We start from the raw sequence: 57,671 nt of genomic DNA on the forward strand, positions 1-57,671 counted from the left end.
GGTAACCGTGCGTAGAGTGTAATGGCATAAGGGTGCTTGACTGTGAGACCTACAAGTCGATCAGGTGCGAAAGCAGGACATAGTGATCCGGTGGTTCCGTATGGAAGGGCCATCGCTCATAGGATAAAAGGTACTCCGGGGATAACAGGCTAGTCTCCCCCAAGAGCTCACATCGACGGGGAGGTTCGGCACCTCGATGTCGGCTCGTCACATCCTGGGGCTGGAGAAGGTCCCAAGGGTTGGGCTGTTCGCCCATTAAAGTGGCACGCGAGCTGGGTTCAGAACGTCGTGAGACAGTTCGGTCTCTATCTATTGCGGGCGTTAGATGTTTGAGAGGGCTTGATTCTAGTACGAGAGGACCGAATTGAACAAACCTCTGGTGTATCAGTTGTACCGCCAGGTGCACCGCTGAGTAGCTACGTTTGGAAGAGATAAGCACTGAAAGCATATAAGTGCGAAACTCGCCTCAAGATGAGACATCTTTTAAGGGTCGTTGTAGATGACGACGTTGATAGGCTATAGGTGTAAAGACAGTAATGTCATAGCCAAGTAGTACTAATTACCCGTAGATTTATAGTCTATGGTTACTAATAAACCAAGTGCTTTATGCGCAGTGAAGGTTTTGTCTTTGTGAAAGTTTTTATCGCTTAAAAACGCAATAAGCTTCAGGCTTCAGTCCTAATGCTTAAAGCTATATACAACCTTTAGGGTGGTTTTAGCGGTGGGGCTCACCTGTTCCCATTCCGAACACAGAAGTTAAGCCCACCAGCGCCGATGGTACTGCTAACGCGGGAGAGTAGGCCGCCGCCAGTTTTTATTTTATTTTTAAAAAACCTTTATCTTTACGATAAAGGTTTTTTTTGTTGTATACCTACATCAACAGACACATAAGTAATCAGCAATGAGCAATGAGTAATGAGTAATAGATAATAAGTCACTATGACTAATCTCCGTTGTCTTTATGCCTCCAGCTTCCTGCTTCCTGCTTCCAGCCCTCTTTTTTCTATTCTTTAACTAACAATTGGTCTTTACCTTCAATACTATTCTTTATTCCAGCCAAATCCTGTCACTCCGTAGGAGTCTAAACAAAGTTCTTCGGTAGAATTAAAATAACAGAAATATAATTTTTTCTTAATTAAGATGCTTCGACTCAGCTCTGCATGACACTGCTAATACTAACTCCTGAAAAAACTTACACATTATCCTGTCATCTTACTTCCTTTAAACCTCTCATACATCAACCTTGATTCTTAGGGAATGACAAAATTGGAATAAAGGTGTATTCTCACATTTGCAACTCTGACGTCTAATCTCTGTAACTCGAACCCCGTACCCCGGAAATTAATCCCTCTATCATTTTAAGCTCATAAATCGCTTATTGTATTTGAATGTTAATTCAGGTATATAAAGGAGATTTAATCCCTCAAAATTCACCTTATTTTAAGTCAAAAGAAATAAAAAACCGCTTCTATAAAGAAACGGTTCTTATATTGATAACATCGCAAGTTTTCTTAATTAAATGTTTAGTTTGCTCCTATGGTAAAAACGACTTGTGTACTATAAGCTGCAGCAGGAATTGTCACAGAAACTCCACCTATTTCCAATTGTACACTAATAGCAGAGTAATTTACACTGTTGCTAACCCCTAAAACACCACTAAAGGTAATTGTTGAAAGTGTTACTGCCGAGGCTTGTGGTATTTCAATATAACTAAGGCCTCCGTTAATAGTTGCTGTACACAGTACACAAAGACCATTGATTGTTGCTGTTCCTCCACTCCTTTTTGCATAAAGTTTCAGAGAACTGTTCCAGGAAGTTGGAACATGTTGCATACTGATTTTTGCTCCGGAGCTGCCTAGTAAATTTAGAAAAGACCCTGGTAAAAAACCTGATAATGTTAACAGGCTGGGATTGTCATAAGTTCCGGTATAGTTATTTCCAGCTTCTGTAATAGTAGGTACGCTGGCTGTCCAGCTGGTTCCGGCAATATTTATGGTTTGCCCTTCAAGAAAACTTCCCATTATTAAAGCAATAATGTATAGATATCTTTTTAAGAACTGTTCTTTGAGAAAAGGACTTCTGACTTTCATTTTCTAATTTTATTCTGTGATGGTATAAGTGATGACAATTGCTGTATTGGCCTGTGCCTGTAAATTGGCATACGTATTTGTAGCCAATGAAATGGTAAGGGCGTGGCCGTTATTAGCTCCATTTCCGGTATATGCTCCTCCGATACCACTTATAATAGTTGTGGGAGTTGTGGTGAGAATAACCTGCCCTGAAGATGTTCCCCGTGTTCCGCCTCCAGCTCCGGAAGCTGCTGCTGCCTGAATTCTTATATTGACGCCTGCGATAAGTTTATTTACTGAGGCCGTAATTCTTCTGGTAAGACCTCCGGAAGTAATGGCGGAAGTATAATTGACCCATTTTGATGTATTGGGAGTGGGAGCTCCCAGGGCATTTCCAGCTTCAGTAGGAGGTGTAAAATTTAACGTAATACTTCCTGTTGGTTCAATATCCATTAACGTTACCACAGGCAATGTTAAGCTGACAGTAGTACTCGCCGAGGTTTGGGAATAGATTGAACCGGATATCATAACCGATGCTATTAATACTATGGAACGGATCAGAATCATCTCTTCTTTTTTATTTCATTATATCCTACTTTCAAGGATTCCTGTTGGTATTTGATCTCTATCTGCTGCTTGACAACATTGATGCTTAATTTCTTTGTTTCTAAAGGTTTTAAAGTAAAAAGAAATTTATCTGTCGAAATTTTATAGCGCTTATCCAATCCGTTACGGTACACTTTAACGGTCCAGTCTCCCGGGCGGAGATAAGTGAAATCAAAATCTTCTCCGATATAACATATCTTCCGAAAAGTCTTATCATTATTGGTGGCTTCCACAATAATGCTTTCTCTTTTCTTCTTTCCTTTTAGCGTTTGTATTTGTCCTAAATCTATCTGATCTTTCTCTCCCGTATCCAGAAACTGAATATGTCCCTGAACATTGGCAGCTGTGGTTAATCCAAAATTGAACGTATTATCCTTATTCATCAGAGAAAGGGCTGCAGGAAAAGTTTGGGTTGGAATATCATTAATTTCCGTAGTTGAACGGTCTATTTCAAGGAAGTAATTCCCCGGAATAACATTTTTAAATATATAATTCCCCTCTTTATCTGTAATGGACAGATAACTTCCCAGCATTAATCTAATGCCTTCTGTTTTTTTGATCCCTAAATTGCTGATATTTCCTGACAGCGAAATATATTCCGCAGTTTTTTGTACCGGAATATGGGGACGCCATGTATAACGCATGGAGAAAATGAAATCTTTATTCCCAATTTCTCCTCTTTGCAATGAATATCTTCCCGAAAGGTCAAGTTCATTTCCGGGAAATAACTGCTGATGAAAAAGAAGTTCAAACAGATTTCTGTCTTTAAAATATTCTTCAGGCATATAATTGTTCTGATAAAAGATGCTTAAGCTGGTCTTATCAGAAAACTGGCTGAAGATTCTTGCTCCGTAATAAAGATTTTTCTGATTTTGAAGCTGATACCTTGAGCTTATGGCATAACTTCCGAAGATGTTAAAGGTTGTTCTGAATTTTTGAAATGAAAGATTTGCAGAATAAAAACTTGAATTACCGTTAAATCCTGTCAGATAATTATCTGTTTTACCGAATTGCCCATCCAGATTTACCTGAAACATTCCTACCTGCTGATTAACACTCACCTTGAAGTAACGTTCATAATAATCAAACTGTTTAGGTTCTAAACGATCTTTATAGGTTTGATACCCATTCGTAAGCATGACGAAACCGGTAGACAGATATTTGTACTGTACTCCATATTGCAAATATTTTCTGTAAGGTGCTGCCAGTAAAAGGGTATCTCTTTGGAAATTTTTGGCATCCTGCATATAATTGGCAAATACACTGATCTTTTTGGTGACATTATAGTAAATATTACCATTGATGGTATTTGTATTGGTAAAATATCCGGCAAAATCAGGACTGGCTCTCATGTACATTAAGCTGGCGTTCAAATTTTTAAAAACAGCATCTGTCTGTAATAAATAAGCTGTTCCATCTGTTTTTTGTGTAGTGCTGTAGGCCAGTTCTCCGGAAATGTTTATATTTTTTGAAACCTTAAATTTTCCTTTAGCATAAGGAAGATGAGCATCAGAGTCTAGCCTGACATCTGTATAACGGATTTCTCCCTCCCGCGGAGTTTTGTAAAGATATCCCACAGTAATTTCAGACTCTTTTCTGATTTTAAAGGCGGAATAGAAATTAAATTCATCTTTGATATCTCTGAAAAACCTTGGATGATTATAGAAACCCCCAAAGCTTACTTTATTAAAATCATAACGGATCTCCGCTCCGCGACCATACCTTGCAAACTCCGTAAGATAAGATGAAGAATACGATTTATCACCAAGATGAATATACAATTGATCCCGTTTATAGTTCACAAAATATTCTTCATATTGGGTGAATGTGCTGAGCTCTACAGGATTGTGAGTGACAGCTCTGAACTCAATCTGGTTTTTGTTGTCTTTATCAAGTGTTCCTTTACCGTAGATTTCCCCCTGAAAGCCATCGTTATACACTCCCATATTCTGCATTCCGATGAAAGATAATGAGAGCGCAACAGGAAGTCTGTGATAAATATCTTTTTCAGAGGGGTTTGCTGATATCACCTGAGTACTTACATAGACATCCTGATTTTCTTTAGGGTTACCCTTCGAATGTACGAAAAGGTTTAGGTTCTGAAATTCATTTTGAGCGAGTTCAGGACTTGTTACTTTATGAATAGTGACAATCTTTGATTCATTGGGGGCCAACACTATTGATGACTCATGATCAACGATTGCATTTTTGCTTTCCAATACAATGTTTTCGGTTACATTCCCATTATTTTTGATAAGGAAAGAAGCCCGGATGGTTTCCCCGGCTCTTATGAATTCAGGAGTATTCAATGGGGTAACCAAAAGATTTCTGTTTCCGGAAACGATGATTTTTGAGTTTTTCGTAAAAGAGATTCCATTATTACGATCGGTAATATTCAAGATGACAGAATAAGTACCCTGTCCGGTTTCTGTTCCCACCCGTAAGGGAACCAGGTATACCGAGGTCTCATGAGGAGGAATCTGAAATTCTCCTTTTACTAAAATAGGATTGATAGACGGACTTGATGTGGTAACTGAAATGTCATATGTTTTGGTTTCAGCTGAATTATTTTCTAAAGTGAAGGGAATAGAAGTAGACATTCCCGGCATTAAACTATCTTTTTTACTGATCAATCGGTTGGATTGCTCTTGAGAAAAAATAAATACCGGGAATAATGTTATGATAATAAATAAAGTCCAAGTTCTAATCATTTTTTACTTCTAATTCCACATTGAGTGCAAAAGCATTCTCCTCTTCATCGGTCGCTATGATCGCTGCTTTGTATTGAGCAGGGGGTAATTTGCTGATATCAATGTAAAATGTTTTGGAGGTGCCTGGGAGCAGTCCCATTGTTAAACTTGAATAAGTACCCACCTTTTCACCTGTTTTGCGGTTATAAACTTCAATGGAGGCTGTGGGCTTACAGTAAAGATTACCGGTATTGGCTATTGCTACCTTTGCGGTTTTTTTTCCCTCCATTTTTTCCACCTTTACACTTTCAAACTTAAGGTCCGGTTTGGCCTTTTCTGTTTCAAAATCTGTAATAACCTGAATGGCATATCGTATAACAGAAGTGATATTCACTCCTGGTTTGTTGTCGCTGGGTTTTATCTCTTCTACCGGTTCTACAATAATCACACTCCAATAGCTTCCGGGATCCATGGCCTGATTGGGGACTGTTATTTCATAGAATATTTCAGTCTTTTCTTTACCTTTAAGCGTAACAAGGTTGGTATTGAGCTTTAGCCACTCGCCGTTACTGCGTGTATTGGTACGTAATGCTGTATAATTGATCGTTCCGTCCGCATGGTAGGTATAATCCTGTAAAAATAATTTTACACTTTGAGGAGTACTGCTGGTATTTTCAATTGCAACTTTTCCTTTATAAACCTTTCCGTTTTCTATTTTATAAGAATGCGTAAGCCCGTTGAGAATCACAATACCGGCATGTAAAAAGCTGAACTGCAAAATCAGGGTGATCAGAAGAAGGATACGCTTTATCATGATATAAAGTTTGGAGTTAAATCATTAATAATACAAAGCCAGGAAGAAACTGAATAACAGCTTCTTCTTGTTTTTGACAGGTAGAAAAGAATTTTGGTTAAATTCTAATTATCTGATATTGTATAAGTAACGGTAGCTGTAACAGTGGCTGTTGCCTGTAAATCTGCGTACGCTGCTACACCTCCAGGACCACTTCCTGCAGCAAGTGCATAGGTAAGATTGTGGCCGTTATTGGCTCCGTTCCCGGTATAAGCACTTCCGATATCTAAAACAATATTCTGGTCAGTAGAAGTTAATGTTAACAGACCTGCAGATGTTCCCAGTGTTCCCGCTCCGGATCCTGTAGGAGCAGCAGCAGTTACGTGAAGATCAACTCCAGGAATAACGGCATTCATTTTTACACTTACGTTACGTGTAGGGTCTGCAACAGATTTAATAGAAGAATAATTAAGCCATAAAGTAGTGTTGGCTGCAGATGGAAGAATAGGATTTCCTGCTTCCGTAGGTGCTGTAAACCCAAGGGTAATGTTCTTGGTTGCTGCTGGTTCAATATCTACCAAGGCAACTTCGGGAATAGAAATGGTAACCGTATGGTTGTCTGTAGCGAGGTCTTGCGCGCTCAGATTCCCGGATAGAGCCAATGCAAATAAAGACGCTGCAATAGTCAAATTTAGTTTTTTCATGATGCTGATAATTAGTAGAGTGAATATAATAAAATTCGGAATAGTTTGATAAAAATATATTATAATTTTTATATTAATAATTATTTACTGTATGTAATGCATTATACTTAAAGGATGCTTTAACAGAATAAGTCAAAAAAAGCCTGTACAAATTTGTACAGGCTTTTATCCCTATTTATCAATATTTTTTATGCCCAATGCGGATCAGAAACAGACACTTTTCCAGTCTCTATACGTCCGGCAAAGTGCCACAGATGCTCAGTTGACGTTATTTTCAAATCATACCACCCTTTAAATTTATTAAGATCAATAGTTATCTTTTCTTCTGATTTATGTACAGAAATTGTGTTTTTATTTTTGGTGTACAAATCTTCCAGATTGATGGAGAAATTTTTCTTTTTGTTGCTTCTTATAGTCAGCTCAACTTGATTTTTAGCTGTTATATTCTCTAAAATTACCTCTATTTCCGGTGAATTACTTCCCTGGAATTTCCTGAAAAAGCCATTGGGACCGAAAATTTCATAATCATAGATTCCGGAATGTACAGCATGGGATAAATTTTGCATGGAATATAGGGCATATGAAAAGTGATAATTATTGCTGTTAAATTGAGTCCTGTCATAAACAAGCAAAGGAACTCCATTTTCTTTCAGGTTAGTCATTTTTATATGATCTCCTTCTAAATTGACATGAAAGTGATAAGGCAGCGGATTGGAGGGTTTCAGACCTCTTTCCTGAATGTCAAGCAAATTGTCTTTAAGTTCATTTTCGGAATACCATTTCAGATGAGGAACAGGTTTATTTTTAGCGGCATTAATGGTTTTAGCATAATCCTTTTGATTCAGATAATCCATTTTCGGAACTTTCACGCTGGAAGAGTTGAAGGCAGAGGTAAGATCTCCGCATATGGCTCTTCTCCAGTCACTGATATTGTCAACATGCACATCCTTTTTGAATTTTTTCATGATAAACTTCTCCAGAAACTGCAGTACAGAAGTGTGATCCGATACTTCGGAATTTACAAATCCTCCTTTGGTCCATGGCGATGCGATGATCATAGGCACTCTGTAGCCTAATCCAACGGTTCCTTCTACTTTTTCATAGCTTTTCAAAGAAGGATTGCTCATATATTCCTGAGTTTTATCTACATATTCCACCCCTTCTTTTCCGTTCATATCTACGGGCTGGCTTGGATTCACTGGCGGAGCGAAAGGCAGTACGTGGTCAAAATACCCGTCATTCTCATCATAATTGATGATAAAGATGGTTTTTTTCCAGGTTTCAGGATCTTGGGTCAGAATATTCAGAACTTCAGAAATATACCATGCTCCATACCATGGTGATCCCGGATGGTCTGAGAAATGTTCTGGCGCTACCAGCCAGGAAACTAACGGAAGTTTTTTCTCTTCCACATCCTTGCGGAACTGGAATAATACATCACCTTGCGGAACAACCAGTCTTTCTCCGTTTTCATCCTTTCCAATTTCCAGTTTCCAGTAATCAGGATCGTTGGAATTGGTTGTAAACGCTTTCTCATGAAGATTTTTTTCTTCTTTTGAAAGTTTGGAATAATTATCAGGATGGTATTTCACCTGATCTTCCTGTACTTCCGCCAACATGGCTTCAAGTCTTTCTTTCTGATTAGGATTTTTTTCAATCTCCTTCTTCAGATAGGCAATGATATTGGGAATATTCTGATAATATCCTTTTGAAAACTTAACGTTGAATTTTGAAAACCACTCAATCGGGTTATCTGTAAAATTACTTAACCAGGCTTCCTGCTCTCCGGACATTCCCTTTGGAAGACTGATTTCATTCTGATAAATTCTCCAGGAAACGTTTTGTTGTTCTAATATTTCCGGGAAACTTTTCCATTTTGCCTGTCTTGCTTTGTCATAATCAATATTTTCATTGACAACATTGGCCTTTACTTTTCCGTTTTGCTCCTCTCTCAATGTTCCGGACCAAAGAAACAATCTGTTGGGAGTAGTTCCGGTAAGCGATGAGCAGAAATACTGATCGAATATAGTGAAGGCATCTGCCAGCTGATAATAAAACGGAAGGTCTTCACGGTTGTAATATCCTAAGGTAAGCGGAATGTTTTTATACTCTTTATTACCTGAAGCTTTTGCCTGAAGCCATTGGTCAAATTTCCCTTTGTTCAAAGCTTTTTGTTGATCTGCCCATGAATGTGGCAGTGAGCTCATCCAGGTAGATTTTGTATTTCTTAAATCCAGACGGGAGGGAGATGCATATTTTCCTTCATCATTTTTTTGAAAGAAAACAGAATGCCCATCCTGTTTTATAAAAGCTCTTTTATCCAAAAAGCCCCTTACTCCTTTGAGAGCACCAAAAGCATGATCAAATGAACGGTTCTCCTGCATCAGGATGACCACATGCTCTGCATCATAAAATGTAGACTGGGCAGCCGGATCAATGGCCAAAGCTTTTAAAATAGAAGGATGTAGAACCCCTGAAGTTCCTAATCCCGCTAATAGAATACTTGATTTCTCTAAAAATTCTCTTCTGTTCATGTTCAATCGTAATAAGAAAGAAACCGCAAGTTAATAGGATTTTCCTGCGGTTTCTTTGTTTTATATAAAATTAATCAGTTTTTTATTGTAACCACCAAGGTTTGGAATTGATATTATCATTACCTCCATACTGAGCCGTTAAAGCAGCTTTTAAATTATTGCTGTTGTAATTATACTCAGACTGCGGATATCTGAACCTGAAAGGAGCAGCAACTCCTGCTTTTAAAGGATAATTTGGAAAGCCTGTTCTTAAATAATCAAAGTAAGAAGTCCACTGTGCCTGATGGAACATTGTCATGTATTTTTGAGCCATAATCTTTTCCAGTTGTGTTTGTAATGGATCAGCATTATTATAAACAACTAAAGGAGTTGTCAGATATTGATTTACATCAAAGCCTGAGAAATATTGTCCCGGATTTTTAACATACGTTTGATAAAAATTGAAACTTGCTTTGATGGCATTGTCATAATGTATTTTTGCAGATCCGGAAATCCAGCCTCTTGCCGTAGCTTCAGCCAGAATAAACTCAAGTTCTGAATAACTTAATACAGACGCAGGTTCATTGGTAGGGTCTTTATAAAAACGATCGTTTACTTTAGAAATATTTTTTGCAGTGATCAGTGCTGCATTATCAGAGTATGGGGAAGTAGGATTTCCACCATTATATCCTGTATAATCTGTGATTGCTTTTCCTGCTTCTTTCGCTCCGGTAGTCTGTGCTGCAAACGTGAACAAACGTGGATCATGCCTGTCTTTGAACATATTAATAAAATAATCTGCCATGTACAAACTCGAACCATATCCACTATTATTAAACATCGTGTATCTGCTGTCAGCAGCATCAGCAAACTTAAGTTCACCGTTATCCGCAATGGAGGTCATGAGAGATTGGCTTCCTGCAATTGAAGCAAATTCTGTAGCGATATTATAATTTCCTACTGTGTTTTTTTTAGATAAAGTGATCAGAATTTTCAGACGGAATGAATTGATTAGTTTTTTCCACTTTAAAGCATCTCCGTTGTATACAATGTCACCTTCAATTTTTTCGTTGGTATTAATAAGATCATTGGCTTCTTTTAATTCTGATAAAATTCCGGACATGATAGCTTCCTGTGTATCATATTTAGGCTGGGTAATTCCAGATTCACCCTTTGCTGCCTCAGAATAAGGAGCGCTTCCTACTTTTAAGCTGATATTGAAGAAATGATAGGCTCTCAAAAACTTTCCGATAGCCAGATAATTTTTATTTCCCCTTTTTTCAGCTTCCTGCATCATTTTTCCGGTGTTCAGAAGTCCTTTTGTATAAACTTCAAAAGAAGTATCATTCCATTTCATATACTGATAAGAATTCTCGCCATCAGTACCAATCATCATTCTGGAGGCATACATATTATCTCCATTTACCTGAAAAGTGTATTTTTCAACATAAGTCAAAAGATATTTAGGATCTATACTGGCCTGGTCATTAGGGTTTTCATTGATGGTATCAAGGTTGGATTCACATGAAGCCAATGTCAGAAGCCCGGCTGCAAATAGAGATTTCATCAGCCATTTTGCCGTTTTACCATTTTGCCCTTTCACTTTGTTTATATTATTTTTCATTGTCTTGACGTACTTTTTAGTTAAAACTTAAGATTAAAACCAATTCCAAACCATCTGCTGGATGGGTCCTGAATATCATTTTCCGTTTTTGTCTGGAAATCAGGATCAGAATAAAGGTTCTTTGATTTTTTCCACATTGCCAGGTTGTAGGCAGAAATATTGGCCGTGAAACCTTTTACCATTCCTTTTGGGTTGAGTAATGAAGAGAAGTCATATTCTAATACTACAGATCTCAGCTTAATGAAAGTTCTGTCGAAAACGTTAGCAAACTCTTCACTTTCATCCTGTGTTACTCTCGCACGGTATGGATAATTCTGTGCCCAGTCCTGATAACTGATTGCTTTTGTATGTGGTGTATAAAGCCCGGTTGCCGGATTATAGTTAACTCCATCCGGTACAAAATAATACGTTCCCGGATTTGCATACTCAAGATCTCTGTACGCTACAGAATTAGGATGTTTTCCTCCCCACCACATTTTTTCCACTACCTGCGATCTCATCACACCTCCGATGCTTCCGTCAATTCCAATGTTTAAAGTGAATTTTTTATATTTGAATGTGTTGTTGAAACCGAAAGTCCAGTCCGGATTAAAATGTCCTAAGTTACTGGGCGCATTGGCTCTTGTCGGCATTCCTGTATTAGCATCAAGAATTACTTTTCCATCCGGAGACTTTTGCCATGTATAGTCATAATAGCTATCCATTCTTTCGCCTAACTTAATATTTTTGTAGTTCGGCATATTATCGTAGATGGAAGTTAGCTTTTGTTCATAAGTACTCCAGTTAATTAATGTTTTCCAGCTAAAATCAGCTGTTTTTACCGGAACTAAACCAAGGGAAACTTCAAATCCTTTTGTGGTATACTCATTTCCGTTTACATATTGTGAAGTGAAACCGGATGATTCAGCAGCAGGGAACTGAAGAATATTATTATAATCCAATGTTCTGAAATAAGTAGCATCGAAAGTAATTCTGTTATTCAGAAAACCTGCGCTTAAACCTAATTCATAAGATTTTGTCTGTTCCGGCTTCAAAGAGTTTTCTACGTTCAAAGTCATTGGATAATAATAAGTAGGATTTCCATTGAATGTGATTCCTTCATTGTTCAGATAATAATTTCTGATGGAATAAGGCTGGAAGTCATACGCTACTTTTGCCCATGAAGCAGAAAGTTTCAACATATTAATAGATTCCGGCATTTTTACCAGGTTGGAAATAACAGCACTGATGGAAGCAGAAGGGTAGAAATACGATCTGTTGGCTTTTGGTAGTGTGGAAGACCAGTCGTTACGTCCAGAAACATTGATGAAAAAAGCATTATACAATCCGATATCAATTGTTGAATAAGCACTGTAAATTAACTTTTCCTTCAAATAGGTATAATTTTTAAGCGCTCCGATAGAGTTTTCGAATGTGTACACTTCAGGAATTTTTAATCCATCCGTAGACCTTTCATTATTGTTATTTTTATAATAGAAAGCAGAACCTCCTGCATTGATTGTAAAATCAAAGTTTTCAGATATTTTTTTCTTATAAGTCGCCAGAACATCGTAGTTGAGATTCCATGTTTTATTATCTTTTAAAATATAGCCGCCACTTCTTGGAGCATCATAATTGAAATAGGAATAAGGACTCAGAATTTCCGTTTTGCTATGGTTTTCTACAAGGGATATTTTCCCTTTTACCGATAGATCCTGTGTAGCTTTATATTCTAAGCCTGTCTGGGCATTGATAATATTGGTTCTGTTCTGATTCTTGTAATATTCTGCTCCAAACCATGGATTGTTGTACCACGCATAGTTCCAGTTGGCTTGTGCTCTTCCTTCTTTTCCAGGAATCCACATGTGATTTTTCAATGCTTTTCCATCTACATCACCTCCCATCCAGATCAGGATGGTGTACATGTGTCCGCTTGGGTTATAATCGTAGTTGGGAATATTAGGAGTAAAAGCCTGGTTGAAGTTGAATTTTGTATCGAAGGTTAATTTATCTCCTAAATGGTTTTCAGAAGAGAAGTTGATCCCGTATTTCTGAAGATAAGAATTGGGAACCCTGTCATCATAATTCATGAAATTTCCGGAGAATCTGTATACATCTTTGTTATTTCTATAGCTGATCGCGAAGTTATTATTGTTGATCACTGCAGGTTTTAAGAAAGTACTTAAGTTATCGTGGTATTTCCAGTCAATAGGAACTCTTTCATACCTTGATTTATCATCATACTGAGTTCCTGTTACTGCTCCATACCACGGAACGACTTGTCCTGTTACTTTATCTCTGATCGGGCTATTCCATTGGGCAATTTGTAAACCGGGAACAAATTTTGGTCCCCAGATCATATCTCCGTCATTCACTCCGCCATCAGCTCCATCCCAGAATTCGTATTTTCCATGTGACCCGTTTCCATATTCAGTCTGGGTTTTTGGAAGGTTGGTAAACCCTGCTGTAATCATGGTATTCTGAGAAAATTCTACTGAGAATCCTTTCTTCTTAGCATTTTTTGTTGTGATTAAAACAGCTCCGTAACGACCTCTTGAACCATATAGAGCAGAAGCGGTAGCTCCTTTCAGTACGTTAATATTTTCAATATTGTTAGGATCTAAATTCTGGAAAACCTCTTTTTCTACAATCACACCATCAATGACGAAAACCAGATTAGAGTTTCCTCTCAGCGTAAACTGCGGAGCCTGTTGCATCCCTGTCGGATTGGAAACATTCAACCCGGCTACCTGTCCGGAGAATAAATTTCCAATACTTGGAGTAGTAATGGTTTCAAATTGTTTTGTTCCCACTTCCTGAGTAGAATAACCAATCTTTTCTTTTTTCTTGGCAATACCTAAAGCGGTAATCACAACGCCTTCAATCTGCTTTTCGTTTGGCTTTTTTAAAACAACAGAATATTGTTTTTTGGAAGAAACCTCAACGGTATAAACAGAAAAATCAGGAGCAAAAAATTCAAGAATATCTTTGGGATTTGCAGAAATAGTGAAATTACCATTTTCATCTGTAGTAGCAGTCTTTCCTGTGTTTTTGTCGGTGATGTTCACACCGGAAACACTAGAACCGTTTTCTGATTTTACATTTCCTGAAACATTGATTTCCTGAGCAGAAAAATAAAGAGGAAGTAAAAAAACGGCAAAAGTGGCTAGAGTTTTCTTCATTTTTTTGAAGGCAAATTTAGCAGTGTACTGTTACCTGTACTTTAATGATGTATTAAAATAAAAATACGATTTAATATTTTTTAACAATAAGAATTAATAAATAAGTAAAATGAAAAATGTCCTTTGTATAGGGACTTTTGCTTTATTATATTAGTATAAGAAGGAGGCTGGGAGAGGGAATTTTGGAGGTTGCTGTTGCGCTACAAGTTCCTGAAGTTCAACATAAAACAGGATGGTGAAACTGTGGTCTCAATATCTTCAAGATTCCAGCTTCTTTCCTTCCTTCTTTTTAAAACCTACTCAGAATTCCCCAGTGAATTTTGATATCGTTAAATTTAAAAGGATTTCCAAACTCATTACCATTAGACAGCTGGAAACTCATCAGACCAATAGGAATAAAGAAATTGAAACCGAGTCCGACACTATAAAGTTTAGGTTTTACATTTAAAGATTTATTATTGAGCTGACCATATTGTCCAAAGACGTCAAAGAAAGCCTGATTGCCAATCAGGTATCGGTATTCCAGACTTCCATAATAATAAAAGTCGGCGGCAAGAGAGTTTTCATTGAATCCCCGCATGGAATTCCAGCCCCCGAAACGGTATAATTCATTGGCAGAAAACTCTATTTTAGAATCCATCATCGCACCTTCCGCTTTGATATTCAGAAAGTGATTCCCTGAAATGTGGTAATTGTGTTCTCCAAAGAAATAAAACTGGTTTTGATTGGCTTTAATATTATCTTTAGAATAGGTAGTTGTTAAGAAATCATATCCGGCATTGATCCTTGTTTTATAAAGGAAAAGGTCAATATCAGTAGGCTCGGTCATTTCATACCATATCCCGATCCCTTTTTTGTTGTAGTCTTTTCCCTGAACGTATAAGGTGTCAATAATAGTAGAAGTTTCCAGAGTCGCTCTCAAACCGATTTTATTCCTGTTATTGATATGGTAATAGAAAGCAGGAAGGAATTTTACGTTGGCAAATGTTGAGTCCTGTCTGTAGATATTTACTTTTGTATCCATCCCGACATTCGATTTGAACAGGTACGGAATGTCCACCCGAAGATCGAAATTCTGTCCCTTATCCGGGTTTCTCTGCCAGTATAAATTGACCGTTTCAAAACCATTGAACATATTCCTGAAATTGACATTCATTGTTCCGTTTAACGTAAACTTTGAGCTTTTGTCATTTCCAAAACCAATTACCCCATCGAAGGTATTCGTCTTTTTCTTTTCCAGAAACAGATAAATGCTGGTGGAATCTTTTGTGAATAAAGTTTGTGGCTGCCGTTCGAGGGTCAGAAAAGGATGGCTCTGGAAGGTTTTGTTGATGGCTAAAAGATTTTTGTCATCATAATTTTTGCCTTTAAACTCCTTTTCCAGGTTTTTGATAAATCTTTTGGGAACTTTTTCGTATCCTTTTACCACAAACCCGTTGATCGTTCTTTTATCATTCTTGTTGATATCAAGCTCTACAATCGGGTAGCCGTTTTTCTGTCCTTTGTATTTAGATTTGATTCTGCTGAAAGAATACCCTTCATCAATATAAGTTTTGTTGATACTTTTCTTGGTGGAGTCTAAATTTTTAGTGAAAAAATCTTTCTGAATTTTTAATTTTTGAACCAAAGAATCCGTAAGGTTTACATAAGTTTCATTGAAATTTTTCCCTTTATCGTAGAAAATTTCCGTGCTGTCCCCTTTTACTTTTACGTCTTTCAGTTTCGTGAAGAAATAATTACTCTGGGCTAAGGAATCCAGAAACTTTACTGCGGAAGTAGAATCTTTTACTTTTTTCCTGACTTTAGTTTCCGTATCAATCAGCCAATACTGCTTCTTCTGCGCTTGTGTGAAAACGCAGAACAGTACAAAAAATATTTTTAAAAGTAATTTCAATTTATCCTTCTGAATATGAAGAGGAATCTCTATAAAAATACAAAAGATTCTTCACTGCATTTCATTCCATTCAGAATGACAATGCGCCTTATCAATCAACTAATTTTTATCCAGTTTATTATACTTCTTCATCAAATTCTCATAAGTTCCCTGTGGAAGAATCCATTTCAAAGGAACCCCGATTTTCTGCCCGAATTTACCAAAATAATAATGTGCTTTCCATTTATTTTTTGCTAAAAGTTTTTCAATGTATTCTGCTACTTCCAAAGGTTCTGTTCCGTCATTCACGTGAGAGTTCATCAGCGCATACACTTTGTCAAAAACATTTTTGTAAGGTTGGGAAACCTGTGCAATCACTCTATTGTCTGCAATATTGGTTTTAATATCTCCCAAATGCAGCGAACATACATCAATATTCCATGGGTAGACTTCATACCTCATCGCTTCCGTTACTTTATCCAATGCAGATTTGGAAGCCGAATAAAATCCGCGGAAAGGCAGCCCCATTTCACTTCCGATACTGGAAACATTGATGATTTTTCCAAATTTGTGCTCACGCATATTCGGAAGAACAGCACTCATCATCTGTACAGGTCCGGCAAGATTAAGGCTGAACAATTTCAGAATATCTTCTTTCGTAGAATCTTCCACTGCTCCTACCATTCCCATTCCGGCATTATTGATCAGAACATCAATTTTGCTTTCTGTTTTTAAAACTTCAGCAACAGCATTTTGAACTGCAGTATTGTCTGTCACATCAGTTGGGATCGATTTGAAGTATTGGCTTTCTGTATGCTTTCTGCTGAATCCGTATACTTTATGTCCTTTTTTACCAAAATATTCGGCTAAAGCAAACCCGATTCCTGATGAGGTTCCTGTTATAATGATGGTCATTGAATTCGTATGATTTTTAATGTTTTTATTTTTCTTCTGATACCAGTGAGACGTTTTTAAAGGTCTGGATTCAAAAGTAAAATCTATTTTCAGCAAATGTAAAAAAAGAAAAACGAACTCAGGGATAGATAATATCTGAAAATTAGTGATATTATTTAAATAATAAAGTTTTAGAAAAATTATCTATATTTAATTAATTAAAAACAAAGTGGATAGTGAGAAAAAATCACTTTAATTTTACCAGCTATGTGCAGGCTTTCTATGGAATTAAATAATACAAGATATAATTGTGTACAGATGAAACTGATATTTATATTATTATTAATCACTGGTTCTTCTTTCAATGCTCAGGAAGTCATCCGTGAGAAAGATGGTACTGTTATTATGATAACCCATTGCGCAAGAAAGTATGCAAGGGATACACTCGCTTATCTTAAAGAATTTGAAGTAGCTAAAGATAGATATATTGGGAAACCTTTCTCCATATTGCTAAGCGATATGACATTGGTACAACCCAAGACGGTATCGTCTGAGTTCCATGGCAGAAAAAAAAATATAACACCAGGTTCTATGTTTAAATTTTCTCCAAGAAAGCCAGGTGTGGGTAATCCTGCAACTTTATTGATACGTTGGCAAGAACCTGTCCCAAGAGATCAAACAAAATATTACGAGCAAAAGAACAGTTTCTATTTTACCACTGAAGAAAAGAATTTCTATGGAAATAAGATCGTAAAGGATATCATTGTATTTAGATGAATATTCTAAGCAATATATTTATATAAAAATAGCTTCCAATTTTCTGGAGGCTATTTTTATAAACTAACTTCTTATTTGTATTTGCTGTAAACTTAAAATAAACTTAATCTCAATCATGCATGGATTATTTGAGGAATGATTACTTTTAATTACATATGTTGTTGAAATACAGTTTTTTAATTTCTTTTTGTGGTAGCGGGTATCTTAAAAAAGCTAAAATTTCTTAATAAAAACATAAGGAAACCTTAATGAGTGGTGGGAGCAGGCTGTTCTAATTTTGCACCTAATCAAAAAGGAGATCATGAATGTATTTAAAATCCCTGTATCCGTAACGTATTTAACGGGAAGGGTATTACTTATTGGTGCAATATCAGCTTCACCGATGTTCCTCGCTCAGAAAAAAGACAGCTTAAAAGAAAAATCCATCGACGAGATTGTTGTGGTTGGCTACGGAACACAGAAAAAAAGTAAAGTTTCCGGTGCTGTTTCGGAGGCTTCGCTGGATAAGCTAACTTCCAGATCTTTGTCCGGAGTAGGAGAAGTTCTTCAGGGGAAAGCTCCCGGAGTAACTGTAGTGAACGAAGGTGGAGATCCTAACGGAGCACCTAAGGTAAATATTCGTGGTTTGGGAGGGATCAATGGTGAAACTCCTCTGTATGTAGTAGATGGAGTAGTTTTCAATGGAACACCTTCTATTAATCCCAACGATATTCAGGATATTTCTGTGCTTAAAGATGCTTCTGCAGCTATTTACGGAGCGAGATCTTCCGGAGGGGTTATTCTTATTACCACTAAAAAAGGAAAAAAAGGAAATCTTACGGTAGATTTTGATGTTAAATACGGAGTAAACCAGGCATGGAGACTGAAAGAATCCCTGAATGCAGCAGAATTCCAGGACGTGATGTACAAAGCCTATGAAAATGCCGGGAAGCTGGGAAGTTTACCCATGGCTTTTAATCCCAATCAATATCCGGACGGAAGAATTACCAGAACAGACTGGATGAAAGAAATTTTCAGAACAGGAACTATTCAGGAATACAATGTAAATCTAAGCGGAGGAAGTGAAAAATCCAGATATTTTGTGGGCATGAATCACAGAAGTCTTGAGGGGATTTTATTGAATACACAGGCAAAACGATACAATTTCAGAGTCAATTCTGAACATAAAGTAAAAGACTGGCTGACGATCGGAGAAAATATGTACTATAATTACTCTGACGGAAACACAGCAGATACTAAGAGTGGCTATACAGGAGCTTTGGTTGCTGCCATGTACTATCCGCCCAATGTTCCAGTATATACTTCCAGCGGTGCTTTTTCAGGATTGCCCATTGATGTGGCTGGTGGATATGGAGATATGATCAACCCGGTGGCGTATCTTAAAAGAATCAGCATCAGAAACCCTACCCACGAGATTTTAATCAACCCTTATGCTGAAATTACACTGGCAAAAGATTTAAAATTCCGTTCCAATTTCTCACAGACTTTTAAACTGGGAGATGTAAAGAACTTTACGTACAGAGTACTGGAAGTAGGGAAAATTTTTGATACCAATAATTTAGAATACCAATCCAATAATTCATCTACAGCACTTGCTGAACAGTTGTTGACTTATAAAATATCAGCAGGAAAACATAATTTTGATTTCCTTGGAGGTTTTACGTTCCAGAAAACAATTGATGATGGTTTTGTGGCAAAATCGTATGACTTCAGAAGTGAAGCTGAGGTTTTCCAGCATCTTCAGAATGCTGCAGATACCAATAAAGATGTTTCGAGTTACAGATTCAAGCAATCTTTGGTTTCTTATCTGGCGAGAGTAAACTATGATTATGCAGGAAAGTATATCGTAAGTTTATTGGGAAGACGTGATGGTTCTTCACTCGTAGCAAAACAGAACAGATTTGCCAATTATTATGCAGTTTCCGGTGCCTGGGTGGTTTCGAAAGAAAACTTTATGCAGGATATTTCATGGCTTTCAAGTCTGAAACTGAGAGGGAGTTATGGTATTCTGGGGAATCTTGGAGGGATTTCGCCACAGGCTGTGAATCCATTGATGACCAGAGATAATAATGTTATTTTCGGTCAGGATCCTTCTCAGAATATTGCTTATTATGCAACCACACGTCCGAATCCGGATCTGAAATGGGGGAAATCTGAACAGACCAACTTCGGGGTTGATGCTTCATTCCTTCACAACAGCCTTTCCTTACAGTTCGATTACTTTGTGAAAAATTCCAAAGATCAGATCTTTAATGTAAGCTTACCCAGTACAGCAACGTATAATAATCAGTATGTGAATGCGGGATTATTCCAGGATAAAGGATACGAATTGGGAATCAATTATAACAAGGTGATTTCAGATGATTTTACTTTCTCAGTTGGAGCTACAATGAGTCAACTAAAAAATACGGTGAAGCAGCTTGCCAATGTGGATGAGATCTTTATCAATGATAATGGAGTAAGAGGCGTATTGAAACCAACCCGTGTGAAAGTAGGTGATCCTCTGTATTCTTTCTATGGTTATAAGACGGGAGGAATTTTCCAGACTCAGGAAGAAATCAACAATTATAAAGATGCCAACGGAAATCTTATCCAGCCCAATGCTAAACCGGGAGATATCAAATTCCTGAAGAAAGAAGGAAATACAGGAGTACTTAATAATAATGACTTTGTCAATCTTGGAAGTCCATACCCTAAGTTTTCTTACGGATTCTCTTACAACATGACCTGGAAAAATTTTGATCTTAACTTATTCTTCCAGGGGGGATACGGAAATAAAATATTCAACGGAATGAAGTTTATTTCCTTGAACCCGGGTGGAACAGGGCAGAACTACAATATGGACAGAGATATCCTGAATGCATGGACACCTCAGAATACGAATACTGATATTCCAAGGCTGGTACATGGTGATCCAAGTGGTAATTATTCCAAAGTATCAGATTTCTATGTGGAGGATGGATCTTACTTAAGACTGAAGAACCTTACCATCGGGTATTCATTACCGAAAGAATTGTACAGAAAACTGGATGTAAACAAAGTGAGAATTTATATGACTTCCAACAACCTGTTTACCATAACGAAATATACAGGATTTGATCCTGAAGTAGGGATGAACTCTTACGGAGTTGATACCGGAAGATATCCTCAGGCACGCTCATTCATCTTTGGAGTGGAGATCGGATTATAATTTTTTAACCAACAAAAAGTAAAAGAAATGAAATTTTTCAATAAAATATTGTTAGTATCAGGAATATCAGTAATGCTTCTGTCATGTACAGGAGAACTGGATGTTCAGCCGGAAGGAACCCCTACGGAAGCCAGTTTCTGGAAAACGGAAAACGACCTTATTACCGGAGCAAATGCGATGTATAAACCATTATTTGATGGTGAATTTTATGGAAGAGGGCTGTTCTGGTTTATCAATGCCAGTGATGATATGGTAACGGGAAGAGCAAAAAGTGAGGCAGATAATGCAAAAAACTTCAGCAGCAATTATATCGCAGCAGGAGATCTTGAAACCCAATGGAACAAAAGATACAATGTGATTGGAGTGGCCAACCGTGTGATCCGTAATGTTGATAATATTCAGACTTCGCAGGCTACCAAAAATAAATATCTTGGAGAAGCTCTGTTCATGAGCAGCAGAATGTATTTTGAACTGGCCTATTCTTACGGAAATGAAAAAGCAGGAGTTCCTATCATAGATCGTTCAAAAGACCCGGATACCAACCCGATTCCAAGAGCGGCTAACGTCATGGAAAACTATACTTACATTGTGAATGACCTGAAAAGAGCTGCCGAATTATTACCTACACAGGCAGAACTTCCTGCAAAGGATTATGGAAGACCTCATAAAGCGGCAGCTTGGGCATTGTTAGCAAAAGTATATCTGTTTATGAAAGACTGGAAGAATGCAGAATTCTGGGCTAATGAAGTAATGACGAAAGGAAACAGAGCCTTATTAGGTAATTTCGCAGATGTTTTTAAATCCGAAAATAACTACAGCTCAGAATATATCTGGTCAATCCCTGGAACTACAAAGTTTACAGCCTGGGGAAGTATTCTTCCGGGAGTAATGCTTGAAAACAAAGGATGGGGAGAATATAACGGATGGGGATACTTCCAACCGACTAAGGAATTGTTTGATGAATATGAAACCGGAGATCTTAGAAGAAGTGCTACCATTCTTAAAATAGGAGACAAATTTACCTTTAACGGAAAAGAAAGAACATACGCTTCTACCAATTCCCTTACCGGATATCAGTTCAATAAATATATGGATGCCTTCAAATATGAGCTGAAAAGTGGTCACGTGAGTGCCAACGGAGATTATCCGTGTACAGACCTTGCCGTTCCGATTATGCGTTATGCTGAGGTTATTCTGATCAAGGCAGAAGCTTCACTTATGCAAGGGAAATCTGCAGACCAGGAAATCAATATGATCAGAGTACGTGCAGGCTTACCTGCAAAAAACGGATGTACACTGGCTGATCTGAAACATGAAAGACGTTGTGAACTGGCGGGTGAATGGGCGGACAGACACAGAGACCTTGTACGTTGGGGAGATGCACAGGCAGCGTATGCGAAACCTCTGCACGGTATCAATGGACAGGTAGTCTGGGCAGCAAGAAACTTTAATCCGGCTGTACATAATGTTTGGGCAGTTCCACAGTCTGAAATCGTAAACAGTCACGGGATCATTAAACAAAATGAAGGCTGGTAAAATTTTAATCTTTTTATATATAAGTCACTATATCATTACAGAACCTTCTGTGGTGATATAGTTTTTTCAAAGGTATGGAGATAGGTTGTTTCATCTGACCTAAAAAAATAATGATATACGAATGAAATTATCAAAAATATTAGCTGTATTAGCTCTGGCTGCCTTTTCTGAAAATCAGGCACAAAATTATTTAAATTATAATGTAGGGAATGCACATTCACATAATGATTATATGCAGGAGATCCCTTTCTGGCAGGCTTACTATGCTCAATTTGGATCTATCGAAGCTGATGTTTTTCTGGTAAAGGACAAACTTTGGGTGGCCCATACTGAAAAAGAACTTTCCGCAGATCGAACGCTGGAAAATCTTTATCTCGATCCGATTTCAAAACAGATTAAGTTGAATAAAGGATATATTTATTCTGATGTCAATAAAAAGCTTCAGTTGCTGATTGATATTAAGCAGGATTATAAAACAACACTGGCGGCTTTGGTGAGTACTTTAAAGAAATATCCTGAGATCACAGAAAATCCGGGAATTAAAATTGTCATTACCGGTGGAAGGCCTCAACCGGCAGATTTTAACAACTATCCCAATTATCTTTACTTCGATGGAGATCTTGATAAAAACTATTCTGCAGATCAGCTGAAAAGAATCGGAATGTTCAGTGCAGATCTTCCGGGATTGGTAAAATGGAACGGAAAAGGAATTCCAAGGGATGAAGAAACACAAAAAATCAAAATTGCAGTAGACAAAGCACATGCTCAGCAGAAACCTGTTCGTTTTTATGGTGCTCCGGATTTCCCGAATGCCTGGGTAAACCTGATGGATTTAGGTGTAGATTATATCAATACTGATCATATTCCGGATCTTAAAAAATTCATGAACACCATTCCGAAAAATTTTTATAAGAATACAAAGGAATACGCTACTTATACTCCGACTTATCAATCAGACGGTGTGGAGAAAAAGGTAAAGAATGTCATCCTTCTGATTCCGGACGGAACTTCTTTACCACAATATTATGCTGCTTTTACGGCGAACAAAGGAAAACTGAATGTTTTCAACATGAAATCTACAGGGCTTTCCAAAACCAATTCATCCAACGCTTACATTACAGATTCAGCACCGGGTTCTACAGCTTTTGCAACCGGTGTAAAAACTAAAAATACTTTTGTAGGAGTTGACGATATGGGAAAAGCATTAGCTCAGATTCCTGACATTATTGCTGAAAAAGGAATGATGTCCGGTTTGATTTCCACAGGAGATGTTACAGATGCTACTCCTGCAGATTTCTATGCTCACTCGGATAACAGAAACAGTTCAGAGCCTATTTTGAAAGATTTTGCGACTTCAAAGACAAAAATCCTGATCGGTGGTCCTACAAGCGGATTGTCTCAGAAGAATCTGCAGAAATTCAAAGAAGCAAAAATCGATTTGTATCAGGATCTGAAATCTGTAACTAAAATTAATAACAGAACCCTTATTATTGATCCTTTGGCTTCACAAAGAATCAGCAATGGAAGAGGGAACTGGCTGGCAGATACTTTTGATCTTACTTTAAATGATTTAAAGAACAATAAAAAAGGATTCTTTATGATGGTTGAAGCTTCACAAACTGATGGCGGAGGGCATAGCAATAATATAGAACAATTGGTTACAGAATTACTGGACTTCGATTATGTTGTGGGGAAAGCAATGAAATTTGCTGATGAAAATAAAGAAACTTTGGTAATTGTGGTGGGAGATCATGAAACAGGAGGTTTAACGCTATTGGACGGAAGTCTGGAGGATGGCTGGGTATTTGGAAACTTCAGTACGAATGATCATACCTCTATTCCGTCGAGTGTTTTTGCTTATGGCCCCAATTCAAAAGAATTCACAGGATTGTTTGAAAACACTGAGATTTTCAACAAAATACTTGCTGCTTACGGAATTAAGAAATAGCTTTTAATTTATACTTTTACTTTTGCAAAGAGAGGTTGCTTCGTTTTCGAAGCAGTCTTTTTTTGCGTGTTTAATTTAGAAATCCCTCAGATTTCACAAATTAAGCAGATGTTTGCGGATAATCTGTGTTATTTGTGAAATCTGAGGGAAATAAAAGCAGAGAAAAATTCAAAAAGGCTGCCCCAAAAAGAGAGACAGCCTTTGAGTATATCTAACAAATAATAATTTAGAAATTCGTTTTAACAATTAATTCAGAAAGCTCAGCATTCACAAAGTCAATCGGCATGATACCGAATGATCCCTGAGTATTGTTTTGGAAGAATGTTTTAAGTCTTGGATTAATATTATTGGATACCGTAGGAATACTTGGGATACCGAAGATTCCAGGTTTATATCCACTGGTAAAATTCACGAAAAGTTTACCATTCGTATTATTTTTAGCTTCATTAAGAAGACTGGAAATCCCATTCCATTTATCGTCATTATTAGTTACTTTATAATAATCCTGCACTTTCAACTGTACCCCGGAATTGTTGATGTCAAAAGTAGTATTATCTGCCCATGGTGAAGCGTTGATTCCTTTGGTTGTTCCTGAAGAGAACCTTCTTAGTAACTTGATCTTTCCTCTAACAGAACCCAATGTAGGAATGTTTGCTCCAAGATCCCACTTAGAAGGATTTTTCTGTACATAAGCATCAAAAGTCTGTTCAAAACTTCTGGTGTTGTTGGAAGGATCATATTCTTCCTTTACAGACATGATAATTGTTTCTGACGGATGGCTGTTAAGAAATGCATAGCAGGCATTAAGCACATCATCAAAATTCAGATTTTGGTAAATCGCTCCGTGATGAATAGCGAAAGCGTTATCAATATGTCTGCAACGTATATCCAGAAAACGAACTCCGGCATTCAGTTGTTCTGCAATGCTGAGGTCTTGGGTTTTTGCAGTACCTGATAGAACCGGGGGATCTACACGTGCTCCGGAATCATGAGTTCCGGGAATTGAGATTTTTGAAATGGAAATGTTATCCTGAAGACCAGACATCCAGCTATTCATGGAAATAGGTAATAATGATGCTTTATTAGCTGTTTTTGCTAAAGAAGCTAGATTATTTTCGTTGGAATCTCTTTCGAGAAGGCTGTCATTGGAACAGGAAAAAAAGACAGATGCAGTAACCACCCCAAGTGTGATCGCTGTCATACGTTTCATGCTTTGTTTGAACATAGTTTTTTTATTTTTAAAGTAGCTTAAAAATAAGAATATATCAAAGCACTAGGAGTTAATTTAACTTTAAGAGATGATTAAGTTGGTATAAAGTCAGGGAGCTGGAAGAAGAGAAATTGATAAGAGTTAAAAGTATTCCTATTTAAGGAGAATGTATTTACAATGAAAGCGGCTATGATAGATCAACCGTCCCGCAGTAACCTCAAGCATCCAGCTTCATGCTTCCATCCTAAAATATAAAGTTCTCTTTCAATCCGGGTATTTTAAATTGATGTTCCCCGATTTTAAAATCACTCATTTTGATGAGGTTCTGAAGTTTGTAAGTAAACTCTTTGTGAGTGTTTTCAGGGATTTTGGCATCATCATCACAGGATGAATATTCTTTGTCAATAATAACTTTGCCTGTTGAAAAATTGATTTCATGGGTGAAGCTGAAATCACAGGTATCTTCAAAATGATCATGAGATCCGATCAGATAAAAATCTCCGTTTTGAAATCTGAAAGTATGTTGGTATTTCTGAGTATGTCTTGAATTGGTAAAAAAGGTTTGTCCAATATGAAGACTGTTATTTTTTATGGTGATCTGAAGCGTATTGTCTGAAGGATAGAATCCGGTTCCGCTTGAAAAAAGAATGCTGGAATTTTCCTTCCATACTTTCAGACCGCCATTTTCATTTTTCAGAATATAGAAAACCCTTTTGTAATCTGCGGTATTTTCGAGGTTTTGGTCGTCTGATGCCTTTATGTTGGTGTTAAATACCAATACTGTTTCATCTTTTCCGTCTTTATCAAGATCGCCTTTGGCTTCTGCAATCCGGGTATACCCTTTTGGAACCGAAAAGTTTTTCAGATTCTGAGCAGATAAAATCGAAACGGCTAAAACAAGCAAAAAGGAAAAGAAAGTTTTCATTATTATGAGATAGAATTAAAATGTGGTAATCCGAAATAAAAAACATTTTCAAATTACCACACTTTTATATTGTTAAATTAATGAGTCAGTATACTTTCAAGATCTCTCCAGAACATCGGATAAGACTTTTCTACTACATCTTCGTCTTCAATATTCAGTTCTTTAATTAGACAAAACGGAGCAAAACTCATGGCCATTCTGTGATCCTGGTACGTTTTGATTGAAATATTGTCTTCAGATTCTCCAAAACTGATGGATTGAATGGTTAAATCTGTGATTTCTGTTTCTGTCCCCAGTTTTTTAAGCTCATTATATAAGGCAAGAAGTCTGTCGGTTTCTTTTACTCTTAAGGTCCCCAATCCGGAAATGTCAAAAGGAATTTTTAAAGCAGCGGCTGTTACACAAAGCGTTTGTGCAATATCCGGGCAGTCGTTCATATCCAGAATAATTTTTTCGGGGAAAGAAAAATCAGGCTGAGGTTCAAGCGTTAGTTTATGCTCATCTTCTGAAAACGTAGTTTTGATTCCGAAAAACTTTTCGTAGATATTAGCAATGGCTGAATCTCCTTGTGTGGATTCTTTGTAAAAACTTTTCAGATGAATTGTTTCTCTTCCCAATGCACAGATAGAGTAGAAGTAGGAAGCCGAGCTCCAGTCACTTTCCACTTCATAATGTACAACCTCAGCGTTATTCTCAGGAGTAAAAGGTTCTACTTTGATGATATTACCTTCAAAACTGCTTTGGATTCCAAATCTGGTCAGGATATCAAGCGTCATTTCAATATAAGATCTTGAAGTAACATCACCTACAAGGTTAATCACCAATCCGTTTTCAAGTTTTCCTGCGATAAGAAGCAGAGAAGTGATAAACTGGCTGGAAATATTGGCAGGAACATTCACAGAAGTCTGAGCAATCTTTCTTCCTGTAATTTTTAAAGGAGGAAATCCTTCGTTTTCCATGTATTCAATTTCAACTCCAAGATCTCTCAAAGCACTTACCAGATTTTTGATCGGTCTTTCCTTCATTCTTCCCGAACCTGTAAGAATAGTAGTCTTTCCTTCCTGAATAGAATAATAAGAAGTAAGAAAACGCATTGCAGTTCCCGCGTGATGAATATCTACCACATCGGTATTCTCAGATAAAGCTTTTTTCAGCAACTGAGTATCCTGAGAATTGGATAAATTCCCGATTTTTATATTGTTAAACAGGCTTTCCAGAATCAATAAACGATTCGAAATACTTTTCGAACCGCTGATCTGTACTGTTTTATCACCTGATAATTTTGATTTTTCTAGCTTCATTATGATCTACATTATCTTAAAAAAATAATGAGTTACAAATTGATGTATTATTTATAACCCATCATTTATTATTATTTCAATTTTTCGTTGTTCTGATGCCGGTCTTTATCACGGTCTGTTTTGATTTTCATTTTTCTGTCGAAAGCGTCCTGTAGGTTGACTCCGGTTTGATTGGCTAAACATAATGTTACAAAAAGCACATCTGCCAGTTCTTCACCAAGATCTTTATTCTTATCACTTTCCTTTTCACTTTGTTCGCCATATCTTCTGGCAATAATTCTTGCTACTTCGCCTACTTCTTCTGTCAGCATTGCCATATTGGTAAGTTCATTAAAGTATCTTACCCCAATGGTTTTGATCCATTCATCTACCTGCTGTTGCAACTGAGTAATTTCCATTATTGATAAGCTCCTAAAGTTGGGTTGGTCGTTCTGGATACATTCACAATATCAAAAGGTACTGTTGCTGCTACTGCTGTATTTCCTTTTCCAAGAGCTGGTGAACCGGGTTTTACCCTTAAATTCATTTTAGCCATAAAATAATTGACAAACTGAGGCTCCGCATTCTTCACCGTTTGTATCACATTCGGATTGTTATCAAAAGTGAAACCTGCTCCGGTGGCACTCGTATATTTGATTAATGAATTTTGAAGTAAGAATTCAAACTGCTGTCCCGGAGTTTGTTCAAAATGAACAGCATCCTCCCTGTCGGAATATACAATACTGTTTTTGATGTCAAGCAGCTGCAAAGCTCCTTGTTGGGTCTGCCCTGAATCATTTTTCCATTCATTGGCGGCAAAAATTCCTGCTCTGTCAAAAGAGCTCATTGTTTTAGAATAGTTCGCAATCGTAGCATGAGTATAGCTGTGTTTTCCGCCCAGGAAAATCCCTACACAGGATAAACCACAGTTGTTCATCACAAGATTGTTCGCATTCACGGTAGAACCTACAGCATAGATTCCATATTCAAAGAAAGTGTGGATGAAGGAATTGGTAATGGTAGCATTGGTTTGCTTCATATCCAGTCCTCTTGTACCTCCGAAAAGTCTTGCATGGTTCATCTTAAGGGTAGAATTGGCTTCCATTTTAATAGAATTCCAGTTTTTAGGAATTGTATCATAATAAGGATCATTTCTGTCACCACGAAGAATAACCTGATTGGCCTGAGTTCCGTTGATATTTAAGACCGCTCCGGAAGAGACTTTCATTCCGCTGTTTTTGTGGAAATAAACTTTAGTTCCGGCGTTGATATCAAGAGTTACACTTGGATTGATCGTAAGATTTCCGTAGATGATCTTTGCTTTATTGTTATTCCATGTGGTGGAACTGGTAATTACATTCGGGTTGCCAGGCGTCTGAATAAAAAATTCAGCATCCTGAACCACAGAAAATAAAGTTACGTGTTGTTGCCCGCCAGGACTTGTGAAAAGAACCTTGTCTTCTGCAATGGCTTCCGGTCCTGTAGCTTCCGGAGCAATTTCAACAAAAATATAAAGGCTGTCTTTCTTTCTTAAAGGAACATTTTTAAAATCATATCCCGGTTTTCCATCTACATTGATCCTATATAATGAAGAAGCTCCTTTTTCAAGGTTCACTCTTGGAATCATGATATCCTTATCTTCATTATTATATACTTTCACAACATAAGTTTCTGACCGTACCTGATGATATACCGTATCACAAAATACCGTATCTCTTGAGAAACGCAGTTCCTGTGAAGGACTATCAAACGTTATGTCATCTTTATTACATGATACTGCTACAAGTAACATCCAGAAGGAAAAAGCCAGTAATAATTTGAATTTCATTGAAATTAAAGTTTAAGTAAGTTCCAAATTTAACGAAAATACTTTGAATTTCTTATCAATAAAAAAATATTGAATTCAGTATTTGGAATTTAGAAAAAATGTTGTATTTTTGCAACCTAAAATTTAGCAGAGAAATATCCATTACTATTTCGAAAGCAAACTTAATTTTTTTAAAAATAGTATTATGAAAAACGGAATCCACCCAGAAAATTATAGACTTGTTGTTTTCAAAGATATGAGTAACGACGAGGTGTTTCTTTGCAAGTCTACTGCAGAAACAAAAGACACTATCGAGTATGAAGGACAAGAGTATCCTCTAATCAAAATGGAAATCTCTTCAACTTCTCACCCTTTCTACACTGGTAAAGTAAAACTAGTTGACACTGCAGGTAGAGTTGATAAGTTCATGAACAAGTATAAAAAATTCGCTAAGTAATTTTTATACATTTAAAATATTAAAGTCTTCCAATTTTTGGGAGACTTTTTTTATTGTAAATTTGTTGATCTTGAACATAAACCTTAAACTTAAAAACTGAATGATGCAGTTAGTATTTTCAGACGCACAATATTGGGAAGACTTTCTTCCGCTTACTTTTACACGCCCGGTTGCAGCAATGCGATGCGGAATTCTTACCTTCTCAGAAAGATGGCAGAAAATCCTTGAAAATACTGAGGTAACTTACTTCACAGAAATGTATCTTCAGGATAAATTTAAAAGCCCGGAGGAAAAAGAAAGTCTTTTTTTAGTTCCTAATTTCCTTCCTACGGAAACTGTAATTCAACAGATTAAAGACCTTAAGCAGGGAGAAGCGTTGGTTTATGAAGACGAACTGATCGCTGCTAAAATCAATATGAAAGGGTTTTCACTGAACCAGATTGAAAAAATGACGGATATCAAGGAAGAACTTGTTTTTTTCAAAAGACCGAAAGATCTGTTTTCTTATAACCATCAGGCGATTGATTTTGATTTTGAATTACTGACTAAAGGAAGAACTTCACAGGAGCTATCTTCTACGAACGGATTCTTAGGAGATAAAAAAGACCTGTTTATTGAAGAAGGTGCTGAAATTGAATTTTCTACTCTGAATACTAAAACAGGAAAAATTTATATCGGAAAAAATGCAGAGATCATGGAAGGATGCCATCTGCGTGGCCCTATTACATTAGGAGAAGATTCCAAATTCAACCTTGGCGCTAAAATTTACGGAGCTACTACTATCGGTCCTCACTGTAAAGTAGGGGGAGAAGTGAATAATATTATCATTTTCGGATATACAAGTAAAGGGCACGAGGGTTTTATTGGAAACTCTGTGATAGGAGAGTGGTGTAACTTCGGTGCTGATACCAATTCTTCCAATCTTAAAAATAATTACAGTCATGTAAAACTCTGGAACTACAGAACCAAAGTATTTGAAGATACAGGCTTGCAGTTTGCGGGCTTGATTGTAGGGGATCATTCCAAAACGGCTATCAATACCCAACTGAATACAGGAACGGTAATTGGCGTTGCTTCCAATATCTTCAAACCAGGCTTTCCCCCTAACCTTGTGGAAAATTTTTCGTGGGGCGGATTGAAAGACGATGAAAGATTCAAACTTGATAAAGTATATGAAGTCGCAGAAAGAGCCATGGCGAGAAGGAAAGTGGCTTTAACAGAAGAGGATAAAGCAATCTTGAAACATATTTTTGATACGTATTAAATTAAAAATAAACCCCTCAGAATTTTTTTGAGGGGTTTGTTTTTTAGTTTGAATATAATAATTGTAAACTATCCAGATACCCTTTCCCGGAAATAATTTCTGCTTCTCTATCTTTGAAAAAGAAGTATTGATAATTGGGATTTTCTTTTTTCAACTTATCAAATTTCTTTTCACTCATACTCTTCCCATTAAAATAATAGTAATCAGGTGGGTTTTCAGATGTTACTACTACAGCTCCTATTTCTAAATATCGATGCTGAGACTCAATCTGAAATTCTTTCTCATTTATTTGTTCTTTTTTAGAGAAAATAATTGAGGTATTTTCGTAAATATCGGCATTTATTGTATTTGGTACTTTTCTGTCGGGATTTTTATAGGTTTCATCATTTAATTTATCAAAATCAAAGTACAAAATATTTTTTCTTTCAATTAATTCGTTTGGTATTTCTAAAGTAAAATTTCCGTTTTCATCAGTTATTGTTTTTATATATTTTGATTTACAAATGAAGAATACTTCAGCATTAGATATTTCCTTGTTTGTTCTTTTAAAGATCAGTTTTCCCGAAACTTGTGTGATTGTTTTTGCTTTTTGTTCAGTGGTAATCTCAGAATTGTTTTTAGTTTGCGCCTGAACAAAAGTAAGATTGGTAATTAAAATAATTCCTGCAGCAGCTAAAGCTAATGATCGTTTTGAAATTCTTCCGCAGATTTCCTGCCCATTAGCCATGTGAAGAATTTCATTAATTTGGGTATCTGTTTTCTCCGTAAAATCTACGACACATTTAGAACATTTCTCACAGAATTTTCCGGAAGGAAAGTCTTGCATATTTTCCCAGTTTTCAGGGCAGGGGTTTGGGATTTTAATTTGGTTTTTCATAATTTCTCATCAATAATATTCAATTTCTCTCACCCATTTATAAAGATCTTTTCCGTCCACATTCTTAATCGTTTCTATCCAGTTTTTTTGTTTGTCAAACTTATATTTGAAAGTTATTAATTTAGGAACTATGTTTTTATCTTCCATCCCGATTTTATTAAGGTAAGTCATATTGGTGATATAATTACCTTTATATTTAAAGCCTCTTTCAAATATAATTTTATCATTATAATACATGGTCTGTCTCTCCAGTTTTTGATCCTTAGTATAAATATATACAGTAGATTGTGTTGTTCCATTATCATTAATATCTTCTTCCCTCACTTTTTTTCCATTCTCAAATACAACGGATGAAGATATTTTTCCATTTTTGAATCCTGTTTGCTTTACTAAGTTTCTAAACTCATCATATTCATATTTATAATGTCCGTTTAAGGATATTTTTTTATTTTGATAATCACTTTTATAATCAAAAAATTTCTCCTCAATTATTTTAAAGTCGTTATTATAGATTTTTACACGGCTTAATTTTTTATGATAAATGGAATCTTTGCCTTCGGTGTAGGAACGTTCCCCTACTTTTTTCCAAATATCATTTGTAATGGCAAAAATACTGTCTGTTTTTGTTATGCTATCAAACTCTGTAACAAATAAGGGTTCGTAACTTTCATAATTAAATGTAAATTTTTCTATAACATTTTTTCTTTTGTAATAGGATTCTGCAAATTTTGGGGTTTTATTATCTTTTTCGTAAAAATAATGAGAAGCAATATCTGAATATCTATTTTGGGATTTTTTTATTGTTAATCTGTTTAAATGATCATATTGATAATTATAAAGATCAACAGTATCTCCTGATCTGTAATACCATATTTCTTTTACAATTTTCCGGTTTCTATTATAATAAGTTTCGTTATTAGTATATCTGCAAAAATAGGTTTCAAACCAGGAGCCTTCCATGCTTTTTCTTAAATTTTCAGGAGTCATTTTTGTTGCGTGACCGTATTCATCGTCTCCCTTCATAAATGTATAGGGACCGGAATTATCCAGAAAAATGACATTTTCTTTTACAAATTTAGGTTTCCCCAAAATTGAATCTTTAATGACCTGAGAAGATGAAAATATAGATGAAAAAATAAGAAAAAGTAATAAAGCTCTCATTATTTGTGATATTATTAAACTGGAATATTACTGTTTTGTAAAAATTAAACCCTTTGTTTCAGGAAGGTAAATTTTTATATCTGTTCCCGGAGGACACTTGCTATCATCAAGAATAATATCATTAGGTCGATATTCCCATGATATTTGAGTAGGATTTATTTTTTTTAAATAAATATCACCCCATCCAACTCCACAATTAGTACCACCATAATATAGTATTAACATATTACTTGGTTCTATCCAACGACTATATATAGTATGTTTAAATTGGTTTGGAGAGAATGTTATATTCTTCGTATCTTGAAGTATTACTCCCGAAGTATTCTTTATAATAAACTTTACAGATAGCAAATCTTTATAATATTTATATTTACTAACTTCAAACAGTACATGAGTCTGTTTGCTTATGTATAATGTAACTTGTTTATCTTGAAAATTAGCTGTATAATTTCCAATGAATGAATCTAATTCGTTATTAGTATCTCTCAAATATGAATAATTAGGTACTTCCGAATAATCAGTTTTTAAAGGGTATTCTTGTGCTTTGCAAGATAACACATAAAAAAAAGCAAATATTAATATTATTCTATTCATAATTTTTCTTTTTAAGAACAAGGGTTTCCAGTGATTGTTCCATCGTTATTTTTAGTTACGTTTTTTATTACTCCATCACTTTCTATTCTTTGAAGATTTATCTGTCCTTCAAGTCCCATATCTGTTAATATTTTGAAGAATAATTTTTCATATCCTTCATAATTATTAGGTTTATACATAGTATTTCTCATACTCATTAAGTCTTTATAATGATTTAAATCATCCTGTGAAAAAGTTTTTACAGCATTCTCATAAGTGCCACTAAACATAATAACATAATGCATACCATTCGTAGCTACCATTCCCAAATAAGCATTATTTACATTTTCAGCATTAGAAGTAGGCTGTGCTCTTGCAAAGCCTAAAAGTTGGTCAATATCATTTGGTGATAACATTGGTATTCCTGTAGGGGTATGGTTGTGATAACCTCCTACATAACCTGTCTTGTCACCAAAATTTACATAGTGGTCCCCTCCAGGGATTATTCCTGATGTAGTTCCATCAGCTTTTATCATAACTCCTATTTCATCACCTTTTTTAGACTGTGCTTTAAGTTCATTAATTTTTGCCTGAACTTGAGGATTTGTTAAAATACTTTTCGTCTTTTCACAAGGATTTTTTTCCTCTGGCGGATCCGGGTACTCATAACCACTCCCACCTCCGTCATCCATCCCAATAGGATCAAATGTTTTGGGTGTTGTGCCGGGTATCCATTTGCAAATCGTTTCTGATGTTGTATAAGGAATGCAATTAGGTTCTTTGTCCGTGCATCCTATGGTAATCCATCTGGTGCTACACTGAAAAACTGGAGTGTTCCTGGACGAGGTTGAGTTTTGAGAATCTGTTTTCTCTCCGTAATCGGTGATCTTGGAAAAAATAACAGCATGGAAGAAATCAATTTTACCTTTGTCTTCTTTTTCAAAAAAATAGACTTTATTTCCTTCTCTTACAGCTTCCATCAGCAAAACTACTCTGTTATCTTTTACTATAGGAACCAAAAGATAGCTTTCTCCAAACTGGCCGAAAGTCATGGCATAATCCCAGTACAGATCCCCATATCTGTTTTTTACGTGCTCCATATTGGCTACTTTCATAAATACCTGTTGTACCTTATTGATGTACACTTCGTCTTCCTTCCAGAAACTCTTTGATGCAAATCTTGCTGAAGAATTATAAGAACGTTGCTGAGAAGAATCTTCTGTAGAGAATTCTTCATTCCGGCAGCACCATAAGGTAGATAGAATGGTAAGCAGAAAGCATAGCCGGAAAATAGTTTTTTTCATCATTAGCATTTAGTTTTTATGGTGTTAAATATATAAAACTTTTATAACTCTACAAATGTGTGAATAATAAATTAAAATAATAGAGTGTAGAATTACGGGTTTCCGTAATGTATAGTATCTTTTGGGAAAGAAATATTGTGATTTTGAAGTAGTTTGGCTCAGGGAGTATTGGGTCAAAAAATAAAAAATATCAAAATTTTTCAAAGTTTTTTTATTTTTGATGTAATAGATAAGTAATAGCAACTGTCTTACCTATAAGAAACAAAACTCATGACCCAAGAAACTTTCAAGAATACGGTGTTTATTCTCAAAGACGAGATGTATCGTTTTGCGAAGCGGTTTGTCATGAGCAGTGATGAAGCAGAAGATGTAGTACAGGATCTCATGATGAAGTTTTGGCAGAAGAGGGATGAGCTTGAGCAATTCGGGAATTTTAAATCCTATGCGCTGAAGTCTGTCCGGAACGAATGCCTGAACCGCCTGAAGCATCATGATGTAAAGATCGGCTTTGCGGATATGCAGCTTCATCGCTCGGAGCTTTACAGTATGGAAGTTGATAACCTTAAGGAACATATTGTAGGATTTATCAATCAGCTCCCTGAAAAACAGAAGATGGTCATCCACTTGAAAGATGTAGAAGAGTATGATGTTTCCGAAATTTCTGAAATGCTGGAAATGGAGGAAAATGCAGTAAGGGTAAACCTGATGCGTGCGAGACAAAAAGTAAAAGAACAAATCTCACAACTGATGAGCTATGAAAAAAGATCAATTACAAGATAAATACAACGAAGTCTTCCTGGATATTAAGGAAGAAAAAATGGACTGGAGTTTTGAAGACTTTCTTCAGACTGCAGAAGGTGCGGAGCCTGAACAGAATATGGCACCTATCATCCCACTGGGCGAAAAAAAGAAACCTTCTTTCCCCAAATGGTTCTGGATGGCCGCCAGTGTAATGCTGGTTTTCGGTATCGGCTTATTTATTAATTATAATAATTCCAGGACAGCAGATGCCCTGGATAGAGAAAAACTGGTAAAAGACGAGATCTTAAAACAGAAATCCGGGTTCATTGAAGAAAACAGTGATCATCAGGAACAGGTTGCCGTGAATCATACAGATTCTATTTCCGGAGTGAAAAAAGATTCTGTTTTTCAGGATAACCAGGTGGCAGAAAAAGATGTTATGGACGAAATTCTGCCCAAAAGAGGAAGGCTTAAAAAAGAAAGAAAACCTAGATATGTTGATAATTCTTCCTTCCCGAATAAAAATTTAAATGATTCTGCAACAGCTTATAATGACTCTTATGTCATTGTAAACGGAAAAAGAATTAGTAGTGAAAAAGAAGCCCTGGATGTTACACGATACTCCTTTATGAAATTAGGAAACGAGTTTAAAAAAACAGTAGCATCTTCCCAAAAAAATGAAAATCTTGACAGCGAATACTAAAAATCAGATCAATCTCATGAAAAAAATATTTTTTATAATAGCCATAATGCTAAGCAGCTTTGCAACATCTTCTGCACAGACTGACAAACTGAACAAGCTTTTTCAGGATTTTGAAAAAAATGGAGGAGTAACATCCATCAATATCAAGAAGCCAATGTTCAAACTACTGAATACCATTGATGTTAATGATGCTTACGTAGGAAAGATAAAGCCAATTTTGAACGAAGTAGAAGGGTTGAAAATTCTGATTATCCCCAAAATCACTTTCCCCGATCGTTTAAAAGATGAAAATCTTGCGAATATAAAAATGAACGAAGAGAAGACAGATCGGGTAAACAAAGCTTTACGATCCCTGAATTTTAATGAACTGATGTCCATGAGCAGTGACGGTACTTCCATGAAATTTCTGGCCGAAGAGGAAAAAGATAATTATCTGGAAAATCTTGTGTTCAATGTGGATTCCAAAGAAGAGAATATTATATTTATTCTTAATGGAAAAATGAAACTGTCAGATGTAAACAAAATCATTAATTCCGGTGAAACAATTACTTCTTCTGTGACAAGTACCATGAAAAGCAGCCTTACTTCGGAGAAGGAGAATACATCTTCTTACCTGAATGGAGATAGCAGAAATGTAGGTGAGTTTTCAAAAATAGATGCCAGCGTGGGAGTAAATGTTACCTTCAAGCAGGAAAATACCAGAAGTGTAAAAGTAATTGCCGATGCTGATAAACTTAAATATGTCATCACCAAAGTGGAAAACGGAGTGCTAAAAATATATGTAGATAATAAAGGCGTTCGAAATCTGAGATTTAAAAATCTTAATGTGAACGTTTCTGCTCCTAATCTTCACGGTATAAAAACTTCATCGGGAAGTATTTTTACAGCTGTGGATCCTGTTAATGAGAACAGCATGGAAATTGATGCGGAATCAGGTTCTATTATTAAAGGAGCTTTCAATGTTAGACAGGCTGCCGCTGTTGTAGTGAGCTCTGGTGCTGTTTTGAATGCTGAACTTGTCACGCAGAAATTGGCTCTGGATACTTCAAGCGGAGCAAGTGTAAGGCTATCCGGAGAAGCTGTTTCTGCAGTAATAGAAACCAGCAGTGGTGCTTCGTGCAAGGCCGATGACCTTAAGATTACCACGGCAGTAGCAGAATCTACTTCGGGAGCAAGTCTTTCCTTACTTGTTACAGACAAATTAAAAGTAAGTGTTTCTTCAGGAGCTGATGTCAAATTGAAAGGAAATCCTGAGCTGGATGCCAAAGTGGACAAGATTTCGGGAGGAAGCCTCAGACAAATCAAATAAAAAAAACTAACCTATGAAGACTCTTAAAAACATTTTTCTCATGATTCTGACAATCGGGCTGATGCAGTCGTGTATTGTTTCAGAAAAGCCGAATATAGATTTTTTTCAGAATTCAAAATATGATTTCAAGGGCGCACAGTTTGCAAGTATTAATGTGCCTATGGTTTTAGCTAAATCTTATATTAAGAAAGCCCTTAGAGAAGAAGGAGAAAGTGAAGAGACGATAGATCTGGTTAAGAAAGCCTCTAAAATAAAAGTCCTTACTGTAACCAATGGGAATAAGGAAATGTTAAACGACTATGCCCAGTTTTTGAATAACAATCATTATGAAGAGTGGGCTACCATAAAGCATGATGGAGAGGATGTCAACATTAGAGTAAAACAGGACGGAGAGATCATTAAAAATATGCTGATCACCGTAGGTTCCAGTAAGAATGAAATGGTATTTGTAGATGTAAAAGGTAGCTTTACGGCTAATGATATTTCAAAAATGATTAATTCTGTTTCTGATAAATAACCATATCACCTCAAATATTCAAACTGGATGAAAATGGAAACCTCATAAATGACCTTCAATGTTCATATTTAACATATAAATAAAGTAGTTTCAAACTTATTCAATTATTTTGTACCATAACCGTTCTGATAAAAGGACGGTTTTTTGATTTAAGTTATTGATTATTAATTTTTATTTAAACTATCAAAAAGGATTTTCATATCTCACTAAAATAACCTAATTTTGCAAAGAAAGTAAAGATGTCTATTCATAACAAAATTGTAGAGACAGCCATCACTTTCGATGACGTTCTTCTAGTCCCTTCTTATTCAGAAGTTTTACCTAACCAGGTTTCATTAAAATCAAGACTTACCGACAAAATCACGCTGAATGTTCCGATAGTTTCCGCTGCGATGGACACTGTTACTGAAGCTGATCTGGCAATTGCTTTAGCAAGAGTTGGAGGGTTAGGATTTATCCACAAAAACATGACAATCGCTGAGCAGGCAGCTCAGGTAAACCGTGTAAAACGTTCCGAAAACGGAATGATCTCTGATCCGGTTACTTTATCTAAAGATCATACTTTAGGTGAAGCTAAAGATCTTATGTCAAGATATAAGATTTCCGGTCTTCCGGTAGTAGATCCCGATAATGTCCTGATCGGAATTATTACCAACAGAGATGTAAAATATCAGGAAAATCTTGATATGAAAGTAGAAGAGATCATGACCAAAGAAAATCTGATCACTTCAGACAAAGATACCAATCTTGAAAAGGCAAAAGAAATCCTTCTTAAGAACAGAGTTGAAAAACTTCCTATCGTAGATAAAGATAACAAACTTGTAGGTTTAATTACCATCAAGGATATCGATAATCAGTTGGAGTACCCTAATGCTAATAAAGATGAAAATGGTCGTCTTATTGTAGGAGCAGGAGTAGGAGTAGGAGAAGATACATTAACGAGAATTGAGGCTTTAGTACAGGCCGGAGTTGATATTGTAGCGATCGATTCTGCACATGGTCATTCTAAAGGAGTTTTAGATAAAATTTCAGAAATCAGAAAAGCATATCCTAACCTTGATATTGTGGGTGGGAATATTGTAACAGCAGATGCGGCAAAAGATCTTATTGCAGCAGGAGCAAACGTATTGAAGGTAGGAGTAGGTCCAGGATCTATCTGTACAACCAGAGTAGTTGCCGGAGTAGGAGTTCCTCAGCTATCTGCTATCTATAACGTTTATGAATATGCTAAATCTCAAAATGTAGCAGTAATTGGCGACGGAGGTATCAAACTTTCCGGAGATATTGTAAAAGCTATCGCTAGTGGTGCAGGTGCTGTAATGTTAGGTTCACTTTTAGCAGGTACAGATGAGGCTCCGGGAGAAGAAATTATCTTCCAGGGAAGAAAATTCAAATCTTACCAGGGAATGGGAAGTCTTTCAGCAATGAAGAGAGGTGGTAAAGAAAGATATTTCCAAAGTGAAGCTAAAAAATTCGTCCCGGAAGGAATTGAAGGAAGAGTTCCACATAAAGGAAAGCTGGAAGATGTTATTTTCCAATTGACAGGAGGTTTAAGAGCCGGAATGGGATATTGTGGTGCAAAAGATATTGAAACCCTTCAAAGAGACTCAAAATTGGTTATGATTACTGGAAGCGGATTGAAAGAATCTCACCCGCATGATGTAATTATTACACAGGAAGCTCCGAATTATTCTTTATAAAATTATAATTGAATTTAAATATGAAAACCCGCACAATTTGTGCGGGTTTTTTATTTGTGATTTTATTTTAATGATTTGGTTGACAGTGTGTTAATTTTAAATTGCCTATTTTTTTAATTATTGATTTGTTTTTGTTTTTCTTGTTTTTTTAATTATAATGTAAATAAAATTAGTTCTATTGGGTTTGGTATTAATTTTATTTTTTGATTTAAATGTAACAATAGTTAAGTTTTTCCTACTAACTGTAATAAAATTTTAAATTTATTGCTTGTTTTTAGTTGTAAATATCATGATTAAGGATGTTAAGGCAGTAAATTTTCAAATTGTTTAATTTTTTAAATTAGTGAAATGAAGAAAACTATCCTTTGTGGGGCTTTGTTACTATCCCTTTCAGTATCTGCACAGCAAAAAAAAGATTGGTGTGACTTTGATAATGAACAGAGAGTACACCAAAAACAGAATGCGGAAATTGATGAAATGATTCGCAATATCCGTAACAAAATTATTAGCGGTAATCAAAATACTACTGCTAAAAATGGAAGTGCATACAAAATTGTAAATGGAGTTTACGAAATTCCTGTAGTAGTACACGTAATAGCACCTACTGGTGCTGCTATTGGTTCAGCTTATAATAAGAGTGATGCACAAATTCAGGCTTGGTTGGATCATTGTAATCAAATGTATGCAGGGACTTATCAGTGGGCTCAGGGAGTACCTCCAGATTTTGGTAATGCTGCTACGATGCCGATTAAATTGGTGTTGGCTAAAAGAGACCCTAGCTGTAATGCCACTACAGGGATTGTTCGATATAACGGAGGAACTCTTACAGGATATGATACTTATGGAGTAAAGCGTAACGGAGCCAATGGAGTTACAACAGCACAGGTAAAAACTATTGCTCCTCACTGGCCGGAAGCATCTTACTTCAATATTTATATTATGAATAAAGTAGATGGCGGTGGTACTTATGGTATCATGGGATGGGCAGGATTACCTCAAAATCCTGATTCTTCTTATGAATCCTTTATGAAATCTTTTGTAGTTACACTACAGGATGATATTACTCTGGCACACGAATTTGGACATAGTATGGGATTACTTCATACTTTTGGAAATGTAAATCCGGATGCACCACAAGGAGATACAACTACTAATTTCTGTCCACCAACTACGGGTAACTGTGAGAATGATGATGATCAGGTTTGTGATACAGAAAGATCCAGAAGCTTGTTGAATGATTTTCCGGCACCTACCAATAATGATATGAATTATTGTTCAGGGGTGAACTATCAGGGAGTACAGTATAATATGATGAACTATACAAATCCATCAGCATTTAAATTTACTAATGGACAACATGATAGAGCAGCTCTTTATTTCTTCTTGATGAAAGGAGGACTAAGTACTTCATTGGGAGCAACAGCTCCTTCTGCTGGAGCAGCTATTGGAACTCCTATTGCTGCTACATGTAATCCAACAGGTATTACGACACCAAGTAACTATTTCGTTGGTCCTACTTTAGTAAAACTAGGAAATATCAATAATGCATCAACAGGATATTGGCAGAGTGCGGCTAATTTCTATGAAGATTATACAGGAGCAAGCTGCTTAAGAGCAACATCAACTGAACTTTCTGCAACGGGAACTCATAATCTTCAGGTGAATGTATCAGATTCAAATAATGATATAAGAGTATGGATCGATTATAATAATAACGGAACGTTTGAAGCTTCTGAACTTGTAGGCTCGGCTGATAATATTATTGCAGATCCTGTTACTTTAGTAGGTACTTACAGTACTACCATTACAGCTCCGGCTTCAGTAGTATTGAATACTCCACTAAGAATGAGAGTGCTTGTAGATGATGAGAATTCTAACATGACTCCTTGTGGACAATTAAAGTACGGACAGGTTGAAGATTATACTGTAAAATTTGTTACCAACTTAGGAACAAGTGAAGTGAAAGCTGATAATAGTGACTTAACTGTTTATCCTAATCCGGTAGCAACCGGAGATAAAATCTTCATTAAAGCTAAAAATGGTAAAAATCTGAAAGTTTCTATTTCTGATATGTCAGGAAGATTGGTATCAAGTCCATCTGTATCTGAAGAAGGAAATGGTGTTTTCAAAGTAGACCAGCAATTAGAAAAAGGAGTTTATATGATTCAGGTTTCTAATGGAAAAGACAGTAAGTCTTCAAAGTTGATTATCAAATAAATTGATTATCATTTAAATAAATATAAATGTCCTCATTTCTATGGGGACATTTTTTATTTTATATCAAAATTGGATTCAAAAAAAGCCTCCGAAAATTTCGAAAGCTTTAATCATTTATTCTTTTTTAGTATTTATTTTTTCACAAATTTAAATTGATGCGTCTGAAAATTTCTGGTATTTATTTTCAGTACATATCCTCCGGGAAGAAGTTGTGAAACATCAATCTTAGAATCAAACATTTCTGACTTTACAAGACGTCCGTCCGTAGTATAAATCTGGATTGACGTTCCGTCGCCGATACCTTTAATACTGATGAGATCAGTCACAGGATTAGGAAAAATCTGAATTTTATTTTTCGTAAGCTCTGAAGTTCCTAACGTTGTGGTTTGTACATCACCCGTCATGGTAGAATTTGCTGCAGTAAGATTACCACCGCACTGCCCATTTGTAATTGCTGTATTCTCTACCCAGGTTCCAACAATATTACCTGGAGGGATGGGGAGAGCATTATTTCCTGTTGAATTATAATAAATCAGAGAAGGAGTGGTAAAGGTTCCGTTTCCTTCATCTCCAAGAAATTCCCATCTTGTAAGAGCATTGTTCCATTGAATTTTAAATTCACAGGTACCTAGTCCACTACAATCCTGTCCGCCATCAATAGGAGTGGTCATATAGATGTTTTTACTAAAGGCATCTACTCCTGTTTTGTTAAAAACAAAAGTATTAGGCGGACTATCAAACAGATTAGGGCATCCACTGAAAGTTATTGTCTGCGTGAAAGCTGAGCTTCCCATAGCAAGACATAATAAGTAAAGAATTTTCATAATTATTAGTTTTGTGATGGAAAGACTCCTGCTAATGCAATGATGCATTTCAGGGTAATAAACGGAGGTCTGTTTTCGTGTGGCTGACTTCCGCCGGCGTTGTTTACCATTGTGTTCTTCATAGTAGTATTTGCTGGTGCATCAGAATACTCTTTATCAAGAATTTTGGTGTCTGCCGGAAGGCTGTTGGTAGGAGAATTCTGATTCCCCTCAGTAGTTACAGCATTTACAGTATGATTGTGAGCCGGCATTTGTGTTATCAATAGTGTTACACTTTCGGTTCCTCCGGTTTCTCCCATGGTATACGTAGTAGGGCCTCCCGGAGCCTGTCCGTTATGAACAAGTACTCTTCCTCTCATGTCTGGTAAAGCAAATGTGGTTGTCCCATTTCCTCCATAAGTGGTTCCTAATAATGAAAAAAGTGCTTGATTTTGAGCGATAGGCAGAATCTGCCCATTACATTCTGCCCAGTATTTTGGAGCAAAATTATAAGGTACAAAGGCTATTTGCCCTAAAAATGGTTCTGATGCCTGTGCTTTTAGAGCAGGAGCAAATGCACTGCCTATCAGCAGTGTACATGCAAAAATTAAGTTTTTCATGATAACAAGGATTTTAAGTAATATAAAATTAAAAAATATTTTACATAAAATGCTTGATTAAAAGAAAAACCTTTCGATATATCGCGAAAGGTTAGATTTTATTTATTGGAAAATTATTTATTATAGATTTTTTCTCTAATGTTTAAGATTGGGTGATGCATTTAATTATTATTTTAATTTTTCAGATTATCCTTAAAATCATCAATTCTGAAATCAGTGAGAGCATTTCCTTTTTCAATTTTCTCTTTAGAATACAACCTGAAATCATTTTCTGTTTTTTCTAAAAGATAATCATACGGTCCTACGTGAGAGATTAATTTTACCAGAACCGGAGAAATCTCAAGACAAATAAACAATCCCATGATAAAAGCGGCTGCAAGTCCAATGATCGCCGAATTTTTACCAAGTTCATCCAATGCCTGAAGTCTTGCTGCAAAACCATTGAACTTATCTTCGAAAGTTTCTGTAGATTTTCTTTCTGTTTCCAGATTAGTGTATACCTTGGATATCTCTTTATCCAGATATTCCAGTCTGGGAGCTGCCTGCTTCTGATAATTTTCAAGATCCAGTCTGCGTTGCTCCTTCAATTGTTGCTTACGTTTGGCATTTGGGCCATAACCTTCTTTTCCACTGGTTAATCCCGATTGTTTACCCAGGATTTCTTTTTCAAGCTCTACAGAAGCAGAGTCATAGGATTGCTGGTACTGAGCAATTTTTCCTGAAATTTGCTGCTTTTCTGTTTCAAAAGGACCACTTTGTTGAAGAATCCTGCCATTCATTTCACCCTGTAGCTGTTTTTTATTTCTTTGAATAATGGTATTCAGCTGTTTGTTGACCTCTTTTTCAAAAATTTTAAGTTCTAAAGGTTTGGAAATGATAATTCCCAGAAAGGTTGCAAGGATGAGACGTGGGATAGACATCAGAATCTGATTCCACCATGTTCCTGTTTTTTTGATGGAAGAAACAATATAACGGTCAAGATTGAAAATCATTAATCCCCAGAGAACTCCGAATCCTACAGAGGCCCAAATATTATCGAATACTGTATACATAGCATAGCCTGCAGACAAAGTGGCGAATACTGCAGTGAAAAGGACAATACCTCCAATGCCGGAAAACTTATTCCATTCGCTCGGAGTCTTTCTTAAAATATGGATGTTCCCGCCTGAACATACCATCAGAAACTTTTGGAACCAGTTTATTTTATGAGTTCCTTGATTTATAGTTTGTTGGTTTGTTTTCATAACTGAAAATTTATACAAAGGTAATACTAAAAATCATACCAATGTAAAAGATAGTATTATGTTTTACCAAGTAATTGTGCGTATTTGCTTAAAATGTTGTTTTTAAGAAGGTTAAATTTTTTTTTTGAAAAACTTATAAAGGGAATGCAAAAATTATTTCAATCTATCCGGATTCTGCTTTAAAAAACTCTCCCATCCGGAATATGATTTAGTATCAGCTATAGTTCCGGAATTAAAATGATGGCATACTGCTACAGCAAGACCATCGGAAGCATCTAAATATTTTGTAGGGAATTCCTTTAATTTAAGAAGGTTTTGAAGCATACCTGCTACCTGTTCCTTACTGGCGTTACCATTTCCGGTGATAGCCATTTTAATTTTTTTTGGAGAATATTCCGTAATAGGGATGTTTCTGTAAAGACTGGCAGCCATGGCAACACCCTGAGCACGTCCAAGTTTAAGCATACTCTGTACATTTTTTCCATAGAAAGGAGCTTCAAGAGCGACTTCATCAGGGTGAAACTCGTCAATAAGAGACAGGGTTCTTTCAAAAATGTACTTAAGCTTGGTTTCGTGATTGGGATATTTTTTTAAGATCAGTTCATGAATAGAGACCATCTCCATTTTTCCTTTTTTTACGGAGATAATACCAAATCCCATTACCGTTGTTCCCGGGTCAATTCCTAAAATTATTTTCTCTGAAATCATTGCTTCAAAGATATGACTTTCTATGTTTTAAGTGTAAAAAAGTATTGTTAATGATTTTCGTTTTTATTTAAAACTTTAGTACCTTTAGACAAAAATGATTATGAAAAATGTATTTAATGTATTTATTGTTCCTGCTTTCCTGTTATGCAGCTTTCAGAAGGAAAGTAGTTTAATTCAAGGTAAGAATTCGGAAATCTTTATAACAAAGAGCGACCGGATTATTTATTTGTTTTTCAAGGCAGATAAAGATCAGGCAGGGAATGCCAAAATTATGCTCCAGAGTACTAAAATTGCAGACGGCAGACTAAAACATGTACCTTCTTTTGAAAGAGATGATGTTCGTAAGGGTGATCTTGTGATTACATTAACAGGGTCTGATGGAAAAGAAGTAGGTAAACAGCTTGTGAAAGATCCTTTTAATCCTGAATTGGAGGTATATGAAAAAGAAGGAATTTCCAGACATAAAGCTTCCCTTCAAAATACTGAATTCAGTGCCAGGTTTTCTTATTCTGAAAATGTTCAGTCAGTAAAGATTGAAAAAGCCACTGATGATGGTGTGCAAGTATTATTCACACAAAAACTATAATTATGAAAAAAACTTTATTATCCCTTTTAATCGGAAGCAGTTGTTTTGCCCAGACATTCGAGACCATTCCTCTTTTACAGAATGGAGACAACAGTAAACGTGTTGTGATTGCAGTTTTAGGAGACGGATTTACTTCCGCACAGCAGACTGCTTTTACAACAGCGGCTCAGAATACAGTCAATTATCTCTTTACAAAAAGTCCTTATACAGAATATAAAAATTACTTTAATGCCTATGCGGTAAAAGTGATTTCCACGGAATCAGGAGTAAAACATCCTGGAACTGCAACAGATGTGACAGAGCCTGTAATTCCTGTTACCAACCCCAATAATTATCTTGGATCTACTTTTGATGTAGGAGTTCACCGATGTATATACAGTAATACAACCAATAAAGTAGGGCAGGTTCTGGCAGCCAATATCCCAGATTATGACATTACTTACGTGCTGGGTAATTCTACAGAATATGGTGGTTGTGGAGGAACTTATGCTTTTGCTTCACTTAATGGTTCTTCCAATGAAATTGTGGTGCATGAGCTGGGGCATTCTTTTGGTAAATTAGCGGATGAATATTGGTTTTCAGGTTCGCTGGAATCTCCCAATAAAACCCAGACCTCTAATCCGGCAACGATAAAGTGGAAAAACTGGGTAGGATTGAATGGAGTAGGAGTGTATGCTCATGCGGAAAGCCCAACTTGGTTCAGACCGCATCAGAGTTGTGAAATGAGATATCTTAATCAACAGTTCTGCTCAGTATGTAAAGAGGCAATTATTGAAAGAATCCATAGTTTGGTTTCTCCTGTGGATTCCTATACTCCGGCTAATAATACAACTGTGGATGCTACATCCAATGTTACTTTCACGGCCAATGAAATCCTTCCCATCCCGAATACGCTGGTTAATTCCTGGAGTTTAAACGGAACAACTCTTGGAGAAACAGGAAGTAGCATTACCATTACCCCTGGACAACTCAATAACGGAAATAATACCTTGACGCTTTCGGTTGTAGATAACAATCCGCTTTTGAAAGTAGATAATCACAGTACACTCCATGTTACCAATGTTTCCTGGACTTTGAGCAAAACTACGCTTAGAATTTCAGAGGTAAAAGCTGAAGAAAGACGGTTTAGTATTTATCCGAACCCAACAGATGGAGAATTTTTCATTAAAGGGAAACAGTCCTTTTCAAAAAATATAAACGTTGAAGTTTATGATGCCTCAGGAAAGCTTATTCCATCCAGATTTGAACTGAATGATTCTGCTATAAAGGTTGATATTAAAAACTATCCGGCAGGTACTTATCTGTTGAATGTAAAAGAAAATAAAAACCTGATTATTTCTCAGAAGATCATCAAAGAATAAATGAAACGAAACCGGCTCCAGCAGCCGGTTTTATTTTTCCAGCTTTTTCTCTGCTATAGGTACCCATTGTCCATCATGACGGAGTAGGAGAATTTTATCAACTATAAATTTAGTTTTATATTCCTTGGGTTCATATTTTTCCCAGGCTTTAAGATAATTTTCCCAGGTCAGATCTCTGAATCCCACAGTCATATGTGGGTGAAAGGAATATTGGGCAAAATTAAAATGTTCCTTTACCCTATGATAAAGCTCTGTTAATTGAGCATTTTCTTTGGGCTTAATATAGAGTACAGGATTTTTAGGATTAGGAAAGCTTCCAAAGCCGTCCAGTTCTACTTTAAAAGGTGTGATTTCTGTATTGATCTTCTGAAAAGCAATATGAATATCCTCCTCCAGTTCAATTTCTCTTGAAAAGGGAGGAAAAAGTGTAATATGAGCTTCATTTTTCAAGGCCTTGGAATTGGCATAATTTGTTGCCAGATCTTGTTTAAACACTTTTATTTCTTCAATAATTTCCTGAGGTGGATAAATGGCAATGAAATACATTTTTTTCATACAGCAAATTAAAATATTTTACTTTAAATTTTTATGCATAAGAAAATTATGCATAAGTTTGCAAGGTATATAATCATTCTATGAAAAAGAATAGTCTCTATAAAGGTACTTTGCGGAATATTATTTTGAAGCTCCTTTCGAAAGAAGTAAAGATGTATGGATATCAGATTACCCAAAGAGCCAAAGAACTTACTCTGGGTGAACTTGAAATGACGGAAGGTGCACTCTATCCATTGCTACACAAATTAGAAAGCGATGGAATGATCACTTCCGAAATTCAGAATATTAATGGGAGAGACAGGAAATATTATCTGTTGACTGAAAAAGGAAAAAAACAACAGGCAGAGCAAGAAACTGAGATGAAAAGTTATTTAGTCAACTTACAGACAATATTCAATATATGATGACCGAAGCACAGGAAAATAAAATTACAGATTATCTGATAGCTCAAGAGCTTTCCCTGGATATTCTGGTAGAAATCAGAGATCATATGATCAGCCAAATTTTGGATATTCAGAGCCATGAGAATATCAAATTTGAGGAAGCTTTCTCAAAAGTAAAAGAATCCTGGAATGGAGAGTTTACAATGGTTAATTACCTGCTGTTTTATCCCACTAAAATTCCTTTGATTGCCAAAAGAATTATTCAGGAGAAATACAGTGGTCTTTTCAAAAAATCTTTAATGGTAGCCGTTCTTGCATTTGTAATTAATCTATTATTGATTTTTATGGCAGGAAATCAGGAGGAATATAAATTATTTTTCAGACTTCTTAATGGTTCATTTGTAGTGACAACAATATTGATCTGGATTTTTAATTATAAAATCTGGAAATATATAAAAGCAGACTTTAAATACAAAGGAAAATGTCTTTATACCATGTATCAGCAGAATCTTGGATTAATGGTTGTATGCGCTACTTCTATGACGCAGGTAGCATTGAAGAGTGGTGATTATGCTTACCAATTTTTCAGACAGCAAAATTATACAGATGTTGTTGGGGTATTGATAACTTTAATTCTTCCTTTTGTATTGCAAACTGCACTTACTTTTGCTGTATTTAATTTCATTGAACATAAAAAGAACCTGGTGAAAATGCTGGAATTTCTAAAACTTACATAGAAAGACTACCATTAAAACTACTGTTTTATCCTAAGCTGTGTAAGCGTATTCTCAAGATGGTCTGTGATCTTTTTCACTTCAATATGAGGTCTGAAGATTACTCCTTTTCCTCTTTCTTCATCTGCAATATTAGACAGGATAATCACAGACGTTTTGGTATCCGGATAATAGATGTTTAAGGAAGGAGAACCTTTTATATAACCGCTGTGGAAATAAGAATTGGGTTGACCGATATTAAGCATAATTCCATAAGCGTAACCCATTTTTCCAAAAATAGGATGGTGTCTTTCTGAACTTTTTGCCATGAATAGTTTAAGGGTTTCCGGTTTTAAAATTTTTCCGCCATACAGAGCATTATTCCATGAATGAAGATCCTGAATCGTAGATAATATTCCACCAGCTGGTGTACCAATTTCTGATCCGCCTAATCTTTTCGGCATATTGGGAACTTCTGAGAACTTGGCAGGTGTCCCAACATAAGCACTGGCAAAATTATTTCCTTTGAAAATATTTCCTGTTGAAGAATGGGTCATTCCTGCTTTTTTGAACAGTTCCGATACATTCTCATCATATGATTTCCCGGAAACTTTTTCCACAATCTTTCCAAGAGTATTAAATCCGTCATTGGAATAGAAAAAATCTGAACCGCTCTTAAACATCAGTTTTCCACCCATCAGATTCAACCCTGAAGTATGGTTTAACAGTTGATGGATCGTGATATTTTCATATTCTTTGATCTGAAATTCTTTCAGGTATTTTGACACTTTATCTGTGATATTCAGTTTTCCCTGTTCCATCTGAAGCAGGATCAAAACAGCTGTGAACTGCTTGCTTACAGATCCAATTGCAAAAATGGTATTGCTGTCAATTTTAGTTTTTCTTTTAAAATCTGAATAACCGTTTTCTCTCCTGTAAAGAGGAATAGAATCTTTAAAAACAGCAATACTTCCATTGAAATGGTATTTCTTGAAGGTAGAATCAATCTGTTGTTCTAAAAGGGTCTTCTCGAAAGCAGCAATAGTAGAATCAACAATTGCTTTTTTATCAACATACGTCATTTTTGGTGCTTCAGTAGTACTGCATGAAAGCAAAGCACAGAAAAGGGAAAGGAATACTAAATTTTTGATCACAGGTGTTGTATTTTTTAATGATGATTGATACTCTTAAAGATACTAAAATATCCTAAAGAGCAGTAAGGGAAGCAAATTACGTGCTAGAATGAGGTTCCGGAGCAATTTAATGTGGATTTAATCAATCTTTGTGGAATATTACAGTCTTATGAATGAGATGGGCTCCTGGAATAAATAGAACATTGAAAAAGCCTGTGAAAGAATATTCTCAGGCTTATTTTAATACCAGGTCACTGAACCAGAAAATGTATTCTCTATCTTCGTCTTCAGGAGAATTTTTTGGTTTAGGATATGTTTTTTTTACCGTTTCCCCAATTTCAAACTGAACGGGATTTTTGAAAATAGGCCCATCAAAAGTAAAAGTATGAAACTCTCCGTTTTCTCCGCATGGATCTACATTTTCAGGAAGATCGTCAATGAATTTCTGATCAATAATTCGTCCTGCAAAACTTTGGTCAAGGTAGGATCCGTTGACACAGGTTACGATGGTTTTAAAACCAAGATCTAAAAATTCCTGGATGAGGATAGAGGTATTTTGTTTCCAAAGAGGAAATACTGCTTTTATACCGATAGTATTTAATTGGTCTTCCCTATATTTTCTCAGATCTTCAAGAAAGATATCGCCAAAAATTGAATGAGTAATGCCCTGCGCCTTAATTTCAGTCATTGTCTTACTCATGATCTGTTGATATTCTTCCATGGATGGTTCTTTAGGAAGTTCCATTTTTGTTAATGGAATTCCAAGGCTTTCCGCTTGTTTTTCTAAAAGCGATACATGAACGCCATGCATAGAAATCCTTTGAAATTCCTGATTGATACTGGTAAGCAGTGTGCTGACCTCGTACAGGTCTTCCTGTAGTATTTTATAAAGAGCAAGGGCAGAATCTTTTCCGCTGCTCCAGTTGAATAATGCTTTTGGTTTCATTGTAAAATAAAAATCTCCCAAAAGTAGGGAGATTTTCTTATTTTGAAGTTGGTTTTCCGTAGTTGTTTTGGGGACTTGTAATATCAACTTTTTGCCTTTCCGCCTGTTCTCTTTTTTGTAACTCTTCAGTATTTTTAACCATATCACTTTTGTGAGAAGTTCCTGCAGGATATGTTTTGCAGGAAACTAATGTCACAACAAAACCAAACACCAAAATAATTTTAATACATGTTTTCATTCGAATTTTTTGATGACAAATATATAGGGTCAGGCTAGTTTATTTTTAATTTTTAACAAACATTATCAACCTGCTTGTCAAAATTTAGCGTTTTTTCACATTAAAATAAAAAAAACCTCAAAGATTTTCTTTGAGGTTTTGTATAAAAAATGTTTGCTGTATAAGCTTACATATTTCTTCTGTACTTACCGCCCACTTCAAATAAAGCATTGGTAATCTGTCCTAAAGAACAGTATTTCACAGCGTCCATCATCACCTCAAATAAGTTTTGCTGGTTGATGGCTGCATGTTGAAGTTGTTTTAATGCTTCTTCAGATCTACTGTCATTCGCTTGCTGGAAGTTGTGAAGAGATTCAATCTGTGCCTGTTTTTCCTCTTCGGTAGAACGGATAACTTCTCCTGGTAAAACGGTTGGTGAACCATCTTTTCCTAAGAAAGTATTCACTCCGATAATCGGATATTCACCGGTATGCTTCAGCCATTCGTAATGCATAGATTCTTCCTGGATTTTTGAACGCTGGTACATGGTTTCCATCGCTCCAAGAACACCACCTCTTTCCGTGATTCTGTCGAATTCAGTATAAACGGCTTCTTCTACAAGATCCGTTAGTTCTTCAATGATGAATGATCCCTGAAGCGGATTCTCGTTTTTAGCCAATCCTAATTCTTTGTTGATGATCAACTGAATCGCCATTGCTCTTCTTACCGATTGCTCAGTAGGCGTTGTAATTGCTTCGTCATACGCATTGGTGTGAAGTGAATTACAGTTGTCATAGATTGCGTAAAGCGCCTGAAGAGTAGTTCTGATATCATTGAAATCAATTTCCTGAGCGTGAAGAGAACGTCCTGAAGTCTGAATGTGGTACTTCAACATCTGGCTTCTTTCGTCTGCTCCGTATTTTAATTTCATGGCTTTTGCCCAGATTCTTCTGGCCACACGTCCGATTACTGAATATTCAGGGTCAATACCATTGGAGAAGAAGAAAGATAAGTTCGGTGCAAAATCATTGATGTCCATTCCGCGGCTCAGGTAATATTCCACATAAGTGAAACCATTAGCCAGTGTGAATGCCAATTGGGAAACCGGATTGGCTCCTGCTTCGGCGATATGGTATCCTGAAATAGAAACAGAGTAGAAGTTTCTTACTTTTTCTCTGATAAAATATTCCTGAACGTCACCCATTAATCTCAATGCAAATTCTGTAGAGAAAATACAAGTATTCTGAGCCTGGTCTTCTTTTAAAATGTCAGCCTGAACAGTACCACGAACTGTTGCAATTGTTTTAGCTTTAATTTCTGCATATACATCAGCAGGGATTACTTCATCACCTGTTAATCCTAAAAGCTGTAGTCCTAAACCGTTATTGGATGGAGGAAGTTCACCGTTGTATTTCGGTCTTTCTAATCCTTTATCATCAAATTTTTCTTTCAGTTTTGCCTCTACTTTAGACTCTAAACTGTTTTCTTTGATATATTTTTCAACATTCTGATCAATGGCAGCATTCATAAAGAAAGCCAGTAGCATCGGTGCAGGACCGTTGATTGTCATTGAAACCGAGGTTAGTGCATTCACCAGATCAAATCCGGAGTATAATTTCTTCGCATCATCCAGTGTTGCGATAGAAACCCCTGCATTTCCAATTTTACCATAAATATCTGGTGGTAAAGCAGGATCCTGACCGTATAACGTTACAGAGTCAAATGCTGTAGATAAACGTTTTGCAGGCATTTCTGCAGAAACATAATGGAATCTTCTGTTGGTTCTTTCAGGACCTCCTTCTCCTGCAAACATCCTTGTAGGGTCTTCACCGGTTCTCTTGAACGGATAAATACCAGCAGTATAAGGAAAGCTTCCCGGTAGATTTTCCTGACCTTTCCATTTGATCAGGTCACCCCAGTCATTGTATTTTGGTAATGCAATTTTTGGAATTCTCAAATGAGATAAAGATTCTGTGGAAGTTTCAACTTTAATTTCTTTTCCTCTTACAAAATAAGAATAGAATTCTGCATGGAATGCTTTTTTCGTATCGTCCCATGTTTTTAAGAAGTCGATATTGTCCTGTTGAAGCTCTTTTTCAGCTTTTTGATATTCAGCCTCTAAAACTTCATTGGAAATGATATTTTTTACGCCTTCAATATGATACATTGTTCTGGCCAGTTCGGCCTGCTTTTCAATATTGATGTCGTATTGTTTGTTGTTTTCAACGATTTCAGAAAGATAACGAACTCTTTTCGGAGGAATAATCGTTACTTCTTCAGTAACTTCCTGTTCTACAAAAGTTTTTAGATTTAAATCCGCGAATTTATCGTTTACTTTTGAAACTAATCTATTATATAATTCTGTAGTTCCGTGATCATTAAACTGAGATGCTTTGGTTGCGTATACCGGCATATCATCTAATGGGCTTTCCCATAGTAAATGGTTTCTCTGGAACTGTTTTCTTACTGCCTGAAGAGCATCCAATGCACCACGCTTGTCAGATTTGTTCAATGCTACCAGATCTGCATAGTCTAACATGTCGATCTTTTCCAACTGTGTAGAAGCTCCGTATTCAGGAGTCATTACATACATGGAAACATCTGCGAAATCGGAAACTTCTGAACCAGACTGTCCGATCCCTGACGTTTCAAGGATAATGACATCCGGATGAGCCAGTTTCAGCACATTCAGTGCAGAATGAATAAACGGCGAAACAGAAACGTTGTTTTCTCTGGTTGCCATAGAACGCATATAAACTCTTGGGTCATTGATCGCGTTCATACGGATTCTATCTCCTAATAAAGCACCACCGGTTTTCTTTTTCGAAGGGTCAATGGAAATAATGGCAATTTTTTTATCAGTATTGGAACGTAAGAAACGTCTTACCAATTCGTCTGTTAAAGAAGACTTACCTGCTCCTCCGGTACCGGTAATACCAATAATAGGAATGGTTAAATCTTGAGATTTCTCGTCGATCGCTTTTACAAGCTCTGGCTTTTCTTCGGAGAAGTTTTCAACAGCTGAAATAATCTGTGCAATACTTGACGGGTTTTCAAAGCTGATATCGTCAAGATCTTTTGCAGTGACATCTTTTCCAGTTGCAAAATCTGATCTGTGTACCAGATCATCAATCATTCCCTGAAGACCAAGCTCACGGCCGTCATCTGGAGAATAAATTCTGTCGATTCCGTAAGACATCAAATCTTTGATTTCTTCCGGAAGAATTACACCGCCACCGCCGCCAAAGATCTTGATCTGAGGTGAATTTTTTTCTCTCAACAGGTCATAGATATATTTGAAATATTCGTTGTGACCACCCTGATATGAAGTTAATGCAATAGCATTGGCATCTTCCTGGATTGCTGTATTTACAACTTCTTCTGCTGATTTATCGTGTCCTAAGTGGATCACTTCGCATCCTGTGCCCTGGATGACACGACGCATAATATTGATTGCAGCATCATGCCCATCAAATAATGAGGCAGCAGTTACAATTCTTACCTTGTTGGTTGGAGTATATTTTTGGGTTTCCATAAAAATTCTAGAAAGTTTCTAAGTTTCCAAATATAATAATAAAAAAAGAACATAGTGTTTGATTTTATGTTTTTGATTTTCAGTTTATTATTTCGTGTTATTTAATTATATCTCCCCAATTTTATGTTTAAATGTTTGAAAGTTGAATGGTTCGGTAACTACAGAATTAAAATGAGTTATGACGATTTCATTTTCAAAGGGGCTTCTTCAGATTCTCAAATTAATTTCTCTATTTTTGCACCATATTTTACAGACATGCAAAAAGCGTTGATATATTTCGCATTGGGAACTGCAGTAAGCTTCCTGATTAATTATTTCTTTTTAAGTTCAGAGAATATCGGTTTAGAGTTCTACTATGCTATTGCTTTTGGTGCAGCGTGGGGGATTGCTTATTATTTAGATACTCCGGATATTACATTGGTAAAGAAACTGGGACTGTCTTTTGTAATAATGGCTATTCTGGTTGTTGTAGGTACTCTTGTTTTTAAACTTGAGCTGGCTATACCATCCATTCTGAAGTTTTCCATGGTGTTTGTCGCCTACTATGTCATAGCGAGCTTTAGGGCAACTAAATCATTAAGAAAATAAATAAAAAAAGAGGCTTTCACATTGGAAGCCTCTTTTTTTTATTAATGGATCATCATGAAACTTATCAGGGCGAGGCCCAGGAGTAAAAACATGAATGCAATAAAATTAATAGTAAATAATACCATTCCGACAATAATGCTTACCAAACCATGGGCACGATAAACACGCCTGTGGGCAATAAAGAAATACGCCATGGTATATAATAACAGGAATGATATTGTTAAATATAAAATGGTATTAATCAGCCAAAAGTCTATAAGACCTGTCAACTTAGAGATTAGGAATATAAGTAAGATGGTTAGCAGTAAAAACGAGAAGTAATGCAGGGTGAAAATTCCATGATCAAAATACCACCATTTTTTCTTACTATGGAAAACCCATAAAAAGAATGCGAAAAGAGGAAGGTAGATGAAAAGGGCTTTAGGAAGATTATGAAAAGACTTTTCTACCATGCCAGCAATAATCTCCTTTTTCTTAACCCCTTTTTCTTTAAGTTCAAAGAATTTGTGAACAATGGGAGCTTCAATAAAACTGAGAGATGACGGGTTTTTGGCTTTAGCAGAATCATAGGCCTTTCTGGTTTTATATTCTCCAAAGCTTACGTCCGGATCTATTTTTTTGTCCATGTTAATTATGTCTCCTATCTCAGAAGAATCAGGGATTGCTTTTATTCCCTCAATGGCAAGAGAGTCTTGTCCAGTCAGATGTTTTTTTGCTTTGATACTGTCTATCAGCTTTTGTTTTCCAACAGGTTTCATGACTTTTAAAAGGTTGGTCTTACTATTTTCTCCAGTATTTCCCTCTTTTGGAGATCCTATATTAACCATGGGAAAAAGGGCAAACACGAAGAATGTAATAAAACTGACGAAAATATAAAGCTTTACAGGAGGTACAAACTTCTGTCTCTTTCCTTCAAGATAAGTATTTGTCAGTTTGCCGGGTTTAAATAACAAATTTTTAACTGTTCCCCAGAACTGTCCGTCATAATGAGTAAAATCTTCAATGAAATGGGTGAAAAGAAAATAGAAGGGTTGTCGTCTTTCAATATTTTCCTGCCCGCAATGGGGACAAAACCTTTCTTCAACCTGATGTCCGCAGTTTAGACAGGTTTTATCTTCTCGTACTTTTCCGTGGCTCATGATTATGGAATATTGATTGGCACAAATATAATTATTTAGGGTAAATTATAATTATATTAATGTATTCTATAGGAATCGTTAAGGTAAATTTAATAAAAGAAAGAGTTGAGGGAATAAACTCTTTGCTGTTTCATTGGTGTTTTTAGAATCTTCGAAGTGTTTTTTCATCGGCACATTAGTTCGCAAGATCTGTGCCAAAACTATAAATAGTGTTAAAATCTATTGATAGAGGAGTGTAGAGTGAAGATTATATAGATTAAATAAAATATGTTTTTGGGTTACAAAAATAATTTGTACCTTTGCACACCCTTTTAGGGGTAAATTATGTTTAATCTTTAACTAAAACGTGTGAATACATTAAGTTACAAAACTGTTTCAGCGAACAAAGCTACTGCTAATAAAGAATGGGTTGTGGTAGACGCTGAAGGACAGCCGTTAGGTAGATTAGCTTCTACGGTTGCAAAGATTTTGAGAGGTAAGCACAAAACGAACTACACACCTCACGTAGATTGTGGTGATAACGTAATCGTTTTGAATGCTGGGAAAATTACACTTTCCGGAAACAAGTGGGCTGATAAGACTTATATCTGGCATACAGGATACCCTGGTGGACAGAAGTCTATGACTGCGGCTGAACTTCAAAAGAAAGATTCTTTAAAGGTATTAGAGAAATCTGTAAAAGGTATGTTACCTAAAAACAGATTAGGAGCTGCTATC

The 57,671-nt window shown here is 36.2% G+C and carries 47 protein-coding genes and 2 rRNA genes (1 of these 49 running past the window's edge); 20 read left to right on the top strand and 29 right to left on the bottom strand.

The annotated features are described in order from the left end of the window. Positions 1-579 (top strand): 23S ribosomal RNA (locus tag REB14_RS04235); the annotation flags it as partial. A 126-nt stretch (positions 580-705) separates the two neighbouring features. Further along, a 5S ribosomal RNA gene (rrf, locus tag REB14_RS04240) occupies positions 706-813 on the top strand. A gap of 710 nt (positions 814-1,523) precedes the next feature. Here rrf and REB14_RS04245 read toward each other — a convergent pair. From REB14_RS04245 to REB14_RS04290, 10 genes are all read right to left on the bottom strand, one after another. Then, a complete protein-coding gene (locus REB14_RS04245; protein ID WP_079243407.1) occupies positions 1,524-2,090 on the bottom strand; it encodes a hypothetical protein in 567 nt (188 codons plus the stop codon). Positions 2,091-2,099: 9 nt separating this feature from the next. Then, a complete protein-coding gene (locus tag REB14_RS04250; RefSeq protein ID WP_238594305.1) occupies positions 2,100-2,597 on the bottom strand; it encodes a hypothetical protein in 498 nt (165 codons plus the stop codon). A 35-nt stretch (positions 2,598-2,632) separates the two neighbouring features. Next, positions 2,633-5,386: a COG1470 family protein gene (locus REB14_RS04255; protein ID WP_309521591.1), complete on the bottom strand. Its 2,754-nt coding sequence runs from the start codon at positions 5,384-5,386 to the stop codon at positions 2,633-2,635. Beyond that, positions 5,379-6,179 (bottom strand): WxL protein host-binding domain-containing protein, encoded by an 801-nt coding sequence (locus tag REB14_RS04260; protein WP_309521592.1) that lies wholly within the window; start codon positions 6,177-6,179, stop codon positions 5,379-5,381. The genes REB14_RS04255 and REB14_RS04260 overlap by 8 nt, the downstream gene beginning before the upstream one ends. Before the next feature lie 104 nt (positions 6,180-6,283). Beyond that, positions 6,284-6,862 (bottom strand): hypothetical protein, encoded by a 579-nt coding sequence (locus REB14_RS04265; protein WP_309521593.1) that lies wholly within the window; start codon positions 6,860-6,862, stop codon positions 6,284-6,286. Positions 6,863-7,050: 188 nt separating this feature from the next. Continuing rightward, positions 7,051-9,396: a phosphocholine-specific phospholipase C gene (locus REB14_RS04270; RefSeq protein WP_309521594.1), complete on the bottom strand. Its 2,346-nt coding sequence runs from the start codon at positions 9,394-9,396 to the stop codon at positions 7,051-7,053. An 82-nt stretch (positions 9,397-9,478) separates the two neighbouring features. Then, a complete protein-coding gene (locus tag REB14_RS04275; protein WP_309521595.1) occupies positions 9,479-10,999 on the bottom strand; it encodes a SusD/RagB family nutrient-binding outer membrane lipoprotein in 1,521 nt (506 codons plus the stop codon). Between the two features lie 20 nt (positions 11,000-11,019). Beyond that, complete coding sequence (locus REB14_RS04280) at positions 11,020-14,160, bottom strand: SusC/RagA family TonB-linked outer membrane protein (RefSeq protein ID WP_079243400.1); 3,141 nt, start codon at positions 14,158-14,160, stop codon at positions 11,020-11,022. Positions 14,161-14,449: 289 nt separating this feature from the next. Then, positions 14,450-16,054, bottom strand: coding sequence for an autotransporter assembly complex protein TamA (locus REB14_RS04285; RefSeq protein ID WP_309521596.1), 1,605 nt, complete (start codon positions 16,052-16,054; stop codon positions 14,450-14,452). 99 nt (positions 16,055-16,153) lie between these two features. Continuing rightward, positions 16,154-16,948, bottom strand: a complete 795-nt coding sequence (locus REB14_RS04290; protein ID WP_309521597.1) for an SDR family oxidoreductase — start codon at positions 16,946-16,948, stop codon at positions 16,154-16,156. A 297-nt stretch (positions 16,949-17,245) separates the two neighbouring features. Here REB14_RS04290 and REB14_RS04295 point away from each other — a divergent pair, with 297 nt between their 5' ends. The 4 genes from REB14_RS04295 to REB14_RS04310 all read left to right on the top strand — a co-directional run bounded on the left by REB14_RS04295 (position 17,246) and on the right by REB14_RS04310 (position 24,378). Next, a complete protein-coding gene (locus tag REB14_RS04295) occupies positions 17,246-17,704 on the top strand; it encodes a hypothetical protein (RefSeq protein WP_309521598.1) in 459 nt (152 codons plus the stop codon). A gap of 301 nt (positions 17,705-18,005) precedes the next feature. Further along, positions 18,006-20,894: a SusC/RagA family TonB-linked outer membrane protein gene (locus REB14_RS04300; RefSeq protein WP_309521599.1), complete on the top strand. Its 2,889-nt coding sequence runs from the start codon at positions 18,006-18,008 to the stop codon at positions 20,892-20,894. A gap of 27 nt (positions 20,895-20,921) precedes the next feature. Continuing rightward, positions 20,922-22,430, top strand: coding sequence for a RagB/SusD family nutrient uptake outer membrane protein (locus tag REB14_RS04305; RefSeq protein ID WP_309521600.1), 1,509 nt, complete (start codon positions 20,922-20,924; stop codon positions 22,428-22,430). A gap of 121 nt (positions 22,431-22,551) precedes the next feature. Further along, positions 22,552-24,378 carry an alkaline phosphatase gene (locus REB14_RS04310; protein WP_309521601.1) on the top strand — a complete coding sequence of 609 codons (1,827 nt, stop codon included), beginning with the start codon at positions 22,552-22,554 and terminating at the stop codon, positions 24,376-24,378. 226 nt (positions 24,379-24,604) lie between these two features. Here the strand turns inward: REB14_RS04310 and REB14_RS04315 are convergent, their stop codons facing one another. The 5 genes from REB14_RS04315 to REB14_RS04335 form a co-directional block, all read right to left on the bottom strand. Next, on the bottom strand, positions 24,605-25,603 hold the full coding sequence (locus REB14_RS04315; RefSeq protein ID WP_309521602.1) for a phosphatidylinositol-specific phospholipase C: 999 nt from the start codon (positions 25,601-25,603) through the stop codon (positions 24,605-24,607). Positions 25,604-25,832: 229 nt separating this feature from the next. Then, positions 25,833-26,513, bottom strand: a complete 681-nt coding sequence (locus REB14_RS04320; RefSeq protein WP_309521603.1) for a hypothetical protein — start codon at positions 26,511-26,513, stop codon at positions 25,833-25,835. Positions 26,514-26,590: 77 nt separating this feature from the next. Beyond that, the gene (locus REB14_RS04325; protein ID WP_309521604.1) at positions 26,591-27,814 is read right to left on the bottom strand and encodes a 3-phosphoshikimate 1-carboxyvinyltransferase; all 1,224 of its coding nucleotides are present in this window, start codon (positions 27,812-27,814) and stop codon (positions 26,591-26,593) included. A 71-nt stretch (positions 27,815-27,885) separates the two neighbouring features. Further along, the gene (locus tag REB14_RS04330; protein ID WP_034692883.1) at positions 27,886-28,212 is read right to left on the bottom strand and encodes a nucleotide pyrophosphohydrolase; all 327 of its coding nucleotides are present in this window, start codon (positions 28,210-28,212) and stop codon (positions 27,886-27,888) included. Further along, positions 28,212-29,621, bottom strand: coding sequence for a hypothetical protein (locus tag REB14_RS04335; protein WP_079243393.1), 1,410 nt, complete (start codon positions 29,619-29,621; stop codon positions 28,212-28,214). The genes REB14_RS04330 and REB14_RS04335 overlap by 1 nt, the downstream gene beginning before the upstream one ends. 184 nt (positions 29,622-29,805) lie before the next feature. Between REB14_RS04335 and REB14_RS04340 the strand changes: the two genes are divergently transcribed. Next, entirely contained in the window at positions 29,806-30,057 is a 252-nt protein-coding gene (locus REB14_RS04340) for a type B 50S ribosomal protein L31 (RefSeq protein WP_002976190.1), read from the top strand. 103 nt (positions 30,058-30,160) lie between these two features. Further along, a complete protein-coding gene (locus REB14_RS04345; RefSeq protein ID WP_309521797.1) occupies positions 30,161-31,321 on the top strand; it encodes a GlmU family protein in 1,161 nt (386 codons plus the stop codon). 43 nt (positions 31,322-31,364) lie between these two features. Here REB14_RS04345 and REB14_RS04350 read toward each other — a convergent pair whose 3' ends face one another. Genes REB14_RS04350 through REB14_RS04365 form a run of 4 tightly spaced genes read right to left on the bottom strand, consistent with a single transcriptional unit; the run spans position 31,365 to position 35,239 of the window. Beyond that, complete coding sequence (locus REB14_RS04350) at positions 31,365-32,198, bottom strand: peptidase associated/transthyretin-like domain-containing protein (RefSeq protein ID WP_309521605.1); 834 nt, start codon at positions 32,196-32,198, stop codon at positions 31,365-31,367. Positions 32,199-32,207: 9 nt separating this feature from the next. Next, on the bottom strand, positions 32,208-33,359 hold the full coding sequence (locus REB14_RS04355) for a hypothetical protein (RefSeq protein WP_079243390.1): 1,152 nt from the start codon (positions 33,357-33,359) through the stop codon (positions 32,208-32,210). 27 nt (positions 33,360-33,386) lie between these two features. Further along, entirely contained in the window at positions 33,387-33,953 is a 567-nt protein-coding gene (locus REB14_RS04360) for a DUF6705 family protein (protein ID WP_309521606.1), read from the bottom strand. Positions 33,954-33,964: 11 nt separating this feature from the next. Next, positions 33,965-35,239, bottom strand: coding sequence for a hypothetical protein (locus REB14_RS04365; protein ID WP_309521607.1), 1,275 nt, complete (start codon positions 35,237-35,239; stop codon positions 33,965-33,967). A gap of 267 nt (positions 35,240-35,506) precedes the next feature. Here REB14_RS04365 and REB14_RS04370 point away from each other — a divergent pair, with 267 nt between their 5' ends. The 6 genes from REB14_RS04370 to REB14_RS04395 all read left to right on the top strand — a co-directional run bounded on the left by REB14_RS04370 (position 35,507) and on the right by REB14_RS04395 (position 42,423). After that, the gene (locus REB14_RS04370) at positions 35,507-36,016 is read left to right on the top strand and encodes an RNA polymerase sigma factor (protein WP_002976192.1); all 510 of its coding nucleotides are present in this window, start codon (positions 35,507-35,509) and stop codon (positions 36,014-36,016) included. Beyond that, positions 35,991-36,680 carry a hypothetical protein gene (locus REB14_RS04375; protein WP_309521608.1) on the top strand — a complete coding sequence of 230 codons (690 nt, stop codon included), beginning with the start codon at positions 35,991-35,993 and terminating at the stop codon, positions 36,678-36,680. The genes REB14_RS04370 and REB14_RS04375 overlap by 26 nt, the downstream gene beginning before the upstream one ends. Before the next feature lie 16 nt (positions 36,681-36,696). Then, the gene (locus REB14_RS04380) at positions 36,697-37,989 is read left to right on the top strand and encodes a DUF4252 domain-containing protein (RefSeq protein WP_309521609.1); all 1,293 of its coding nucleotides are present in this window, start codon (positions 36,697-36,699) and stop codon (positions 37,987-37,989) included. A gap of 13 nt (positions 37,990-38,002) precedes the next feature. Next, positions 38,003-38,506: a DUF4252 domain-containing protein gene (locus REB14_RS04385; RefSeq protein WP_309521610.1), complete on the top strand. Its 504-nt coding sequence runs from the start codon at positions 38,003-38,005 to the stop codon at positions 38,504-38,506. Positions 38,507-38,745: 239 nt separating this feature from the next. Beyond that, positions 38,746-40,206: an IMP dehydrogenase gene (gene guaB / locus REB14_RS04390; protein WP_034692896.1), complete on the top strand. Its 1,461-nt coding sequence runs from the start codon at positions 38,746-38,748 to the stop codon at positions 40,204-40,206. 348 nt (positions 40,207-40,554) lie between these two features. Further along, positions 40,555-42,423, top strand: a complete 1,869-nt coding sequence (locus REB14_RS04395) for a GEVED domain-containing protein (RefSeq protein ID WP_309521611.1) — start codon at positions 40,555-40,557, stop codon at positions 42,421-42,423. A gap of 131 nt (positions 42,424-42,554) precedes the next feature. On the opposite strand, the gene REB14_RS04400 is transcribed toward REB14_RS04395, so the two are convergent. The 4 genes from REB14_RS04400 to ruvC form a co-directional block, all read right to left on the bottom strand. After that, positions 42,555-43,247, bottom strand: a complete 693-nt coding sequence (locus tag REB14_RS04400; RefSeq protein ID WP_079243383.1) for a T9SS type A sorting domain-containing protein — start codon at positions 43,245-43,247, stop codon at positions 42,555-42,557. 5 nt (positions 43,248-43,252) lie between these two features. Next, positions 43,253-43,846 carry a phage tail protein gene (locus REB14_RS04405; RefSeq protein ID WP_079243382.1) on the bottom strand — a complete coding sequence of 198 codons (594 nt, stop codon included), beginning with the start codon at positions 43,844-43,846 and terminating at the stop codon, positions 43,253-43,255. Between the two features lie 173 nt (positions 43,847-44,019). Next, on the bottom strand, positions 44,020-45,090 hold the full coding sequence (locus REB14_RS04410) for a DUF4407 domain-containing protein (protein WP_079243381.1): 1,071 nt from the start codon (positions 45,088-45,090) through the stop codon (positions 44,020-44,022). A 153-nt stretch (positions 45,091-45,243) separates the two neighbouring features. Continuing rightward, positions 45,244-45,798: a crossover junction endodeoxyribonuclease RuvC gene (gene ruvC / locus REB14_RS04415; protein WP_034692903.1), complete on the bottom strand. Its 555-nt coding sequence runs from the start codon at positions 45,796-45,798 to the stop codon at positions 45,244-45,246. 100 nt (positions 45,799-45,898) lie between these two features. On the opposite strand from ruvC, the gene REB14_RS04420 reads away from it, so the two are divergent. Beyond that, positions 45,899-46,384, top strand: coding sequence for a hypothetical protein (locus tag REB14_RS04420; protein ID WP_309521612.1), 486 nt, complete (start codon positions 45,899-45,901; stop codon positions 46,382-46,384). A 2-nt stretch (positions 46,385-46,386) separates the two neighbouring features. Beyond that, positions 46,387-47,745 carry a T9SS type A sorting domain-containing protein gene (locus REB14_RS04425; protein ID WP_309521613.1) on the top strand — a complete coding sequence of 453 codons (1,359 nt, stop codon included), beginning with the start codon at positions 46,387-46,389 and terminating at the stop codon, positions 47,743-47,745. Between the two features lie 30 nt (positions 47,746-47,775). Here REB14_RS04425 and REB14_RS04430 read toward each other — a convergent pair whose 3' ends face one another. Further along, on the bottom strand, positions 47,776-48,300 hold the full coding sequence (locus REB14_RS04430) for a 2'-5' RNA ligase family protein (protein ID WP_079243378.1): 525 nt from the start codon (positions 48,298-48,300) through the stop codon (positions 47,776-47,778). An 80-nt stretch (positions 48,301-48,380) separates the two neighbouring features. Here REB14_RS04430 and REB14_RS04435 point away from each other — a divergent pair, with 80 nt between their 5' ends. Next, the gene (locus tag REB14_RS04435) at positions 48,381-48,704 is read left to right on the top strand and encodes a PadR family transcriptional regulator (RefSeq protein ID WP_079243377.1); all 324 of its coding nucleotides are present in this window, start codon (positions 48,381-48,383) and stop codon (positions 48,702-48,704) included. Then, entirely contained in the window at positions 48,701-49,420 is a 720-nt protein-coding gene (locus REB14_RS04440) for a hypothetical protein (RefSeq protein WP_309521614.1), read from the top strand. The genes REB14_RS04435 and REB14_RS04440 overlap by 4 nt, the downstream gene beginning before the upstream one ends. Positions 49,421-49,437: 17 nt before the next feature. On the opposite strand, the gene REB14_RS04445 is transcribed toward REB14_RS04440, so the two are convergent. The 4 genes from REB14_RS04445 to REB14_RS04460 all read right to left on the bottom strand — a co-directional run bounded on the left by REB14_RS04445 (position 49,438) and on the right by REB14_RS04460 (position 55,227). Continuing rightward, entirely contained in the window at positions 49,438-50,550 is a 1,113-nt protein-coding gene (locus REB14_RS04445) for a serine hydrolase domain-containing protein (protein ID WP_309521615.1), read from the bottom strand. Between the two features lie 214 nt (positions 50,551-50,764). After that, a complete protein-coding gene (locus REB14_RS04450) occupies positions 50,765-51,475 on the bottom strand; it encodes a Dph6-related ATP pyrophosphatase (protein ID WP_079243374.1) in 711 nt (236 codons plus the stop codon). 37 nt (positions 51,476-51,512) lie between these two features. Next, positions 51,513-51,713, bottom strand: coding sequence for a hypothetical protein (locus tag REB14_RS04455; RefSeq protein WP_309521616.1), 201 nt, complete (start codon positions 51,711-51,713; stop codon positions 51,513-51,515). Between the two features lie 166 nt (positions 51,714-51,879). Further along, the gene (locus REB14_RS04460; protein ID WP_309521617.1) at positions 51,880-55,227 is read right to left on the bottom strand and encodes a methylmalonyl-CoA mutase family protein; all 3,348 of its coding nucleotides are present in this window, start codon (positions 55,225-55,227) and stop codon (positions 51,880-51,882) included. 135 nt (positions 55,228-55,362) lie between these two features. Between REB14_RS04460 and REB14_RS04465 the strand changes: the two genes are divergently transcribed. Further along, a complete protein-coding gene (locus tag REB14_RS04465) occupies positions 55,363-55,815 on the top strand; it encodes a hypothetical protein (protein ID WP_309521618.1) in 453 nt (150 codons plus the stop codon). Between the two features lie 41 nt (positions 55,816-55,856). Here REB14_RS04465 and REB14_RS04470 read toward each other — a convergent pair whose 3' ends face one another. After that, complete coding sequence (locus REB14_RS04470; protein WP_079243371.1) at positions 55,857-56,954, bottom strand: DUF3667 domain-containing protein; 1,098 nt, start codon at positions 56,952-56,954, stop codon at positions 55,857-55,859. 348 nt (positions 56,955-57,302) lie between these two features. Between REB14_RS04470 and rplM the strand changes: the two genes are divergently transcribed. Then, on the top strand, positions 57,303-57,671 hold the 5' portion of the coding sequence (gene rplM / locus REB14_RS04475; RefSeq protein WP_002976217.1) for a 50S ribosomal protein L13. The gene runs 87 nt beyond the window's last position; only the first 369 of its 456 coding nucleotides appear in the window; the start codon lies at positions 57,303-57,305; its stop codon lies beyond the right edge, outside the window.

Origin of the sequence: Chryseobacterium metallicongregator, assembly GCF_031324065.1 — a bacterium.
Taxonomy (GTDB): domain Bacteria; phylum Bacteroidota; class Bacteroidia; order Flavobacteriales; family Weeksellaceae; genus Chryseobacterium; species Chryseobacterium metallicongregator.

What these genes read in the sequence shown, in the direction of transcription:
- REB14_RS04245 (WP_079243407.1), bottom strand. Translation starts at nt 2,090, where the DNA reads ATGAAAGTCAGAAGTCCTTTTCTCAAAGAACAGTTCTTAAAAAGATAT.
- REB14_RS04250 (WP_238594305.1), bottom strand. Translation starts at nt 2,597, where the DNA reads ATGATATCCGGTTCAATCTATTCCCAAACCTCGGCGAGTACTACTGTC.
- REB14_RS04255 (WP_309521591.1), bottom strand. Translation starts at nt 5,386, where the DNA reads ATGATTAGAACTTGGACTTTATTTATTATCATAACATTATTCCCGGTA.
- REB14_RS04260 (WP_309521592.1), bottom strand. Translation starts at nt 6,179, where the DNA reads ATGATAAAGCGTATCCTTCTTCTGATCACCCTGATTTTGCAGTTCAGC.
- REB14_RS04265 (WP_309521593.1), bottom strand. Translation starts at nt 6,862, where the DNA reads ATGAAAAAACTAAATTTGACTATTGCAGCGTCTTTATTTGCATTGGCT.
- REB14_RS04270 (WP_309521594.1), bottom strand. Translation starts at nt 9,396, where the DNA reads ATGAACAGAAGAGAATTTTTAGAGAAATCAAGTATTCTATTAGCGGGA.
- REB14_RS04275 (WP_309521595.1), bottom strand. Translation starts at nt 10,999, where the DNA reads ATGAAAAATAATATAAACAAAGTGAAAGGGCAAAATGGTAAAACGGCA.
- REB14_RS04280 (WP_079243400.1), bottom strand. Translation starts at nt 14,160, where the DNA reads ATGAAGAAAACTCTAGCCACTTTTGCCGTTTTTTTACTTCCTCTTTAT.
- REB14_RS04290 (WP_309521597.1), bottom strand. Translation starts at nt 16,948, where the DNA reads ATGACCATCATTATAACAGGAACCTCATCAGGAATCGGGTTTGCTTTA.
- REB14_RS04295 (WP_309521598.1), top strand. Translation starts at nt 17,246, where the DNA reads ATGAAACTGATATTTATATTATTATTAATCACTGGTTCTTCTTTCAAT.
- REB14_RS04300 (WP_309521599.1), top strand. Translation starts at nt 18,006, where the DNA reads ATGAATGTATTTAAAATCCCTGTATCCGTAACGTATTTAACGGGAAGG.
- REB14_RS04305 (WP_309521600.1), top strand. Translation starts at nt 20,922, where the DNA reads ATGAAATTTTTCAATAAAATATTGTTAGTATCAGGAATATCAGTAATG.
- REB14_RS04310 (WP_309521601.1), top strand. Translation starts at nt 22,552, where the DNA reads ATGAAATTATCAAAAATATTAGCTGTATTAGCTCTGGCTGCCTTTTCT.
- REB14_RS04315 (WP_309521602.1), bottom strand. Translation starts at nt 25,603, where the DNA reads ATGTTCAAACAAAGCATGAAACGTATGACAGCGATCACACTTGGGGTG.
- REB14_RS04320 (WP_309521603.1), bottom strand. Translation starts at nt 26,513, where the DNA reads ATGAAAACTTTCTTTTCCTTTTTGCTTGTTTTAGCCGTTTCGATTTTA.
- REB14_RS04325 (WP_309521604.1), bottom strand. Translation starts at nt 27,814, where the DNA reads ATGAAGCTAGAAAAATCAAAATTATCAGGTGATAAAACAGTACAGATC.
- REB14_RS04330 (WP_034692883.1), bottom strand. Translation starts at nt 28,212, where the DNA reads ATGGAAATTACTCAGTTGCAACAGCAGGTAGATGAATGGATCAAAACC.
- REB14_RS04335 (WP_079243393.1), bottom strand. Translation starts at nt 29,621, where the DNA reads ATGAAATTCAAATTATTACTGGCTTTTTCCTTCTGGATGTTACTTGTA.
- REB14_RS04340 (WP_002976190.1), top strand. Translation starts at nt 29,806, where the DNA reads ATGAAAAACGGAATCCACCCAGAAAATTATAGACTTGTTGTTTTCAAA.
- REB14_RS04345 (WP_309521797.1), top strand. Translation starts at nt 30,161, where the DNA reads ATGCAGTTAGTATTTTCAGACGCACAATATTGGGAAGACTTTCTTCCG.
- REB14_RS04350 (WP_309521605.1), bottom strand. Translation starts at nt 32,198, where the DNA reads ATGAAAAACCAAATTAAAATCCCAAACCCCTGCCCTGAAAACTGGGAA.
- REB14_RS04355 (WP_079243390.1), bottom strand. Translation starts at nt 33,359, where the DNA reads ATGAGAGCTTTATTACTTTTTCTTATTTTTTCATCTATATTTTCATCT.
- REB14_RS04360 (WP_309521606.1), bottom strand. Translation starts at nt 33,953, where the DNA reads ATGAATAGAATAATATTAATATTTGCTTTTTTTTATGTGTTATCTTGC.
- REB14_RS04365 (WP_309521607.1), bottom strand. Translation starts at nt 35,239, where the DNA reads ATGATGAAAAAAACTATTTTCCGGCTATGCTTTCTGCTTACCATTCTA.
- REB14_RS04370 (WP_002976192.1), top strand. Translation starts at nt 35,507, where the DNA reads ATGACCCAAGAAACTTTCAAGAATACGGTGTTTATTCTCAAAGACGAG.
- REB14_RS04375 (WP_309521608.1), top strand. Translation starts at nt 35,991, where the DNA reads ATGAAAAAAGATCAATTACAAGATAAATACAACGAAGTCTTCCTGGAT.
- REB14_RS04380 (WP_309521609.1), top strand. Translation starts at nt 36,697, where the DNA reads ATGAAAAAAATATTTTTTATAATAGCCATAATGCTAAGCAGCTTTGCA.
- REB14_RS04385 (WP_309521610.1), top strand. Translation starts at nt 38,003, where the DNA reads ATGAAGACTCTTAAAAACATTTTTCTCATGATTCTGACAATCGGGCTG.
- guaB (WP_034692896.1), top strand. Translation starts at nt 38,746, where the DNA reads ATGTCTATTCATAACAAAATTGTAGAGACAGCCATCACTTTCGATGAC.
- REB14_RS04395 (WP_309521611.1), top strand. Translation starts at nt 40,555, where the DNA reads ATGAAGAAAACTATCCTTTGTGGGGCTTTGTTACTATCCCTTTCAGTA.
- REB14_RS04400 (WP_079243383.1), bottom strand. Translation starts at nt 43,247, where the DNA reads ATGAAAATTCTTTACTTATTATGTCTTGCTATGGGAAGCTCAGCTTTC.
- REB14_RS04405 (WP_079243382.1), bottom strand. Translation starts at nt 43,846, where the DNA reads ATGAAAAACTTAATTTTTGCATGTACACTGCTGATAGGCAGTGCATTT.
- REB14_RS04410 (WP_079243381.1), bottom strand. Translation starts at nt 45,090, where the DNA reads ATGAAAACAAACCAACAAACTATAAATCAAGGAACTCATAAAATAAAC.
- ruvC (WP_034692903.1), bottom strand. Translation starts at nt 45,798, where the DNA reads ATGATTTCAGAGAAAATAATTTTAGGAATTGACCCGGGAACAACGGTA.
- REB14_RS04420 (WP_309521612.1), top strand. Translation starts at nt 45,899, where the DNA reads ATGAAAAATGTATTTAATGTATTTATTGTTCCTGCTTTCCTGTTATGC.
- REB14_RS04425 (WP_309521613.1), top strand. Translation starts at nt 46,387, where the DNA reads ATGAAAAAAACTTTATTATCCCTTTTAATCGGAAGCAGTTGTTTTGCC.
- REB14_RS04430 (WP_079243378.1), bottom strand. Translation starts at nt 48,300, where the DNA reads ATGAAAAAAATGTATTTCATTGCCATTTATCCACCTCAGGAAATTATT.
- REB14_RS04435 (WP_079243377.1), top strand. Translation starts at nt 48,381, where the DNA reads ATGAAAAAGAATAGTCTCTATAAAGGTACTTTGCGGAATATTATTTTG.
- REB14_RS04440 (WP_309521614.1), top strand. Translation starts at nt 48,701, where the DNA reads ATGATGACCGAAGCACAGGAAAATAAAATTACAGATTATCTGATAGCT.
- REB14_RS04450 (WP_079243374.1), bottom strand. Translation starts at nt 51,475, where the DNA reads ATGAAACCAAAAGCATTATTCAACTGGAGCAGCGGAAAAGATTCTGCC.
- REB14_RS04455 (WP_309521616.1), bottom strand. Translation starts at nt 51,713, where the DNA reads ATGAAAACATGTATTAAAATTATTTTGGTGTTTGGTTTTGTTGTGACA.
- REB14_RS04460 (WP_309521617.1), bottom strand. Translation starts at nt 55,227, where the DNA reads ATGGAAACCCAAAAATATACTCCAACCAACAAGGTAAGAATTGTAACT.
- REB14_RS04470 (WP_079243371.1), bottom strand. Translation starts at nt 56,954, where the DNA reads ATGAGCCACGGAAAAGTACGAGAAGATAAAACCTGTCTAAACTGCGGA.